The sequence below is a fragment of the Streptomyces sp. UG1 genome (assembly GCF_049974585.1).
In the GTDB taxonomy this organism is placed as follows: Bacteria; Actinomycetota; Actinomycetes; order Streptomycetales; family Streptomycetaceae; genus Streptomyces.
Genome location: NZ_JBNGGG010000022.1, coordinates 112,840 through 169,326, shown reverse-complemented (window position 1 = coordinate 169,326; position 56,487 = coordinate 112,840). Strand labels below are relative to the sequence as shown.

Genomic DNA, 56,487 nt, shown 5'->3' with positions numbered 1-56,487 from the left:
GACGAGGTCTTCGGCCATCTCGACCAACATCGCACGCTCTTTGTCGAGTTCAAGACAGACGCGGGACGGATCCGCCCAGCTCAGCGAGAGTGGCTGGCCCACCTGGCCGACAGCGGCTTCGAAGTCGCCATATGGCGACCGCGAGATCTGCACACCGTGCTGCGCGTCCTCGGCCCCGCCCGGCAACGCGCCACACTTCCGCCGAACTTCCGGAGGCCTACGCCGTGAACGACTTGCCGACCATCAAGCACGCCCGCCTCTGTGACGTCGAGGCGACGCCGGGCGACGTCCGCAAACGGATCGCGCAATGAACCTGGCCAAGGACTCCTCGTCGTGGGAACGCACGGTCTCGGTCACCCCGCTGCCTGAGGCCGTGCGCCGCAGAGCCGCACTGCAGGTCGCCGCTCGTGCGGTGGGCCGGAGCCGGGGGCAGCGCAGAGCGGACTGCGCCGACCTCCTGGAACACCTGGGGCTGCGCGATCCGACGCTGCGCAGAATGACGGGGTGACCGACATCGTGGAAGCCCAATGGCAGCGGATCCGACCGACGGCGAGCGGACCCACCTGGCTCGTGAACAGCTTCACGGCGCTCGTGCAGGCCGCGTACGAGGAGCCGCGGCTGCGGCGGCTCTACCCCTGGACGGGCATGTGGGAGCTGCACTTCAGCCGATGCACCGAGCCGCGTTTCACCTGGGACATCCCATACGCTGCTCCGCTGACCGGCGGTGGCTACCGGGTCGATGGACCATCGCGCAGTCAGCACATCGGCGAGGCAGCCACCGCGCACGAGGCTGTCGCCCTGGTGGTCGAGCGCCTGCCCTCCGGCTGTGGCCGGGCCTTCATCGGTACCGCGGCGGAGCTGAAGCAACAGGAGAGGGCACAAGCAGACGGGTAGGAGCACGACGATCGGATGGCGGACAGCGCCGAGGCATGGGAGCGGCAGCCGGGCGAATCGGCCGCCGCGTGGGAGGCGTTTGCCTGCTACCGCGACCTCGGCCTGTCCCGCAGCATCGGCAAGGTCGCCGAGCGGCTGGTGAAGTCCCGCACCCTCATCGAACGCTGGTCAACGGCCCACCGCTGGGTGCTGCGCGCCGAGGCGTGGGACCGCGAACAGGACCGGCTCTGGCGCGCCGAACGACACCAAGCCGCCCGCGAGGTCGCCCGTCGACACGCCCGCCTCGCCTCCGCCGCCCAGTCGAAGATCGTCGCCCAGCTCCAGCAACTCGACCCCTCACGCCTCAGCCCGTCGGACGTGATCCGCTGGCTTGAGGTGACGATCCGCATCGAGCGCCAGGCATACGGCATGGACGTGGGCGACGTCAGCCCGGCTTCGAGGGGCCCTGAGACGACGGAGGTGTCCGGGCTGACGGACGAGGAGCGCCGCGCCCGGATGGAACAGCTGCGTCGTGAACTTGAGGCCCGTATCGGATCGTTGGGCGGTGAACAGACCTGACCGCTCACTCCCCGACCGGGCTGCCGGACCCCGCAGGCATGTCCGACGCCGAGCTTCACGCCGAGATCTCCGCACTGATCGAGGCGGACGCCTCGTCGGCACGCCGCTGGGCATGCGACCGCACCGGCTGCGACGGCCTGCCCCATGAAGGCTGGCTGCACCACCATGCCCGCGCCGCGCAACGACTGCCCGAGGGCGACTGGGCGGCATGGATGATGCTGACGGGACGAGGTTGGGGGAAGACCAAGTCCGCCGCCGAGGCCGTATGGGAATGGACGACCACTCCGGGCACGATGATCGCGGTCGTCGCGAAGAACGCCAACCTGGTCAAGGAGATCTGCTTCGAATCCCCCAAGTCCGGCCTCCTGGCAGTCATTCCACCCGAGGACATCCGCCGCTACAGCCCCGGCAACGGTCTGACGACCCTCCGCCTGAAGAACGGCTCGACGATCTACGGCTTCGGCGCCGAAACCCCGGACAACCTGCGCGGCTTCGCCTTCGACAAGGGTTGGCTCGACGAGTACGCCGCCTGGAACCGCCACACCGCCCAGTCGGTGTACGACATGCTGTGGTTCTGCCTACGCGAGGCACCGAGCCCACAGGTCGTCGTCTCCACCACCCCCAAGCCACTCCCCCACGTCAAGCGCCTGGTAGAGCGCGGACGCCGCCCCGGCTCCACCGTGGTGCTGACGACCGGCCGCACCGAGGACAACCGCGCCAACCTCTCCCCTGCCGCCCTCGCCGAACTCGACTCCGAATACGGCGGGACCCGCCTCGGGCGCCAGGAACTCGACGGCGTCCTTCTGGAAGACGTCGAAGGCGCCCTGTGGAAGCAATGGATGTTCGAGGTCGAGGGCTTCCGCATCGCCCGCACCGCAATCCCGCCGCTCGACCGCCTGGTCGTCGCCGTCGACCCAGCGGTCACAACGACGGATACCGCGGACCTGACCGCCTTCACAGTGGCCGGCCGCTCCTTTCCCCTGGAGCAGATGTACGGCGACCGCCGCCCCCGCGGCTACGTCCTGCACGCCGAACAAGACCGCTACACCCCGACCGCCGCGATGCGCCGAGCCGCTGCCCTGTACCACGAGCACCAAGCGGACTGCGTGGTCATCGAGGCCAACAACGGCGGCGACTACCTTCCCGCTCTCCTCGCCGAGGTCGATCCGACGGTCCCATGTCGCGTCGTCCACGCTACCCGCGGCAAGCGGGCCCGCGCGGCCCCGGTGGCAATGCTGTACGAGCAGTCGCGCATCAGCCACGCCGGACCCCCGCGGACGTTCGCAGTGCTGGAGGAGCAGATGACGACGTATGTCGGCGCCTCCGAGGCCGAGGAGAAATCGCCGGACCTACTCGACTCGTGCGTATGGGCTCTCACAGACCTGTTCCTCGACGCATCGGCGCCGGGCGCGCCGACTGGAGCGCAGGACCGGCGTCTGCAAGGCCGCCGATGACGGGGAGGCCACTTCAGCAACGTGAGCCCCGGGTGGGTGCCGGCCTGTTGGTCGGCACCCACCACGGGGCCGTGGGGCGGTACTACTGGTAGCGGATGCGGCGCGGGACCGCGAGGTACTGGCCGTATTCGCTGAGGTAGTCGTCGAGGAGTTCACGCAGCTTCTGAGCCTCTGCCGGGAGCGCCGCCGAGAAGGCGGCCCATCCGGCGAGGGTCAGTTCGTGCGGGAGGTCGACGAGGCCGGTGATCGCGTCCCAGAAGGCGTTCCAGTTGCGGCCGTAGAAGTCGGGGAACATCAGCTCCCGCTGCAGGAGCCGTTGGAGTTCCTCGGCGTCCCGTACCTTGGTCAGGTCGATGACCAGTGAGTCGGGGACCGTGGGTTCCGCTTCGTTTGTTCCGTCTGTCTCGTCTGTCATCACGGCCAGGGTCTTTCAATAGGTGCCGACGAAATCGACGGTCTTGTAGTGGTCGGTGGTCACGTACAGCAGGCCGTCGTCGGAGTAGAGCAGTCGCGTGCCCGGCTGCTTGGACCGCTTCATGGTATTGGTCAGGCCGACATCGGCCTCGTACCACACACGTCCCGACTTGGTGGGCAGGCCGATGGAGGCGGGGTCGCGGAAGACATCGCCGCCGATCTGGCCTCCCGGCACGTGGTTGCCGAGTGCCTTGCCCGGTTCCCAGCCCTTCTGGGCGGCCTGGCTCTTCGTCACGTAGTTCGAGGGGAGCTTGCCGGTCTTGCGCAGGCTGTCGATGAGCGGGTTGGCCTTCTCCGTGGTGCTCAGTACGGCGGTGAGCCGGGAGGCGTTGTACAGGCTGTCGGCGCCCTTGTACCCGGCCTTCATCGTGCGCAGGATGACGACCGCTCCCACAGCGCGGTCCAGGCCGGACAGGGGTTCACCGGTGGCGGAGTCCGTGCCGGTGATGGCCTGCCAGATGCCCTTGATGTCCCCGATCCCCGGGGTGAGGTCGAGCAGCACGGACAGCTTGCGCTGCTGGGCCGCGTCCTGGGCGAAGGACTTCTTGCTGCCGAAGAGGGTGTCCAGGTTGGAGAAGTCGAAGTCGATCCGGCCGGGGGTGATGTGGTTCAGCCGCTCGAACCCCTTGGCCATCTTCTTGACGGCCTTGTTGGTCTCGGCCAGGGCCTTGTTCGCTTCGCTGATCCCCTTGTTCATCTGGGCCATGCCGCTGTTGGCGCGGTCGATGCCGGCGTTCGCCTGCTTGAGCCCGGCGTTGACCTCCGCCACACCCTGGTTCATCTGGTCGAGCCCGGAGTTCATCTGCGCCATTCCGGCGTTCATGGTGTCCAGGGCACCCATGATGTCCTTGTAGGTCTTGCCGACCTCCAGCTCCTTGATCAGGTACATCGTGTCCCTGAGCAGCTTGGCGGTCGACTTGGTGGCCTTCACCGCCTCGCGGCCGAATTCGGCGGCGGCCCTGCCCTTCTTCTCCGCCTGCGCGGCGGACTGGAGGAATTTCGTGCGGAGCGCCTTGTCCGTCAGCAGCAGTGACGGATCGTCCGCTGCCGCGTATGCCTTGACGGTGGCGTCGTATGCGTACTGGGCATCGAGCTGTCCGTCGCGGGCCTCATGGATGAGGTGCAGCACGAGGAACCATGTGACACCTCGCTCGGCTATCTGATGGACCAGGTTCTGAAGGCAGGCCGGGCGCTCGGTCAGTGGCTTGTTCAAGCACTCCTGCACCGAGGCATCGGCGGTCTTCTTCAGGGCGTCCCTGACACAGCCGATCTTCTTCAGAGGGGTCAGGTCCTTGCAGGAGGCGAGGGGGCTCGATGCGGCGGCGGCCGACTGTGCGGGCGCGGCGGCGACGGTTCCGGTCAAGGCCAGGACCAGTGCCAGGACGGCAGTGACGATCCGGGATACCGGCTTGTTCTGTCTCAATTGTTCCCCCGCGTCATCACGGAATGCCCCGCACCCCCGTAAGGAGGTCACCCCTGGTCAGGGAGTGGGCGACAGACCGGAGACGCCGTTTGGCGAAAATGTGCACACTTATGTTACTAGAGAGTAGGAAGGTTCTCGGCCAATGGGGCCGTCGGTGACGAGACCGCGCAACGAGGGTCCGGCCGCTGATGTGGCGTCGAAGGCCCAGGACTCTCGTTAGGCTGCGCCGCCCTTGGAACGGATCACGACCCGGGAGTGCGGACATGCGGCGCTGGCGGCAGCTCATCATCGACACTTGGGGAGCGCTCTCATACAAACCGGCGTTCCAAGCAGCGGCCGAAGGGCGCCCCACGCGGCTGCCGGGTCCCATGGCGGCATCGTGGCTGCCGGAGTCGGAACGCCGTCGGCTGGCCGCGTACACCGTGCTGGCCGCCTACGACAACAACCAGGCCGCCCCTCTTCTCGGTGAGGACGGCGACGACCGGCGCGAGTATGGCGACGCCTCCCTGATCGTCGACCAGACATTGAGCCATCTGCTCGGCGAGACGCAGCAGATCGTCGTCGAGGGCGCCGAGGACGGCACAGCAGCCCAGGAACGCGAGGCATTGCTGCGGGAGTGGGCACAGGCCGAGCATCTGCCGATGCGGATGCAGCATGCCGAGCGCACCGCGGTGCTGCTGGGCGACACCGTCTACCTGCTGGCCTGGTCACGCACCAAGGCCCGCCCTGTCCTGAAGGTCATCGACCCCGGCTTCTACTTTCCTGTACTGCCGGACGGCGCGCTCGACGCAACGGAGTACCCAGACCGCGTGCACCTGGCGTGGGAGGTACCAGAGGACGCGACGACCGGCCGCAAGGGCACGCTGCGGAGGGTCACGTACGAGCTGGGCCCCATCGGAGAGGGCGGCGGGACTATGCGCACCTACTCGTGGTCAAGCCAACCGAGCAACGTCACCTGCTACCTCACCGACGCCGAATGGGACCTGGACCAGGTCGACAAGATCGACGACATCGACGCGCTCTCCCTGTCACGCGCCCGCTTCCGTACCAACGCCGATGGCGAGGTCCTGAACCGGCTCGACCTCCAGTTGGACTTCATCCCGGTCATCCACGTCCCGAACACGATCAACGGTGCCGACCACTTCGGCCAGTCGAGCCTGCTCTCCGCCGCACAGCTCCTTGACGACCTCGCCGCAGCCGATACGGACAGCCAGCGCGCCTCGGCGACCACCGGTTCACCGATCATCGGCCTGTCCGGGGCACGACTGCCGGTCGACCGCAGGACCGGCAACCCGCTGCCGGTCCAGGTGGAACCGGGAATGGTCTGGCCGCTCGGCGACAGTGGACAGCTCAGTACCGTCGACACTTCGGCCCAGCTCGCCGAACTCCGCGAGTACGTCAAGACGTTGCGCGACCGCCTGTCGGTGGTGACCCGCCTCCCGAGCAGCGTGCTGGGCACGGTCCGCCCCTCCGAGGTGCCGTCCGGATACGCTCTGCAGCTCAGCTTCGGCCCACTGGACGCCATGGTCCGTTCCATGCGGCTGGCCCGCGAGGCGAAGTACCCGCTGCTGCTGAAGATGGTGCAGCGGCTATACCAGCTCGGCGGTGCACTGCCTCCCGGCGACAACCCCCGCGCCACGATCTCCTTCGGCGCCTACCTGCCTACCGACCTGTCCGCCGCCCTGGACCTGGCAACGCAAGGGGTCCAGGCGGGTGTGCTCTCACTCGAGACGGCCGTACGACTGCTGGTCGATGCCGGCTTCCCGATCGAGGACGCCGCCCTCGAAATGGAGCGCATCCGGGAGCGCGATGTCGGCGGCTGCACGGAAGAACACCGACGACGAGGGGGAAGCAGAGAGCGACGAGGCCGCCTGATCCTCTGAGAAGGCAACCACACGACGCCCACTGATGGTTAGACTGCGCGCCGACGCGGGGGGCGTCTGGGCGAGGAGTCCTGCCCATGACCGTACGAACGCCGCGCACAAGCCCGCCCCTGCCGCTCGCCCCGCTCGGATACCGCCGCGACGGCCGCCCGATCCTGCCGATCCTCGGAGCCTCCTCAGACGACCCCGGTGCACCGCCGTCGTCAGGCTCCGAGAGGACGACGGAGGACACCGACGGGTCGATGGTCACGATCCCCCAGGACGAACTGTCCCGCCGCTTTGCCCGCGAGAAGGACCAGGGTCGCCGCGCCGGCGTGCGGGACCTGCTCGGCCAACTCGGCTTCGAGTCGGCGAAGGCCCTGACGGAGTACGTGGAGGGTCAACGCCAGGCGGAACAGCAGCGGAAGGACGACGAACGAGGACGCCTTTCCGAAGTCGAGCGGCGCGAACAGGCCGCCAGGGACCGCGAACAGCAGGCGCAGGACCGTGAGGCAGCGGCGGTTGCCCGGGAGCGCGATGCTGCTCGCCGAGCTGCACTGGTCGGCTTGGGAGCCACGGGCACGGAACTGGAGGACGCGGTCGTGCTGCTCGCCCGCCAGGTCTACCCGGATTCCGATGACACCGCTCTGGCCCAGGCCGCTGAGGATCTCAAGCAGCGCCGCCCAGAACTCTTCGGCTCACGGACCCCACAGGCCCCGGCAGCTCCACCCTCGGGTAGCCCAGCCGCGGTCCCTTCCCGCTCCGGCGGAACCCCGCCCCGCCCGGGGCACTTCGGCCTGGACATCGCCCGGCGCCGAGGCCACCTGAAGACCTCCTGACTCCCCGGCCACCCACGGGGACCGCGCCCCCCGTACCCGCGGACTACGGCACCACCCGGTGACCGTACGGACTCACCGCCGACACGGCCTGCCCGAAAGAACCTGGCGTGGACCTCCAGCCGATCACCTACTCCGAGTCCGCCACAGCCGACCGCCCCTGGCTGGCATCGGTCCACGGACTCGACACCCCGCTCACCATCACGCTCGACACGACCCTCTTTACCCAGGGCACCCACTACACCCCACCCACCCTGGGCCAGCCCCGCAACGTCATGCAGGCCGGCATCCCCCTCGGCCGCGTCACCGCCACCGGCCTGTACGGCCCCTGGGACAAGGACGCCACCGACGGCCGCGCCACCTTCACCGGCGTCCTGCTCGCGGACGTGCCCTTCACCCCCGGCGGCACGCGCGCCGGCGCGGCCCTGTTCTGGCACGGCGTGATCGCCGCCACTCACCTCCCCGGCGGCCTGGACGTGTCCACCATCACCGACTCGGCCGCGCAGATCCACTTCATCTGACACACGCCCGCCAAGGAGCCCCGCCCACCATGCTCGAGACCCTGCTGCGCGATATCGACGCGGCCGACCTCAACGCCTTCGCCCGCACCATGCAGACGCCGGCCGACTTCGAGCTGACCCGCACAGTCATGCCCGAACGCCGCCTGAACTCCGTCAAGTTCAGAATCAAGAGCAGTAAGCGCCGCGTGAACGCCGCCAAGTTCCGCGCGTATGACGCCCAGACCGCCGTCGCCCGCCGCCAGGCCGAGAAGATCATCACCGAGGGCATGCTGCCCCCGCTCGGCCAGAAGCTGATCGTCGGCGAACTGGAGCAGATCCTCCTCGACACTGCCCGCGGCGCCGACGCCTCCGAGTTCGTCGAGCTGCTCTACGACGACATCGAGCGCCACGTCGAGTCCATCCACAACCGCATGGAGCTCGCCGCCGGCGACCTCCTCCTCGACGGCAAGTTCACCCTCAACGGCGAGAACGGCCTCACCCTGGAAGCCGACTTCGGCGTCCCGGCCGCCAACATGCCCACCGCCGCCAAGCCCTGGTCAGACCCGACCAGCGACCCCATCGCCGACGAACTGCGCTGGATCGAATACCTGCGTTCCATCGGCGCCCCGCTCCCAGCCCGGGCGCTCACGTCCTACAAGGCCCGCGCCACACTGGCCGCGAACGACGCCTACCGAGCGGCGTACTACGGCAGCGTCAACGGCTCCACCACCCCCACCGCGGTCCTCGCTCCGAACGAGGTCGAGGTGGTGCGCGCCCGCTACAACCTCCCACCGATCACGGTCTACGACGTCCAGATCTCCGTCGACGACGTCTACCAGCGTGTCATCCCGGAGGACCGCTGGATCTTGCTCCCGCCCAACCCCGAGTCCTGGGCGGAGACCCAGTACGGCATCACCGCCGAGTCCCTGGTCTTGTCCTCCGGTACCAAGCCGGCGATCACCCGTGAGGATGCCCCGGGCATCGTCATCACCGCCGACTACCAGGATGATCCGGTCCAAGTATGGACGAAGGGTGCCGCGGTCGCCATGCCGGTCATGTACGTCCCTGACATCCACATCACCGCGAAGGTCCTCTGATGCCCACCGCGCGCACTCTGGCCACCGCGGTCTTCGTCACCGATCCGAAGACCCACGAGACCCTGCTTCTCCAGGGCGGAGAGCAAGTCAACGACCCGGCCATCGCAGACCAGATCACCCACCCCGATGCCTGGGCGTCCGAGCCACCTCGCCGGTCCCGTAGCATCAAGGCCGAGGCGCCGTGAGCCTGACCGAGGCCGATTACGCCTACCTCCGCTCGGAACTCGGCGAAGCCGACCGTGCCGACCTTGGCACCCGCTACCAGCGTCTCGGTTCACTCCAAGCCGTCGCGGTCGAGGTCCTCCGTGAACGCAAGGCGGCTCTCGTCTCGGATCCCCTCGCTGTGACGGTCCAGGGCATCGCCACCGTGAACAATGCGGAGAACGTAAGAGCGCTGGAGCGACAGATCACAGCACTCGAGGAAGTCAGACCGGACGAAAGCGCACGCGTGACCCCCGTCCCATTGCTGCGTCGACACAGCCGCTGACCTACGCGGCCTGCGCACCAGGGCGCTTGAACACCTTCTGCTCGTGCGAGGAGACGTACTTGGGATCAACGGCGAGTCGGCCGGGCCGGGGCTTCGCGACGGCCGACCAGGAGTGTCCCACCCCACGTCGCCGCGCGATCGCAGTCGACGGCAGCAGGAGGAGCACTCCCCGCAGCCAGCGGCGCACCGTGGAGGCGGAGGCCTGGCTACCGCCGGCAATCTCGGCCAACCGATGGTCATGGCGTGGGACCGCGAGCACGATTGTGATGATCACACTCGGCGGCAACGTCCCCGGCATCGAGCCGATCTTCTTCAGATGGCCGCGCAGCAGGTCACTCACGAGCGCCAAGGTGGCCGTGGGCAACCACAGGCTCGACTGGTAGACAGCCGTCCCGGAGCCCTCAGCGGGGCTGTCCTTCTTTCGTGTACCACACCAACCACCCCCGGGGGCATCGCCGTTATGGCGTGATCCGGCCACCGTGGGTGGCGCGGCGCTGGTCACAGCGCGGTGGCGAACACCCCCCGGGGAGGCGTCTTGGCGGCGCGCCTGCCTGGATGGGGCGGGAGGGGTCCCGGTCGGGAGGTGGTTCCGTGGCGGCCATGATGCGTAGAACGTCATCCACCGCCGTCACCGTCGTTGTCGCTGTTGTGTTCGCCGCTCTCACGTCGTGTTCCTTGAATTCTTCGGATGAGCCCCCAGCCGAGGGCCGGCCCAGCGGGTCCGGCTCCGCGTCACCGGCGTCCGACCCCACTCCGACTCCCACGGAGACGGGCACGCCGTCGTCCTCGCCGACCGGGCCGTGCGCTGAAGGGACGTGCGAGGTCGAGGTGACCGTGGGGGACGTGGTGACCGTGCCGGAAACGTACGGTCTCGGGCCGATCGAGGTGACGGCGATCACCGGCGGCCGGGTCGAGATGGCCGCGCTGCTGACGGGGTCGGGCGTCAGCGTTTCAGGTTGTGCCGGGGGCAGCAGCGTGTCGTCGAAGGGTGGCGGCGGCGTCCGGCTGAGCTGCGGCGAGGGACCCGCCGCGACCATCAACGACGCCATGAGCCTTCAGGTCGTCGAGATCCTCGACACCGCCGCCGTCCTCCGTATCAAACCCGCCAGGTGACGTAGAGCTCAGCCCCTGGGGCAGGGCCCCCTCGCGGCTCCGTTCGAGGGTGCCGGTCACGCGGGGCCGTGCCGGGAGGGCTGGGGCCCATGGGCGCGCGGGCGTCGCTTGCTCGGCACCGGCGTGCAGTTGTCCGGACAGGCGGTGCATCACCCGGACTCGAGATCATTGAAGTTGCAGACGCGTCGCGAGGCGGTCGGCATGCTGAGCGCATGGCGGATCCGGATCATCAGCACCAAGAGGAACGACCTGTTCGGCAGCCCATCTTCTCCCGTGCGGCTCGTTTGATCACGATATTGCTCACCGTATGCGTGGTTGCCCTCGCCGCCATTGTGGTGTGGCGAAGCGACACCAGTGACCCTCTCTCGGTACGAGCAGGTGAGCCGCGGCAGCCGACGCTGAAGCCAGGAGGAGAGACGCTCGTCGATTTCAGGCTGCCGGAGGGCTACAACACGCTCGCCGCCACGCTTTTGTTGACTCGAACGGCAGGCAATGTTGCGGAGTGCCCTGCGGAAGGGCAGCCGGTGGACATCCGCTCGGAGGACGGCAGCGCGGACCCGGGCTGGCGCCTGCAAGGAGCAGTGGACGACGCCTTGGTGGAGGTGCCCATCGCCAAGTCCGCGGACGCCCTGACCCTGTCGTTGGCCATGTCCGGCACCGGAAACTGCCAGTACGAGTCCAGTTGCGGGACGCCCGCGTGACGATGGAGTCGTACGAGGCGCAAGACGAGCCGTGGTTGACCCTTGAGAATGTCATTGCCGTACTGACCACGGTGTTGGGTGTCGCGGCTGCTCTCGGAATGGTCCTGTACGAGCGGCGGACCCAGCAGGAGCGCGAGGAAGGCAGCAGGCGCGTCCGTTCAGCAGAGGAAGGGCTGGAGGCTGCGCTGCGACGCAACTCGCCCGAGGCCGGAGCGCCGACCCAGGTGTCAGAGGGCATGCCCCCACCTCCCTACCACGTGGAACCTGATGCTCCAGGTGTTGTCACCGGATCAGCCGTACCGGTGCCCGGGTACGAGATGCGGCCCGGGTCGGAGGGACGGGCACTCGCTCTGCACGCACTGTGGTCCGTAACGCACGCCCGGCTCGACCACTACCACAGGATCGCCCTTGGCCAGGCCGAGAAGTCCTTCCGAAATGCGCAGATCGTCATGGGCGTGGGCTTCGCGTTGCTCGTGGGCTTCAGCGTGCTCGCCCTGCGAGCCGAAACCACCGCCGCCAGCGTGGTAGCAGGCGCACTCGGCGTCACCGCCGCCGGGCTCGCCGGATACGTGAGCAGAACCTTCGTGCGCTCGCAGGAGATATCGGCCGGTCACTTGCGTGCCTACTTCGACCAGCCCCTCGAGTTCTCCCGCTATCTCGCAGCAGAGCGGCTCATCGCCGACGTGGACATGAGCCGTGAGCAGAGGGCCGCAGTCCTGGGCGAACTGATACGGACCATGGCGGCGCCGAACGGGCAGCCCTCCCAGGCCACGCAGGAGCTGTCGAACTCTGCGGAGGCCAGGCAACAGGAAGCCTGGACACGGTTCTCCGCGAGTGGGGCGTGCTGGGCCCGCCCGGCGACCCGAGTACTGGTCGGGGTCGCAGCGGTCTCGGCCCGATGACGGCCTGTTCTTCCAGGCGGCGCAGCACCCGCTCGGCCACCAGCAGTTCCTCGCGCTCGACTTGGACCTGCTGCAGATGTTTGGTCAGCTGCTCGGCGAGCGTGTCCAGTTCGGCCCGGCGGGCGGTGATTCGCTCCAGCGTCCCCGCACCCTCCCGACATCTCCCCGCGTGCTGGTCTGGTAAGGGATCGTAGGTGGGAGCCGGGCGGTCGCGCATCCAACCACGCATCCCCCGAGACCGGCCTGCCAGATGATCTACGTCTTGGGCATGGGCCGCCGACCAGCGCGAGTATCCGGCCCGCTCCTCACACCCGGATCTGTGACCCGCGACTTCACGATGCACATAGCCCATCGGGGAAACCATCACACCGCCGAAAAGGCTGGTGGGCTATGCCACCGGGCTGAGGAAATCAAGTGCGGCCGTCCGTACTCGCCGGTTCAGCCCTACCCATACTTGTAGTAGTCACTGCTGACCTCCGGGTACGTCCAGTCCCAGCCCTTCCAGGCCGGATAGTCCGTCCACTCGGAGCGGGTGCGGCGGGTGTGGACGGGGATTGGGGTCAGGGCGCGCTGTGGGGAGCGGACGGCGCCGCTTACGGACCCCCGGCTCGACCAGCCACGCGGCCGTGTCTACGCGGCGTCTAAAACTGACGATCATCGTTGACACCTGGGTCTCCGATCACTACGGAGATCCACATGCCGAAGTCCACCTCCACCACCCCGCCGCTTGACCGTGAGGCCAAGCGGCGCCTGGCGGTCATACGCCACGTCGAAGAAGTCACCGGCAACGTCGCCATGACCTGCCGGTACTTCGGCATCAGTCGGCAGGCGGTGATCCGTAGCCGCTCCTGAGGCCTGACCTCCCGAGACAGAGTCGACCCCACATGCCAGCTCACTCGTACGTTCTTCATCGTGCGGAGGACACAACAGCAGCATCGTTGCCTCGTGGTCCAAGCCGTCGTCAGGGAACACCTCTCACCGCTCGGCGAACCCTCAGTTCCCCAACTGACCGAGGCCCCTGACGACCGCTGGGATTGCGAACGACCGATCGGATGACGGGCCCGTAAGCCCTGCCATTAGGAAGACGCGCAACCCCTGCCCAGCGAGGACCAGCACACCACCGCCAACCAGAAGACACCCCTATGACCAGCATGTTCTACGACATCGACTGGGCCACCGACCACCACGACATCGCCCTGCTCGACGAGACCGGTACCCACCTCGCCAAGCTCCGCATCGACGACAGCCCCAAGGGCCTGACCCAGCTCCTCGACCTCCTGGCCCGCCACGGAGACAACCCCGACAACCCGATCCCCGTCGCCATCGAGACCTCCCACGGACTCCTGGTCGCCTGCCTGCGCGCCACCGGCCGACCGATCTACGTCATCAACCCGCTCACCGCCACCCGCTACCGCGACCGCTACGCACTCAGCCGCAAGAAGTCCGACCACCTCGACGCCAGAGTCCTGGCCCACATCCTGCGCACCGACCCCACCGAACACCGCCCCATGCCAGCCGACAGCCACCTCGCCCAGGCCATCACCGTCCTGGCCCGAGCCCAGCAGGACGCCGTCTGGGACCGCGTCCAGACCGGCAACCGCCTGTGCTCCCACCTGCGCGAGACTTCCCCGCCTTCCAACACTTCCGCGAGGGCCTCACCTCACCCGTCAGCCGCACCCTGCTTGCCGCAGCCCCCACACCCACACAAGCCGCCCAGCTCACCTGCCCCCCAACTGCGAGCCATCCTCAAGAAGGCCAGCCGCCGACGCGAGATCACCGGCGAGGTCGAACGCCTCCACGGCTTACTGCGCGCACCCCAGATGCAACAGCCACCCCTGGTGGAGCAGGCGATGGGTACCAAAACCCTTGCTCTGCTGCGGCAGTACGAAGCGGCCTGCCCCAGCGCCGACGAACTGGAGGCCGCGGTCGTCGACGCCTTCACCGCCCACGAGGACGCCGAGATCATCACCAGCTTCCCCGGCTTCGGCCACCTCACCGACGCCCGCGTCCTGGCCGAACTCGGCGACGGCCACACCCGCTTCGGCGGCCTCACACCGACTGCGCCTGGAACCACCGTCAAGGCACCAATTCGCGCAATTAGATCCATACGAGCCAAGTGCACGTTCGTTGCCGTGACCTACGTCGTGACAGACGGTACTCTCAGGCCAACCCCGAGTGTGACAGGGTGGGGAGTCGGCAGTTGGGCATGCATGTCAACGTGCACACTGGTGAGATGACTATGCCTCAACACGACCCAGATTTGGTCAAAACCGTCGTCTCTTGGTGCCGACGGTCCCGAGTCGAACCCATGGCTCAGGCGATGATCCCTGGTGCGACGCTGAAGCAACGTCAGTCGCTTGCGGCACTGGGAGGGCTAGCAGCGGCCCTGGCCGAGATCTATGGTCCGACACCTAGCTCACTAGACCGGTGGCCAGACGCCGTGGCCGCTTGGGCCAAGACAGCTCCGCGCCCTCCTCAGGATCTGGTTTCGCGCGTCGGCTCCGCTCTGAAGAGCGACGACGGCAGCGCTCTATTCGCGGCTGTCTACGAACGTATTGTCGCCGGTCCGAATCGACGACAGCTCGGTACCTTCTTTACTCCCTCAGCAGTGCTTGACTTCATGCTGACGCGCGTGACATCGGTCTCGCCAGAACCCGACGTAATCATTGATCCTGGCGCCGGCGTTGGGGCATTCACTGAAGCAGCGCTGTACAAATGGCCGCATGCATCCGTGCATGCGATCGACGTTAACGTCGTGACCCTAGGCCTTCTGGCAGCTAGGTGCTCAGCTATGGGTACCAGCCAGGAACCAGTTTTCCATCACTATGACTATTTGGACTGGATTCAAGGCGAAGACCTCGACAAAGACACTCGCAAACTCGTAATTGGCAACCCGCCATATACCCGACACCATCTCATGAACCCGGCGACAAAAAGGGTGGCCAAAGAAGCCTCGGGTAAACTCTGCCCAAGCGGCCAGGCGGGGCTATCTACACATTTCCTTGCGGCCACTTTGCGGAAGATGAAGGCACACGACACGGTTTGCTTCTTGCTCCCCGCTAACTGGCTCGAAACTCACTACGGAAAGCATATCCGCGAGCATCTTTGGGAGCTCAATAGCCGTCCGGTCGAAATCCACATGTTCCCTCACGGCTCCTCAGTTTTTCCCAACGCTCAGGTCTCGGCCATGGTGGTACTCATCGGTCCGCAGATGAAAAAAGAGCAAGACCTGCTCTACTTCCAAGTCACTCAGCACGGTAGCGGCAAGTACGTAGCTGAGAGCGTCGCAAAAAGCACACGCGCGAGCAGCGTACCGTCTGTCTTCACCCCGGAAAGCTTGTCACAGAAAAGGGCCAACGGTGGTAGCAAGGGACATCCATTCACTCGACCATTGAGCGAAATCGCGACCGTTCGACGTGGGGTCGCCACGGGTGACAATAAATTCTTCCTCCGCTCTGATACCGACGTATCAGCTCTTCCAGAAGCTGCATATGTCCGGGCCCTTCCTAGCCTACGGAACATTGCATTCGATGACTTGACTTCGAAACAACACGAAGGCATGGGTAAACAAGGTGTCAGGCGTTGGCTGCTTCGCCTAGATGAAGCCGACCTTACTAACCCGGTTGTTGCTGCTCTCGTGCGCGAAGGAGAAGAAAAGGGTACGCCAGAGCGGTATCTATGCAAGGTTCGTTCGCCATGGTATGCCGTGGAAGAAGTGCCCATCCCAGATATCCTGATCGCGCCAATGTCGAAGTCAAATTTCAAAGTGGTCAACAACTCCGTCGGAGCGATTCCAACGAACTCTCTCTACGGGATAAGACTGCTCGATCGAGTTACCGCCGAGCGGGTCGCGGAACCACTGGCCCTATGGCTTCGTAGCGAGGATGGCCAAAACTCCCTACGGGCGATTGCCCGCCGGCACAGCGATGGAATATTCAAGCTGGAGCCACGCGCACTTTCTGGGTTGCATGTCCCCGACACCGTGTTCGGGCTAGGCGCATGAGCCATCTCGGGCAAAGGTAAGTGCAGGAGAGAGAGATGGACGAATTCCGCTTCACCGTCGACACCCACCTTTTCCGTGAGCTGGGAGAACTACTTGTTGGTCGAGACAGTACGGCATTGATTGAGCTCATCAAGAATGCTTACGATGCGGATGCGACGCGCGTCTGCGTTCGAGGGGATAACCTCGCAAACTCTGGATCGATAAAGATCAGCGACGACGGAAACGGCATGACCGACGACGTCTTCCGGGAGGCGTTTCTTAGAATCGCCGGGCGGTACAAAGAAGGTGGGAGTCGGAGAAGTCCACTCTATGGACGCCGGTATACGGGCGCTAAAGGGGTGGGGCGCCTCAGTGCGCACAAGCTTGCTCGCAAGCTTGAGGTGATTTCTGTGCCCAACACTGATGTCTTCAGGAGAGAAGCTACCGATTCCCCAACCGGAGTTCGAGCGCAAATCGACTGGGACGCTCTAGAGAACCTGAACAAAACGCTGGACACTGCTACTAATGGTCTAAAGGTGGAAGTCCTTACGGATCCTCTTGAAAAGGTTCCCGGGACCACCCTGAAACTCAGCAGTCTCAAGTCCTCCTGGCAGCCTGCGCAACTGAACAGGTTCCTCGATGAACTGCACTCTGCCCGTCCTGCCACAGAGCTAGTTCTCCCTCCCGGTAGAAACCTCGTAGGCGAAGAAAGCCTGATCGGAGAAGTCAACCCGAGCTCGACAGGCGCTAATGACCCAGGGTTCCAGATCATCACTGAAGGCGACTTGCATGCTGGCGAATCGCTGTGGTCTGAACTGATCTCTCGATCCCATTGGTTGCTTGAAATCGATGCGACGGGGCCTCTCGTCCAATATTCCATCCAACCTACTCGCACCTATACCGAGCGTCTAAACAACGCGCGATCTTATCTCTTCACACGAGAACACCCTTCTTCGAACATAGGACCACATTTCAAAGCGCGCATCTACGCCCGCGAAGGGTCCCTCGGCACCAAAAATCGAGCGTCCGAGCTTATCCGATTCAACTCGCGCCGCGGCGGGGTGAGAGTTTACTTGGAAGGATTCCGGGTACTCCCGTATGGCGGTCGACGTGATGACTGGCTTGGGTTGGACAGAGACTATGCCCGCAAGCCACGGACTTTTGAAATTGACTTCGCTGAGACGTCAAGCACGGTCCTCCTTCCTCAAGAGAACGAAGGGTATCTGAGCCAGGGCAATGACCAATATTTCGGTGCGGTCTTTCTCACTGCAGATGGCGCTGAGGCCCTTCGACCTGTGGTGAATCGAGAGGGGTTCGTAGAGGACGAGGCTTTCGAGATTCTCCGAAACCTTACGAGGACGGGAATCGACCTCGTCACGCGAGCGCGTGCAGCTAACCTCCGGGAGCGACAAGCCGAGGAGGAAGCGCAAGAAACGCTCTATTTGGAGAGCCGTCTCTCCTCGGATACTGGATCAGAATCCGAGGATGAAAGCGCACCCACGCCCGCAGACGAGGCACCGGCTGAGGAAGTACCTCCACAAGCTCCGCCAAAGGAAGCTGTTAAGCGACCTTTGATTACCGTGCGCCAGGAACTAACCATCCTAGGTGATACACCAAATCTCCCTCAAGAAGCTCGGGCTCAGGTAGAACGTGCTCAGATCGCCGCCGAATTGGCCGAGTCACGGGAACGCGCTTGGGATGAAGAGCGCACGATGCTTCGGGTTCTGGCCGGCGTCGGGCTTCAGTTTGCAGCCTTCGTGCACGAGATCAATGGGATCTTGGGACAAGCAAATACTGTGCGCGAATTGGCAAGCTTCCTGGTCTCAGCGAGTCCAGCGGAGAGGCGGCAGATTCTGGGCCAGCTATCCGACGCCGTCGAGCAACTCGTTCAATCACTCGCCCGTCAGAGTAGCTACCTGACAGATGTTGTAGGTCCGGACGCTAGGCGCAGGCGTAGGCGGATGCGTCTGCCGGACATCGTGAGCTCTTCGACTCAGCTTCTTGCCAAGACAATGAGGGAGCGCGGCATTCGCCTCACTCTCGACTTGGAGTCAACAGCCAAAACACCACCTATGTTTCCCGCTGAAATGACCGTCATAATGACTAACTTGTTGACCAATGCCGTAAAGGCCATCGGGAGCAACGGCGAGGTAGTTGTAAGCGGACATGTAGACGCTTCGGGAAACACAGTGATCCGTGTCGACAATACCGGCAATCGAGTCGATCTCGTCGATTCTGAGCGTTGGTTCCAACCCTTCGAGTCCACCACTACGGAAATTGACGTTGTATTGGGGCAAGGGTTGGGTCTCGGCTTGCCGATCACCCGTCGCATCATCGAAGAATACGGCGGAAAGATCTACTTCACTAATCCGAAATCAGGTTTCGCCACAGCTGTCCAGATCTCTCTTCCCCCGCGAGGAGCTAAAGTATGACAGAGACCCCTGCAAACCCGCTGATCCTGATCGTGGATGATAAGCCCGAAGCAGAAAAGGGTCGCGCCAGCGTTATATCCAACCTAGGTCTCAGGGCTATCGTCAAGACGCCCCAGGAAGTGACCATTGAGGACATCAAGGATGCCTCAGTAGTGGCAGTGGACGAGTACCTGGAGTGGGGGGCGGACTCACATCCCGAGACTCTTGCCTTTTTTCCAGTCGACGGCTTGGCAGTGGTCCGGGTGCTTCAAAGGCACGCATGGGCAAACAAGGTAGCGCCTGCCTTCGTTTTGCGGAGTGGTGAGCTCGCCAAACTTGGAGCAGCTCTACCAGCAGGAATCCGAGAGTCAGCCCTGGCGACACAGCATGACCTTGACTGGGCCTTCAATAAAAATGACGAGAACGAGAGCCGACGTATCGTAGAACTTGCGGCTGCCACGCATAGCCTGCGGGAGGTATTTGCTGGAGGCGCCGACTGGGACAGCGGAGCCGGGTGGCTAAGCCTCGAGGAAAGCGAGTGGAGCAAGCTTGCGATGGCTCAGGTGGATGCATGCCGTCCACCAGACAGTTCGGTGGCAGACTACACGGCTGGCTCCTCCTGGCTGCGGTGGTTCACTCAGAGGATTCTGCCCTACCCTAGTTTCCTTCTGTCTGACCTGCACGCGTCCTTGCGTCTCCGCCTTGGCCTTCAGTCCTTCAATGCTGTGATGGAGTCAGACTCCGAGCTGGCTCGTATTCTGCGACCTTTCCAATACTGCGGCAACCTTAGGGATTTCTGCGGCCGCCGATGGTGGCGTGCTGGGATTGAGCTGTTCATCGACAGCATTGTCGCTGACGCAGACTGGGACACCAGTGAAGCTGATGCTCTGACCGAGAGGATCTCGGAGCTACACGGTGATGAGCTCGACTTCATCGAAGAAGAGCACCCCGTTCCTGTAATTGACTCAGATTATGTCGAGAGTCAGTGGGTGATTGATTCCTCAGACGCAGTCAGGCTCAGCCCAGACCTGTGGCCCGTCTTTGCCGACGAACCATGGGCCAGCATAGAGGATGTACAGGATGATGCCACCCTTAAGGCGCTGGTGGCGAAAGAGGATCGTGCGCGGATCTGATGGGGGGCGTTTCGGGCGTGGAAGAGTCGAAAAGTGTCGGTCAAACCGGGGGGCGATCGGTCGTCACGGATACCGGACCTCTTCTTTCTTTTGGCCACATACCTAAAGGCATAAGGCTATTCCGAGATAGGTACTTCGGTCGCATATTCTGGACTGAGGCAGTCTCGGGTGAATTGACTAATCACTCTCGCCGACGGAACCCGGTTGGAGATGCCGCCCGAAAATGGGACGCGCGGGCAAAAAGGTTCTTGGGCGAGCCGACACAATTGAGTGACCAACAGGCGGTCCAAGCCATGCGCGCGCGCGTACAGGCTGCTTCACGGCATCATGACCCGTCGAATTCGTCAGCTTCTGCAGACCAAGGTGAGTCGGAAGTTTTGGTTCTGGCACATCAGGACGGGCACGCGATGCTCTGCAACGAGGATGCAGCCACAGCTGTCGCACGTATTCTCGGCGTAGATTCATTTTGCGCCGCAGACATCCTCGCGTCAGACGTCCGAGACGGCCGCATATCTCGCCACGACGCGTACACCTACATGCGAGGCATGGTCAGCGTCGGGATCGACCCAGGGAAGAGAGTACGCGGTCCTCTCGACTTCACTCGCTGGAAGTCGTTTGCTCCGTGACGTTTTCGGAACATGCGCCGAGTAGCAAAGGGATTGTCAGCGCGATCTCACTGACTCTCGGCGCATTCTGACTCACCGTGGTCCCCGGCTGACGAGGGCCTGATGCGTATGCCGCTACCCAGGAAGCACCTTCGCAAGGTCAGGTGCGAAGTAGCCGCATGAGGACTCCACTGTGGGACAGTTGCGCTCTGGATCAGTTGTGGACTCAAGTGGCGCAGCAAGTGTCTGCATCAGGGGATGACCAGCAGCTTCTTGCTGGAAAGCGAAGGCCTCCGGAGCCGTGCGCAGACGCTCTCTGGGGCCCGGCGAACCCTGTACGGATCACGGTCACGTCCGCTGGAGTGGTGTATCGACGGCCACTCGGTGATCTCGTTTTGAGGCTATGCGGTGAGTTCGGTCGGGAGGATGGTCTCGTCGGTTTCTGACTCGATCGGGTGGAGTCGGGCCTTGGCGAGCAGGTCGAGTCCCATGTAGCGGCGGGCCTCGGTCCACTCGTCGTTCTGTTCGGCCAGGACCGCGCCGATCAGGCGGATCAGGGCGGTGCGGTCGGGGAAGATGCCGACCACGTCGGTGCGGCGGCGGATTTCCTTGTTGAGGCGTTCCTGCGGGTTGTTCGACCAGATCTGCCGCCAGATCTCGCGTGGGAACGCGGTGAACGCCAGCACGTCGCTCTGAGCGGCGTCCAAGTGAGCCGCTGCTTTGGGGAACTTGGCTTCCAGGGCATCGAGGACGTGCCGCATCTGGGCCTGGACGGCGTCGGTGTCGGGTTGTTCGAAGATGGTCCGCAGCAGGGTGGCCACCCAGGGCTGGGCCGACTTGGGGACCTGGCTCAGCAGGGCGCGGGCGTAGTGCGTGCGGCAGCGCTGCCAGGAAGCGCCGGGCAGAACCGCGCCGATGGCATCGACCAGGCCGGCGTGGGCGTCGGAGATGACCAGCTGGACGCCGGACAGGCCGCGGGCGATCAGTGAGCGCAGGAAGGCCAGCCAGCCGGCTCCGTCCTCGGCGGTGGCCACGTCCAGGCCGAGGATCTCGCGGTGTCCGTCGGCGTTGACGCCGACCGCGATCAGCGCGTGGACGTTGATGATCCGGCCGCCTTCGCGGACCTTCTGGGTCAGCGCATCCACCCAGACGAACGCGTAGGGGCCGGCGTCCAGGGGCCGGTTGCGGAAGGCGGTGACCTGCTCGTCGAGGTGCTTGGCCATCGCGCTGACCTGGGACTTCGACAACTGGGTGACACCGAGGGACTCGGCGAACTTCTCGACACGACGCGTGCTGACGCCGAGCAGGTAGGCGGTGGCGACCACCGAGATGAGGGCCTGCTCGGCCCGGCGGCGTCGCTCCAGCAGCCAGTGCGGGAAGTAACTGCCTTGGCGCAGCTTGGGGATGGCGAGTTCGACGGTGCCTGCGCGGGTGTCCCACTCGCGCGAGCGATAGCCATTGCGGTGGTTGACCCTCTCGTCGCTGACCTGCCCGTATTCAGCGTTGCAGAGGGCGTCGGCCTCGGCGGACATGAGCGCGTCTGCGAACGTCTTGACCATCGCGCGCAGCAGATCGGGACTCGCCGCGGCGAGGTTGTTCTCGGTGAGGGCGTGCAGGGGCAGACTGTCGGGTGCGGTCATCGTGCTGATCTCCTTCGAGGCTTCGACACTTCGAAGATCAGCCGGTGGCCGTTCGTCTATGCGGGCCTCATCCCGATGCCGGAGCAAACCCCCGGATCAGGTCGAACCCGTACACCATTCCCCTGTACGCAACCCGGATCACCGCGCTGATGAGGCACTAGAGGGCGCAGAAGCTATGGGCATGGACGAAGCCGGGATGACACACGGACGCACCACAACCGCACCAGATCGGGCGGGGAACAGCGGGGAATCGCGGTGAAGACAGCCAAGCGCGAAGGGACATCTCCCCGGCCGTTTGCCCAGTTCAGCGACCGACCCGGCCACAAAGAGCCGCAGCTTCCCAAGCTGAGGGCTCTGAAGCCGTGATCGCGCCCGCTCCGGTCGACCACACAACATCGGGCAGCATGGCTAGGGCCAGAGAGTGCAGCGAGGCACACGCTCGCCGATCTGAGTTCCGGAGGCTGCCGGCGCTGAGGGGTCGAAAATTCGAGGGCCTCGTTCCCTGGCAGGTGAACGAGGCCCTCTGGATTGTCACGCCGCAGATGGCCGTCCCGTTTTCCGCTCCCACCGCTCGGCGAACCGCGCAATAGAGGCAGGCGTGTAAAGAGGGCGGCCAGCCAAGGCTGCTACTGGACTAGGAAAGTCCTTGTGTTTCTTGGCTAGTTGGGCTGCTCGCTGTCGGCTGACGCCTAGGACGATGGCGATCTCGGCGTACCCCAGGAGGTCGTCGATCTCAGTCGAAGTGTCCTCGTCGCCTACCCGCACATCCACGATGCGTGCGAGCAGTCCTGCCTCAGTGAGCATCTTCTCGGCTTGACTGACGGCTTCGGTTACTGCATCCGCCAGTGACAACTCGTTGATCTCCCATGCCAGAGTAAGGGTCTCCATCACCTTGTCGCGGGTGACGCTCCTCAGCTTTGTCATGAGGTAGGCGAGCTGATCCTCTGTAGGGTCAGTGGCGACCCCCGCCACCGTGACGCGTGCGTACCATCGCAATGCGTGTCCCTTCTCCTTCTTTCCTTGTCGCCGGGAACCTCCCGGTAGGTATTGCCATTGGTCGACGAGGCCACAGGTGCATGGACCCCCGGAGGGCTCCCCCGCCGAGAGCCCTCCGGACGCCATCAGTCGTCGTCTTGGTCGTCTTCCGGTGGGAAGACGAGGCCGAACCGCTTGAGCGCGTTAAGGAAGTCGATCAGATCTCTTGGGGTCGCGGGGGCCGCGAGGCAGATCCAGCTTCCGTCTCGGTCTCGACTGATGGTCCAGTCCCCACTCTGGGTCTGGACAGCCTTGAAACCCTGCGACTTGAGGGCCTCAAGGAGCTGGTCCATCCGGTCTGCCGCCATCTGCCTCCCTTTTTCTGTTGGCAATGACAACACTTTAGCGAGAAGGCTTGTCGTTGACAACTCTTTACTGAGAGTCATCGGACCCTACGCTTCCGGACGTGCACCTCGAACTGCATGCCAAACCCGAAGGCATGCCGTCGATGAGATGCGCCGATTGCCCCCCGTCTCATTCAGCTCCGTTCGCGGCCGTTCGCACGGGGCCGCAACTGGTCGCCGCCCCCTCAGCTAGCCGCCCATGTACCCAGGTGAACGGCCCTGAACGCGACCCGGCGCCCCACCATCACAGTTGGAAGAACCGCGATGACGGCGTCGATGGCGGCAGGTGAGATGAAGGGCTCGTCTCCCTGGACGTTGACGATCACGTCGGCGTCCAGGGATTCGGCGCACTCGGCCACACGATCCGTGCCAGTGGGGTGCTCGCCGGCCATCTGGTGAGGGATGCCGAGCTGCGTGCAGGCGTCGGCTATCCGGTCGTCGTCGGTGGCGACGACGGCCTCGTCGACGTGCTGGGCCTTGAGGCACTGCTGGTGGACGTGCCACAGCAGCGGCATGCCGGCCAGCCGGGCGAGGGGCTTGCCGGGGAAGCGGGTGGAGGCGTAGCGGCAGGGGATGACGGCTACGACGCGGGGCATCAGCCGGATTCCTTCAGGTGGCGGAGTTGGCGGTCCATGCCGTCGATCAGGGCAACCTCCGGCTTCCAGCCGAGGAGGTCGCGGGCCTGGGTGATGTCGGCGAGAGTGGCCGGGACGTCGCCGGCGGCGGCTGCGGAGCGTAGGGCGGGGACGGGGCGGCCGGTGAGTTGGTGGGCGATATTGAGGACGTCGGTGATGGTGTTGCTGGATCCCGCGCCCACGTTGATCACCGTGCTGGCCACGGGGGCGACGGCGGCCGCGATGGTGGCGCGTACGGCGTCGTCGACGTACGTGAAGTCCCGCTGCTGCAGGCCGTTGCCGAAGATGGAGAGCGAGGTCTGGCCGAGGGTTGCGGTCAGGACCCGGTGGATGAGCATGTCGGGGCGTTGGCGTGGGCCGTACACGGTGAAGTAGCGGAGCGCGATGGCCTCCGTTGCTGTGCCGGGGCGGGCCGCGTGGGCCAGGCACAGGTGCTCGGCGGCGAGCTTGCTGACGGCGTAGGGCGAGAGCGGGGCAGGGCGGTCGGTCTCGCGGCTCGGGGAGCCGTCGGTCGCGCCGTACACGCTGGACGAGGACGCGAGGACCACGCGTCTTATGTGGAGGCGGGTTGCCGCGGTCATGATCCGCTGAACCGTCTGGATGTTCGCGGCGACGTACGAGTCGAATTTGGGGCCCCAGGAGGGACGTACACCGGGGATCGCGGCGAGGTGAAAGACGGCGTCGGCGTCGAGCAGGACCGGGTCCAGGGCGCAGGTCGTCAGGTCCGCGGTGAGCGGGACGAAGTTCGGGAACGAGGTGAGCTCGGCGAGGTTCGCGGCGGCCAGAGGATCTCGCTGCGGGTGCCGGCGATCGACGCCGACCACGGTGGTGCCCGCCTCCAGGAGTGCACGGCTGAGGTGCGAGCCGATGAAGCCGGCCGCGCCCGTGACGACGACGCGACGGAGTCGGTGTGCGGTGGAGAGGTCCGTGGGGTCGTGGGTCAACTGCATGTCTCTCTCCCAGGTGTCGGCCGTACGCGCGTCCAAGGCCGGCGGTAGCCGCCGCGGCCGAGGTAGGGCGCCGTGAAGATGCCGTGGAGGTCGGCGTGCTCCATGAACTGGGCGAGGGTGGCCTGGCCCAGTCGGGGGTGGTGCGTGGCGGCGGCTGTGTTGTACGCGGTGAGTGCTCGGCCGATCCTGTCGACGGTGAAGGGGCCGTACGTCATGGACAAGGTGACGACCAGCTTCGCCAGGTCATAGCCGAACGGGGCGAGGGAGAGGTCGTCGGTGTCGATGGTGACCGGCGGGCCGGACGGGGTGATCAGGATGTTGCGCGGGTTGGTGTCCTTGTAGAAAGCGGCGGGGCCGTCTGCCGCGCGGTGGAGGCAGGCCAGGACGTCGTCCAGAGTTTGGGCCGTGGTGATGTGGCCCGCGCGGAAGCGTCGGCCCAGGGCGGCGGCGCGAGGGCCCAGGAAGCCGGGGAGAACGTGGCCGTCCGACACGTGTGCCTTCGTCAGGCGGGCCTTGTGGAGGGTGCTGCGCCATGCCGCCCCGTGGCAGGCGCCCAGGTGCTCCGCGATGCGCTCAAGGTCGCGTGGCTGCGCGTGGCGGCCCTCTATGTGTGCGAACGACAGCGTGTTCCACCGGACTCCGGTGATCGGGGGCAGGATCATCGGGTCGGCGTGGCGGCTGAGCCACTCGTGGTTGCGCTGGGCCGTTACGCGCTGCGGCTCGGTGGCGTAGGTCTTGGTGAAGGTCCGCTTGTTCATGAGCGGACCGATCGGGCGGAGGGGAGGCCGGCCGTGGTGGCTACGTGGCCGTCGTCTCGTCGAGCCAACGCCGCGCGTGGCGGCGGCTGGTCAGGATGACGACCTGCGCGTGGTCGCGGGCGTGATCGTCGATCTTCGCCAGTACGCGCGGGCGCATCTTGCGGCGGTACGAGAGGACGTAGCGGATCACGCCCATGTGGATGCGGTTGTAGATTCCGTTGCCCTTGTTCTGGCCGTGGCCGTGGCGGAGCTGGCGGGAGAGCACGCCCCACAGGCAGGTCAGGGTGGGCATGTCCATGAAGACGACGGTGTCGCACGCCTCCAGCCGGATCTGGAGCGTCGAGTTGTAGTTGCCGTCGATCACCCAGCGCGGGGCGGCCACCAGGTCGCGCTGCAGCTCGGCGAACTTGTCCTTCGGAAGCTCGTTCCACTCGTCGTCGTAGTACACCGCGTCCAGGTGTGTCACCGGGGCATCGAGCCGATGGCCCAGCTCCCGGGCGACGTGCGACTTTCCGCTGCCTCCGCAGCCGACGATGGCGACCCTCTTCATGGTGCTCCAGGGTAGGGGTGAGGCGTGGGTTCATCGGGTCGCTCCGGTGAGGGCGCGTGCGAGGGGGTCCAGGAGGCCGTTGAGCACCTGGATCTGCCTGCTCAGACGGAATGGTTCGAGGCGGGACACGCAGTCCGCGAGCAGGCGGGCGCGGGTCTCGGTGTCGGTGCCGGTGCGGAGCCAGTGCAGCGTGCGCATGACGTCCGCGCCGTTGCGTACGAGGAGCGGGGCCGGGACGAAGCGCTCGGCGTGACGCATCTCCGTGGGGCAGAGCGGCAGGCAGCCGGACAGGACCGCCTCGAAGATCCGCTGGGTCATCTGCCCGGCTCGGGCGTAGCGCCGGGGCAGGAGCAGGACGGTGGCCAGTGATCTCTCGTAGAGCGCCATCGCGTCGTGGAAGGCGAGGCGGCCGAGGAGGGTGAGGTGGGGCCAGCGTGCGGTGTTCTGCCACTTGCCCGCCACGGCGTGCGACACGTGCTTGGCAGCCGGGGCGAAGTAGCGGTCGAACGGCTCGTCCCGGTCGTACTGGTTGCCGACGTACGCGAGGGAGATGGGGCGATCCTCGCGGGCCAGCTCGTTGGGGTCGGCGCTGTCGAGCCACTCGTCGGCGGCCGGGAAGAGCAGCGAGGTGGCTCCGGGTGAGGGGGTCAGGGCCGCCTCGCAGACGGTGGCCCCGGGATGGTGCCGCCATGCGGAGTCGGCCGGGAGCCGGCGGTCCTTGTCCCAGATGACCGTGGGGATCCGGTGGGTCGTCGTGTAGTGGCTAAGGAGTTCGTCCTGGCGGTGCAGGTCGCAGGTGTGGTCGGGGGTGCCGCACTCCGTGGTGTTCCGGCCGGGGATCGGCCAGCGCCACTCCAGGAACAGGGCGTCGATCTCGGGGAACCCGGCGTCGAAGTCGTAGCCGAGTGGGTCGTTCGCTTCGAGGCGGTCGCGGTCCGGCTGGAGGAAGACGATCCGGTGGCCGGAGGCGTCGAGCGCGTCGATGAGGGGGCGGCGGTGGCTGCGTCCGCCGTCGGGAGTGTCGGTGATGCCGGGGCCGAGGAAACCCCAGAAGCTGTAGCCGATCCTCACTTCGCCATCCACCAGTCCTCGAGGAGGAGTCCGTCGAGCCCGGACTCGATCAGGCAGTCCAGGGCCATGTCCGGCGTGCCGCAGATCGGCTTGCCCTTGACGTTGAGGGATGTGTTGATCAGCACGGGTACGCCGGTGCGCCGGGCGAAGGCGTCCAGTACGGAGTGCAGCAGCGGATTCTCGTCGGGCCTGACCGTCTGTACGCGGGCGGTGCCGTTGGCGTGCACGATCGCCGGGATCTGTTCGCGGGCCTTCGCCGTGACTCGCGACGCCATCGACATGAACGGTGCGGCCTGGCCGAGCGTGAAGTACTCGGCCGCGCGCTCCTCCGGAACGACCGGCGCGAAGGGGCGGAACGGTTCGCGGAACTTCACCGTCGCGTTCAGCCGCTCCACGACGCCCCGGCTCAGCGGCGACGCCAGGATGGAGCGGTTGCCGAGTGCCCGAGGGCCTGCTTCCACTCGCCCCTGGAAGAGCCCGACGATCTGTCCCTCCGCAAGCCGGTCGGCGAGGAACTCCGCCCGGTCGGAGCCGAGGTGCTCCACCTGGAGCCTCGGCCTATGGGTCCAGGCGACGACCGGGGGCGGCCAGGAAGGGCCGAGGTAGCACGCGCCCTCTACACCCGCCAATGGCTGTGGAGCGCTGGCCAGGTGTACGGCCGCTGCGGCACCGATGGCCGTTCCGGAGTCACCCGGCGCAGGTGGTACGAAGACCTCCTCGAAGACGCCCTCCTCGACTATCCGCCCGATACCGACGCAGTTGGCCGCCACTCCGCCGCCCACGCAGAGGCGAGAGGAGCTGGTCGACTGCCTTGCCAGACGGGCGAGATGAAGGAGTACTGCCTCCGTGCGCTCCTGGAGCGCGGCGGCCAGATCCCGGTGGACCTGCTCGACCGGCTCATCCGACCGGCGGGGAGGACACGTCGCCGCGACGAACCGCGGTGTCACACGGGCCGCTCCACTCCGCAGGGTCCTTGGCGGGAACAAGTCCGGGGCGACGACGAAGCCGCTGTGCGTCGTCCGTACGGCTCGCGCGAACAAGGGACGGAAACGGGCCGGGTCTCCGAGCGCGGCCAGCGCCATCACCGTGCCCTCCTCGTCACCGCGCCGCCAGCCGAGGTGCATGGTGACCGCGCCGTACATGTAGCCCAGCGATGCCGGGTCGTCGATCGCGTGGAGGGAGCGCAGCGCGGGGCGACCGCGCTGCGGTTGCCGGCCGTGCGCGATGGTCGTGGTCTGGGTCTCGCCGAGGCTGTCCACCACCAGGACGGCCGCCTCCTCGAAGCCGGAGGCTGCGAAGGCGTACATCTGGTGGGCCTTGTGGTGGACAAGCGTGCGGAGCCGGGCGCGCGGGAACTTCCCGGCCAGAGCCTTCCGGCGCGCCATCGTGCGCAGTGCGACCGTGGTGAAGCCCAGGGCGCGCGGGAGTGCCCGGCCGCGCGTGTCCCGGGAGAGCAGGAGTGCTGCGGTACGCGGCATCGCCCGCAAGTAGTGCCCGGCTGAGAAGTTGTACGCGACCGCGTCGATCTCCTCCGGTCGGAGTCCGGCCTCCCGCAGCAGCCAGTCGACGGCGAGTTCCGGGTACGCCTTGGTGTGCTTCACCTGGCAGAGCCGTTCCTCCTCGACGAAGCCGACGAGACGGCCGTCGACGATCAGTGCGGCCGACGAGTCATGGGTGTACGAGCAGAGACCGAGCACGGCGTTCATCGGCCCGCCCCGGCGGTTGCGAGGCGCTGGTTCCTGCGGGCGCGCAGATGGGCGTACCAGTCGACCAACGCGGTACCGAGCGGTCCCGGCACCTCCCGGGCGACGGACTCCGCACGCTCCAGCTCACCGCCCTTCCACAGTCGGTAGCTGTGCATCGCCGCCGCCATCTGGCCCCAGGCCGTCCGTCCGGCCAGGGTCCCGCCTCGCCGGACCTGGCCGAGGAGCTCGTCGAAGTCCTCCCAAGGGGTGGCGAGTTCGGGCATCTCGGTGTCCGAGCCGGTCTGGGTGAGCGGAAGTGCCACGGCGGCGGAGACGTCTCGTTCGTAGAGGTGCAGCGAGTCGACGTGGTGGTGGTACTCGCCGAGCTCGGCGCCCAACCACCCCGCGACCAGTTCCTGCAGCACGGTGGCGAAGAACAGGTCGTACGGGAACCCCACCCACACGTCCTGACTGCGCATCGTGGTCGACATGTGCAGCCGCCCCTGGCGCAGTTGGAAGCGGAAGCCGAGCGTGCAGGGCACGTCGCGGTGGCCCGAGGCGTCACGGGCCGGGTCGTACAGCTGGATCACCGCACGTCGTGAGTCGGGGTCCTGGCGGAGGGTCTCGACCACCTGCGCGAGTTGGTCGAGGTGGCCGCCCCAGCGGCGCATCCTCGGGCCGTACGCGCCGCGCAGCACCCCGTCGTCCGCGTACTGACGCAACTGGCCGTTGTAGTCGAAGATCCAGGGCGCGTCCGTGCCGAGCAGGTGCCAGACGGTTTCGGCGATGGCGAAGGCGGGGTTGAGGATCCGGGCCGGCGGCAGGTGCAGCAGCCGGGCACGCGGCCTGGTCAGGACGAGGTGTACGCCGAGGAGTTCCCGGGTCGGCATGGATCGGGGGCTGACCTGGCGTCCTCGGTCGGCGGTCTCGCGTACGGCCTCGGCGAAGAGCCAGGAGGCGCTGTCGCCCTCGAACGAGATGGTCACTGGTCCGCCCTTTCTGTTGCGGGTCCGGGGTGGGGGCTCATGGTCATCGGTGGTCTGTTCCGGTATGCATTGCCGCGTCATGAGGCGCTGCTCTCGGCCAGTGCTCTGACGACCAGGTCGGCTACGGCGGCGGCGCTGTGACCGTCCCAGTGGCAGATCGACTCCCTGGCCGCGTCGGGGATCCGGACGGTGGCCGGCGTCCGGTCGATGCGCGAGAGGGCGACGGTGATCTCGGCGCCGGAGGAACAGCGCTGCGCGGCTCCGTACTCGGCGAGTTCGAGGGTGGGGGTGGCGGGCAGGGTCAGTTCCAGCACGGGGATGTCGAGCAGCAATGCCTCGATGCCGCAGGTGGACGACGCGCTGATCAGTGCGTCCGCGCCGGCCAGGCAGCCGCGGGCGCCCACCTCCGGGGCGGCCACTGCGACCGTGATGTCCTTGGCCGAGTCGAGGAGCGGGGTGAAGGCGGACAGGCTCTGCGCGGGATGCGGAGCAATGACCAGCCCCCAACGGTGAGATGTGCTTCGAAGCCCTTCGGCGATCACGTCGAACTGCCCGGCGAGCCGCTGTTCGCTGAACGGCTGGCAGGACCAGACCGCGATCCTCGATGGCCCGGCGCCCTCCTGTTCCGTCAGCAGGCCCCACAGGTACGCGCTGTGCCGGGCTCGGTCGACGCCGACGAGAGCATCGAAGCGGGGCTGCCCGACAATGTGCGTACGGGCGTCGGCGCGGCGCGTCCAGGCGTGCGCGACACGCACGTCGCGTGCACCCATGACGGCGATGTGGCGGCAGTGCTGTGCCCGCCATCCGACCTGCGACCCGATCCAGGCGCCGTGCTGGACGTACACGGTCTCCGCACCCCGGCGTTCGGCCGTGTCGACGGCCAGGATGCCGAGCGGGCTGGTGTCGTTGCTGCACAGCAGTACGCCGGGCCGGAGCCGGGCGAGAACTCCGTCAAGCCACTGCTCGGCTCCGAGGACCGCCGCCCAGGACGGCTGGGTACATCCGGCGCTGCACACGAGCACGTACGAGGCGAGTCGGGCCAGACGGCCGAGGTGGATTTCGTGCCCGCCGACCGTCGCGCACGAGCCGTCCGAGAGCGAGGCACCCCACGGAAGCGGTGGCTCGCCTTCACGGGCGAAGATCGAGTCGGGAAGCCGCAGCACGGTGATGCCTGGTGCCAGCGGCTCGGGGAAGCGTTGCTCCGGCTCGGTCGACGCGTCCACGACCGTGCTGGAGACCCCCCGGCGCGCCAGTTCGACGAGCACCGGGACCAGGGTTGCGGCGTGCCGGGACGACCAGGAGGTCGCGCACACCGGCGTGTTCGAGATGTGTGACGGCGGTTCCGCGTCCTCGGGGTGAGGGTTCCGCGGCGCGGGCTGTGGCTCCTCATGCTGACGCCCCAGCACGTATGCGACACCCGCGTCGGTCACGTCGTACGAGACGTAGCCGATCGCGGCGCTGTCACGGCCCACGACGAAGGACTCGGGCCCGTCGGCGGGTGGCACGGACTCCCCGGTCACCCACAGGCGCCTCACGAGGCGAGTGATCAGCCGGCGGACCGGGACGTGGTGCACCCGGAGCCAACTCACTCCGCCAGGGGTGACCGCAGCGGCACCGTACGCCTCCGTCAGAGCGAGCATCAGCGCGTCTACGTCGCGGTCCAGTGTGTCCCCGCTCATGCCGAGCCCGCCTCCCGCTCCCTGCGGACCAGGCCGACCAGTTCGGCGGGCTTGTTGAGGAGGTACGGCAGCGGCTCCGTGGGCGAGCCGTACCCCCACCCGGCGTGTACGTACCGCACGCCGGCTCGGCAAGCGGCCTCCTGGTCAACGGCCATGTCACCGACGTACAGGGCGTTCCCGGGATCGGTCCTCGTGTCGACGAGTGCCAGCAGCAAGGTGTCGGGGGAAGGCTTGCCGCGGCCGTGATCCGGAGTGCGCAGGACGGAGAACGGGGAGTCGAGGCGGTTCAGCATCGTCACCGCGCGGGCGGAGGACTTCGACGTCACGACTCCGAGTCGGCAGCCGGCCGCCGTGATGTCTCGCAGAGCCTCGTCGACTCCGGTGAACGGCCGCGCGAGATGGGCGAAACGGGTGGCCGCGCTGTTGTACGTCTCGACGAGCCTTTCGGCGTCGTTGCCCAGGCCGAGCAGCGTCAGGATGTCCGCGAAGGGCCTGCCGAGGTGCCGGGCGTACGACTCGAAGGGGACCTGGATTCCGTGCTCTGCCTGGAGGGTTTCCCAGGCGGACCGCATCACGGGCAGAGAGTCGAACAGGACGCCGTCCAGATCGAAGAGCATCAGCTCAGGAGGAGATGCGCTCGCCGTGAGCAGGTGCTTGCTGGTCACACGTGACCTCCTGGAAGTGAACGGGCAGATTGGGTCCCGCGCCGGCCGGTGGGGAGTGACTGATCGACCGACGCGGGGTTCGACGGGCCGCTTTCGTCGCGGCACGGGCGAGCGACCTGGGCGGGGCCCATACGGGTGGAAACGGCCCACGAAGACGATCGCCGGGCGAGCGGCGCGGGGATACGCCGTTGTTCCGCCGTTCGGCCGCCATCGCGGCGCTGGCAGAAGGCGGGGAAACGGCGTGGCCGCGGCATACCGAGGCGCCCTGGACGTCCCGAGGCTGGTGAGGCCCACCGGCGACTACCGGGAACGAGACATGAAGGTGTTCCGATCAGGCAGTGTCACCAAGCACGAATTCGCGGACGGTCAGGTCGTGCACCGGCGGGTGCCCCTGAGCGACGTCGACGATCCGCTGGTACTCACCCGCGAACAGGTGCGCGAAGCTCTGCGCGGTCGTGCTCCCGACTCACGGGTCGATGACGCGGTGCTGGTCGCCGTCGAGCTGGTCACCAATGCGCTGCGGCATACGCGCAGTGGGCCCGCGCGTATGGAACTCGACATCTACGAGGACACGGCGGTGCTGTGGGTCCACGACGGCGGAAGGGACGCCGACGCCGTCCGAGGATGTCCACACAACGACACGACGTCCCCCGAACTCCACGAGGACGGCCGAGGTCTCCACCTTGTCGATGCGCTGACGACCAGGTGGCTCGTCTGGCCGACCCTGGGTGGTAAGGCCGTGGTCGCTGAGATCGGCCTGCTGGCCGAGTAGGGCTACTCCCCCACGTGTCCCACGAGATCAACTGCCGTGAGCGGGAGGCTCTCCAGGACGTTCCACCGGTACACGGCGTCATCGCGGCGTAGCTCCACGAGCTGTACGCACGCGATCTCGATGTCGACGGCCGGCAGAGACCGGAGTGACGCGACGGCGGCCGTGACCGGGGCGGCCGGGCGTCGCCGGTTGTTGTAGGCGATGCTGAGATGAGGGCGGAAGACCGCCGTCGGCTTCTTGAACGGGATTCCCTCACTCCGGCCGGCGTGCAACAGGGCCGCGTGCAGACGTACGAGCGGTCCCCACGGACCGACCGAGAAGCGCACGGCGCCTCGGGAACCGGCGAGTGGCATGGCACGCAGGGTGAAGGCATCGGGCAGTTCACGTGCTGTGGTCCGGGACAGCGTGCTCAACTGCCGCGAGGTGACGTCATCCCGCCCCCCGACTCGCGCGAGCGTGATGTGCAATCCGTCCGCCGCCGGCACGGGGTCGAGGCCGAGCGGAGCCAGCTCCTTCTGACACGTCACGGCGAGGTCGGCGAGCGCCGGTGCGTCGGGGAAGGTCAGCATCCAGTAGTACGCCCTGGCACCGTCGGGCCAGCCGGGCCTTGACCAGTGGTCGGTCATGTCCTCCAGCTCGTTGAACGCCGCCCAGTCGTGGGCCGCGATGCACGCGAGGTCGTCCAGATCAACGGGAGGCTCGGCGGGAAACGCGGCGGGATCGACGCTGAGCAGGGGCACGCTGTGCGCTCCTTCGGCATCACACTGCCCTGGATTGCGAGGACGACATGGCCAGGGCTGCTGGCTGGGAGCTCCAGGTCCGGAGCTCATCGCCATATTCGCGCACGCTCGGCTGGTTCCGCCATCGACCGGCCTGCTCGTACAGGTCCCGAGCGCGTTGCCACACCGATCTGATCGGCGCGTCGCCGCACAGGACGAGGGCTTCTCTGCCCAGCGACATCGCGTGATCGAGATCCGGGGACGGCTGCTGCAGCAGGGCCGCGGACACGTCGAGCCGCACCAGCGAGCGGCTCCACGCCGAGTCGGAGTGCTCGACGAGATCGTCGATCTGCTGGGCATCGCTCAGCACTTGATCGACATTGCCGAGCGACACGTGGGCGGTGACCGCGTTCGCCAGGGTTCTGGCGTGTCCGTACGGCTCGAAGGAGATGCAGGCAGTGATGCCGGCCGGGACGTCGTGCAGTTCCGACAGCTCAAGCGCCTGCCCGATGGTACGGGCTGCCGCCTGCCGCCGCCCCATCTTCGCGAGCGCACGGGCGCGCCCGTTGGCGAGGAGCCGGATGGATTGGGAGCTACGTGGTGCGCGCTCCACGGCTGCAGCGGCGCAGGCGTCGGCATCGGCGTACCGCCCCGTGTAGTAGAGACTGAACGAGCGCGTACCGCTGGCCCACAGCTCGGTTTCCGAGTCGTCGATCTCGCGGCTGAGCTCGCGAGTCTCTGTGCAGTACGCCTCGGCGAGCGCGAAGTCGCCCATGTTCACCGCCATGTAGCCGAGCAGACCGGAGGCACGGGCGGCGAGGCGGAACAGTTCGCGGCGCGCGCGGGGCGGCTGGCGGCCGTCGAGGAGGGTGTGTGCGAGCTGCCGTAGGTGGCGGGTCTGAGGTCGGAGGACGTACGGTCCGTCCAATTCGTAGCGAGCCGTGACGCCTTCCAGGGAGGAACCGAGGAAGGCCAGCGTCGTTTCGTCGGCGTTGCTGGTGGTGAGCTGCTGGGTGCGGGAGATGATGTCCAGCGGGTTCTCGTCGTCAGCGCGCGAGGGAGAGCCGCCCTGTGCCTTCTGGAACTCAGGACGGGGCGTCCGGGACTCCTCGCCGCGACTCCCGCTGTCGCCGCCGCGGTTGTGGTCGTCCGGATCGGAGAACAGCTCGGACGCGGATCTCCCCAGCATGTGCTCCAGCACGCGGCAGGCGTCCCCGCGAGGTAGCGTCTGTAACTCCCCGCCGTACCACCGATCGAACTGGCGGGACGAGATGCAGACTGACGCCAGACGAGGATCCTCGTCAAGGTCCGCCAGTCTGGCAGCGGCTCGCTCGAATTGCCGGGAGAAGGCTTCGTACGTCGTCAGATGCCGTCGTTGAAGCAGATGACGGAACAGCGTCGTCCGGGGCATGGCACACCCTCCTGGTGCGGCGAGCGGAGCCGACACGGAGGCGTACGCCGATGGCGAGAAGGGCGTGATGCCCATCGGTCGGCTGCAGCACACGCGGTGAGGGCGCGCGCTGTGACCCAGACAGCATGCCGACGTCACTATGAACTAGGCAATATGTCTTGCGAAGTTGACTCGCTTGGGTTGTAGAGACGGCGGCTGTGCGGAGAGACTTCCGGCATGGCCTTGAAGAGGAGCCTGGTCCCTCAGTCCGTGTACCGCCGACAACTCGCCGCCCGCCTGAAAGAGTTGCGTGAAGCGGCCGGACTCACCCTCACCGAGGTCGCCGAGCCTCTCGAGGTCAACCAGGGGTCGCTGAGCCGCATCGAAAACGGCGAGCGGGGCACAACGCCGATCCTCGTGCGGGCCCTGCTGGACCTGTACGGCGTCGAGGACGAGGCACAGCGCGCCGATGTACTCGACCTCGTCCGGGCGGACAAGGAGCAGCAGAAGCCCTGGTGGCGGAAGTACTCAACAGTGCTGACCGCGACCCGCTACGACGGCTACCTCGCGTTGGAAGCCGGCGCGACGTACCTCGCCAGCTACCAACCGATGCTGGTCCCCGGCCTGCTCCAGACCGAGGACTACGCGCGTGCCGTGATCTCCCAGATGCGGATGGACCTGTCCCCGCCGCAGGTCGAGTCCCTGGTCAAGGTCCGCATGGAGCGGCAGAACAGCCGCCTGGGCGGCGAGCAGCCCGCCAAGCTCTGGGCGATCCTCGACGAGGCCGTGCTCCGCAGGACGGTCGGTTCGACCGAGGTGATGCGAGACCAGATGCGCAAGCTGGTGGAGGCGAGCGAACAGCCGAACATCACCGTGCAGGTGCTGCCCTTCTCACTCGGAGCGCATCCCGGACTGTACGGTCCCTTCGTCATCCTGACCTTTCCCGACCCCACGCCGAATCTGGTGTGGCTGGAGAATCCCAAGAACTCCGTGTACCTGGAGTCCGCGGAGGACGTGGACAACTACACCGAGATCTTCGACCAGTTGAGGGCCTGCGCCCTCGGACCGTCGGAGACCCGCACCCGCATCGCACAGATCAGCAAGGAGCTCGACCGGTGAGCAAGCCCCGCACGACCGTTCCGCACAGCCTCCCGCACGGCGTCGACCTCTCGGACGCGCGGTGGCGGAAGAGCTCTTACAGCGGGGGTGCGAACGACTGCGTGGAGATCGCCGATCTCACGGATGTGGAGTGCACCGGAGTCGCGATCCGCGACAGCAAGGATCCCCAGGGGGCTGCGCTGATCATTGCCGCGGAGTCATTCACAGCGTTTGTCCAGGGTATCGATCACGGGAGGCGCGGCGTGAAGGGCTCTGCAGAGCCCTACTGCCCGTGGATGGAAGCAAGTGAAGTGTTGTACTGGGGCAGCTCGAACTGACGGCCCTTTACGCTTTCTAGCAGTGCTTCCAGATCCGTGACCAGTACCTCACGGTCGTCAAGTGTCAGTTCACCAGCTTGCACTTGTCGATCGACTTCCTGAAACGCCAAGCGCCACGGGCGCCCGTCGACCCCCAATCGCTGGAGGCCTTCCTGCTTGACGTGCATCCCGAGGATCGCACGCCTGATCAGCTCCTCCAGCTCCTCCTCGAACTGCTTGTAGTCTCCAGGCGTCATCCCCTTTGCCTGCCCACTCTCGTCATGTCGGTGAAGCGCCCTCTGGAGCACACCGCGGAGAGCAGGACGAAGGTAGGCTGGCAGCCTCGTCATGCCGCCGTCATCGAGCTGAGCTCGCCCGGAACGAATGACATGCGCTCGCTGACGGCAGGCTTTCGAGCAGTAGCGGGGACGGCGCCCTCTTCCAGAGTAAGAGATTGGAGCACCGCAAGACTCACAACCATCCCCCGGCTCAAGCGCCCGTTCTGAACCAGTAGTCACCATCCACCTCCTGCGACCTCTGTCATGAAGCCTTACTGAACATCTGATTTCATGCAGCTATCACCAATCAACACCCTTGGATTCTGTGGAGTGCGGACAACGGCGAAGCCTGCTCGATTGTGTAAATTGAACGAACGGCTGACAGGTGAGCTTCGTCGAAAGCCCACCTGTCAGATGACCTACGTCACTCAGGCGCGCCAAGCCAGTGCGGCGACCAAGGTCATCATGCCTATCGTGAGTAGGATCGCGATGAAGCGGACGGTCCAGTTGTCACGTTCGATCGCCTTCTGGACCGTCTGCCAAAAACCCTTACCCGTCAGAGGTATCACCTCCTTCTGACGCTCTGTATCGTGACTAACACCCTCTCAACTTTCAGTCAGATCACCGGATGTGGAGAGCGACAGGAAACGCAGTCAGGTTCTGTCTGAATCCGACAGAGCAAGTGGACATTTCGCCCACTTGATCACTCCGAGGGGAGTTTCGTCGTGACGAAACTCCCTAGTTTTGAGAGTGCGGAACGTGAGTAGTTGTCCTTTTCGTGGTTGAGCTTGAGTGAGGCTGCTGGCCATCGAGGCGCGGTGCCGTTCAGGTGCCGGGCGGGACGAACAGGCCGGGTTCCGGTTCGGTGAGGATGCCTCTGGCGACCAGGCGCTTCAGCTTGGAGCGGATGCCCTCGGTGTTCTTCGGGACGATCGGCAGGTCGAGCGCCTGGCACAGGGCGCGGGCCCGCATCGGCTGCCCGGGCGGTGAACGCAGCGAGAATCTGCTGGTAGGCGAGGTGGTCAGGCATCGCGGGACGGTCCGGATCTTCGGCGGGAGCAGGGGCGGGCAGCGCCAGGAGCGTCTTGTGGGTAACGCGCAGGTTCTCGCATTTCGCGTCCAACTCGCCGAGCTGAGCGGCGAGTTCCTCGATGCGGACCCGGAGGTGTGCCACCTGGTCCGCCAGTTCCCGCTCACGCGTCTCCACGTATTCCAGCACCACTGCGATCTGCGGGTTCTCGCTCATGCAGTCCTCCAGGAGGGGAGGGTGGCGCCGGTGAGGCGACGGGCCATGACGGAAGTCATCGCCCACAGGACGCGGAGCGGGAGGAGGCGGGCCGGTGTTCGTAGTCGCGTACGAGACGCCGGTAGAACATCAGAATCCCGTTCACCTGTTCCGCGATCCACCGCCTGGCCTGCACAACGAAGCTCTGGTCGGCGGGGTTGCGCTCGACGAGTCGATGCCCACGTTCTTGCTGTGCTCGACGACCTTCTCCTTGAAGCCCTGGTCGACCAGCGCCTTGGTCACCGTGTCGCACTGCCCGGCGACACCGTCCAGCAGGGCGATGCCGGCGGTGTTCTCGTGCGCGGAGGTGGGCAGGACGACGCAGTCGATGACGAGACCCAACACGTCTACGGCCAGGCATCCCTTCCGGCCTGGCACCCTTTTCGCGGTATCCCGGCCCGTCGTCGCGGCCGGGACTCCGACGGAAGCGTGGACGCTCTGCGTGTCCAGGACCACCAGGCCCGGGTCGGCTAATCGCTTCCGCTTCTCCCGCAACTGCCAGCGCAGCAGGTCGTGAACGTCCTGGTCGGTGCCCTCGTCACGCCAGAGGTAGAAGTAGTACTTCACCGCTCCGGGCGGGGGCATGTCATGGGGCAGGAACTCCCACTGACAACCCGTGCGGTTCCGGTAGAGGATCGCGTTCGATCTCCCGCATCGCATACTTCCCCTGATGCCCGCTGGCTGACGGATGCCGGGCCTTCTGCCGTGATCACGGGTTCGACGAGCTTCCATTGCTCATCTCGGGTAACGGCTTGCGCATGCTCATGCCATAACCAGAGCGAACCCTGACCTCCTGACCGGCAGTGATGCCCCAACGTCACACCATCGAGCGATGACAAGACCGACAGAACGCCACATCCCGCACTCTCAGGACCCATCCGCATCTGCGTCGACCACGGAGAAACCCAGTTCACGGAGCGCAGAGACCGCATGGCCTTCTCCGCCGGAGAACTGGCTGGACTCCAGCACCTCCTGCCCTGGGAGATATCCATGGGCGACGCCCACGATCGCCTTGGAGTCGTAGAACTTGCCGTTGTGCTCCAGGAGATAGCGGTGGGCGCGCCCGAAGCCGTGAGCCTCCAGAAAGGCGTCGCGGCCCCGTCTGTCGAACTCCTCGATTGCCTGCATGACTGCTGAAGCGGTGATGTCCGTGAGTGCCATGGCTCGAACGATAGGTCACACCACTGACATTGCGCGGAGGCTCCGTGCGGTACCTCGGAAACTTGAGGGGCGCGGCACGGTAGCCGCCTATTAGGCTCCGCCGGTGACGACACCGAACCGTTTCCAGCTGCACTTCGACGGGCGTTCCTATGCCGTTGCCGTCGACGGGCGCGACGTGAGCGAGCACGTCGCCTCCGTGGATCTGCACACCGCTCCGCACGATCTACCCCGCGTCGTACTGCACTTGAGGCCGACCGAGTCGTGGCCGGCTGAGCTTGATCTGCTCGCACGAGTCGAGGTCGGGGCGGCTCCCGATCCTGGCCCTGCCGCTGCGGCGTTCTTGGAGGCGCTCGACCCGTTGGAGGTGGAGCGCGCCGCACTGGCCCGCATGGATCTGGAGAACGTGCCAGGCGGCGGCACTGCGGCGGTGCTGCGGCAGTTGGTGGAGTGGGCTCGTGGCTCTTGATCTTACGGGTGTGCGCCGGGCGGTGGAGAAGCTCCTCGACGACGAACTCCGGCTGTGGCGCCATGTGGACGGTACTTCTGGTAAGAAACTCGATGAGGTCACCGGGGAGTTGAAGCCTGGCGACGGGACAGCGGCTCCGCTGTGGGAAGGCCCCGGCGCGGTCGTGCGCACAGGACAGCTCTCCTTCGTGCCACCCCTGGATGGGGCGGTCGCCGCGCTGCCCACTCCGACCGCTTATCAGGCGCTGTTGCCTCTCACCGCACCGCCGGCGGCGGTCGACGACGTGCTGAGCGTTTCCCGCTCTGTGCGCGATCCGCAGCTCGTCGGTCGGTGGTTCCGCGTGGCTGACGTCGGCGTCGGCACGTACTCCGTTGTCCGCGTGCTACGACTGGATCTTGCCGAGTAGCCGCGGGCGGACCCATGGCGGCGTCGCCGAGTCACGGGTGGTGTGTTCCCTGCGCGACCTGCTCCGCCACCCGTCCGATCTTCGCCAGGCGGACCAGTGTGGGCCTGGACAGCACCTCTTCGATGTCGTGCAGAGCCACGATCAGTTCCTCGACGCCGTCCAGAGGCGTGTCCTTGTCCGCATGCAGGAGGACCGCCCGGTACTCCTCGGGCGGGACCGTCCTGCCGGGCATCTCGATCGGTTCCTTACCCGTATCGGCGACGAAGAGGGCCGGGATCGATGTGTCGAGGGCCAGGGCGATGGCCGTCAGCTCGGTGGCCGTGAACGCGCGACGGCCGCGTTCGGCCTGATGCACGGCCTGACGGCTCCACGGCTTGCCCAGATACCGACCCAATGCCTCGCCCAGCTCGGCGAGTGACATCCGCCTGGCTTCCCGAAGGCGTGCGATCTGGCGTCCGACGGCTTCCTCGACTCTCACACTCACCCCTAAGTGTCATTCTCTAGAATGACACATTACATCCAGCATTGACAGCAGCAGGCGAGCCCTCTTACTGTCATTGCAAGAGTTTCATTGTCAACTTATGCAATGACAGACGACCTGTGATCGACAGGACGATCCATGACAAGTCGTCGATACGGCCGCCGGGTCAGCCTGCAGCATCGGAGGTTGAAGTGCAGAACTTTCACTTGGAGTCCATGGACGCGGGAGGCGGCGCTGCCGTTCTGCGCGTCGGTGGCGAGATCGACGTATACACCGCACCAAAGATGCGTGAGGAAGTGATCGAGCTCCTCAACAGGGGCGTCCTGCACCTCATCATCGACATGCGTGAGGTGGAGTTCCTGGACTCGACCGGCTTGGGGGCCCTCGTAGGGGCTAAGAAGCGGGTGCGGACGCAGGAGGGGTCGCTCCGCCTCGTCATCAGCTCCGATCGAATCATCCGGATCTTCCGCATCACCGGGTTGGACAAGGTCTTCGACATTCACCCGACGGTCCTGGAAGCCATCACCGCTGACGCCCACTGGCGGCAGATCCTCGAGGCCGGGGGCCACGACATCGAGACATGGTGCCGAAAGAACGGACTGGAGTGAGCGGGCCATAGGCTCGGCCATGCCAAGCCTCAACCCGCACCCCAACGCCCATCCCGAAGCGGCCTCCTTCCGGGATCCCGTCGAACTGGCCGCGGCCCTCACCCGGCTGGGTCCGGCTGTCCGAGCCCGTACGCGGACCATCACCCGTCATCACGCCATGCTGCTCCGCGTCCGCATCCAGAAGAACGCCTCCGGGCGCCCGGGGCCGAACGTCATCACCGGGCAGTACCGGGCGTCCTGGGAGGTCAAGGTCACCACGGCCGGAGGCCGGGTGAGCGCCGTGGTGTTCACAGACGCTCCGCAGTCGCGCCGACTGGAGTACGGCTTCGTCGGCGTCGACCGGTTGGGCCGTCAGTACCGCCAGCCGCCCTACCCGCACATCGAACCCGCCTACCGCCAGACCGAGCCCGGATACCTGGAGGCCCTGCGTAAGGGGGTGCTCCCCCGATGAGCCCGCCTCGGCTGCCGCTCACGCGGGCCCTCGTCGACGTGCTCACCGCCGGCACCGGGCGGCTCTGCGGACTTACCGTCCTGCCGCGAGCGTCCGACGGCAAGCCCGCAGCGTTCCCGTACCTGATCCTCGACAGCCTCCCCGGCGAGTTCTCCGGACCGCCCTTCGCCGACTGGCACGCGGACGCAACCTGGACGTACCAGACCACCAGCGTCGGCGAACGAGCCGACCAGGTGCAGTGGCTCGGCGACAGGGTCCGCGCCGCGCTCTTCGACCGCACGACGAGCGGCTGGCGTACGGACATCACGGTCCCCGGACTGCGCGTCATCGACCGGGAGTTGACGCACGACGCCGACGGAGAGCCGGTTGACGGCTCGCAGGGCAGTATCGTTACCTACGTGCAGCGGTTCACGATCACCGTGACACCCGCCGCCTGAACGACTTCCTCTCACCGCGGAGCCACGCGGACGCCCGGCCGTCGAGCCCGGCGCAACCCCTCTTGTGTGTGGGAGTGGCCCGTGACTCAACAGCGCTTCATGCGGCGCGGCATCACCAAGATCTTCTGGCTGAAGGACATCGCCGCCGACAACCTGATCCCGACCCGTACGGAGATCTCGGCCCCGAACGCCACCGACCTGACCGAGGCGATCAGCGACGTCGAGGGCTGGTCGCTGACGAACGAGGCGATCGAGACGCCGGACATGGCGACGACGTTCACCGCGTCCATCCCCGGCAACGACAAAGCCGACAACTCCTCGCTCACCTTCTACGAGGACCAGTTCAAGGACGACATGGAGACGCTGCTCCCGAAGGGCGCGACCGGGTACGTGGTGTTCCTGCGCAAGGGCGACATCCCCGGCTCGAAGTCGATGGACACGTTCCCCGTGCAGGTCGCGTCCCGCACGGCGCAGTACAGCGCGGGCAACGAGGCCGCGAAGTTCCAGGGCGTCTTCACCATCACATCCCCGCCGATGCTCGACGCCCCCGTGCCGGCGGCTGCGTCCGGAACGACCACCAGTAAGAGTGCCGCGTGATGGCCGCCCCGAAGTCCCAGGAGACGACCTGGGAGAAGAAGATGGAGCGGCTGCGCCGCCGCTCGCTGCCAGAGCGCGTTCTGCAGATCTGCGACGACGCAGCGCTGCGGGCAGAGTACGACGAGGCCAAGCGGGCCGCCGACCGCGCGCGAATCCTGGCCGAGAGCGACACGGACAACGGCGTCTTCGCCGAGCGGGCCGTGGAGGCGTCCAGGCGGTACGAGGCTGCGGCCGAGGCCCTGCAGGCGGCGTCGGTCTACCTCACCTTCCGTGCTCTGCCGCGGCCGGTCATCGAGGAGCTCCTCCACGCGCATCCCCCGACCGACGAGCAGGCCGCCGACGGCGCGGCATTCAACCCCGACACCTTCCCGGCCGCTCTCATCGCCGCCTCGTCCGCCGACGGCATGACCGAGGCCGAGGCCCGCGAACTCCGGGACGCGTGGTCAGCGCCGGACGCGAACGCCCTGTGGGAGGCAGCCTGGGAGGTGCAGCAGGAGGCCCGCGCTGACCGGGCCGACCTGGGAAAAGGCTGACGGCCGACCCGCGGCTGCGGGCCGAGCTGGAGCTGTGCGCGCAGTACGGCATCCCGCACTCGCAGTTCCTCGGCGGGGACGGCCGCTGGAGTGACCTGGACCGGACCAAGGCCCTGGCTTGGCAGCAACGGCAGCGCACCCTGTGCCCGGACTGCCGTACGCGCCTCGACGAGTGGGATCCGGCCAAGGGCGGGCACCGGCACGCGTACGTCACGGACACCGTGCGCTGCCCGGGCTGCGAGCTGATCGCCCAGGAGCGGGACCTGGTGCCCGAGGGGCGGGCCGGGTACGGGGTCAAGGTCGCGCTGCTGCCTCGGCAGGCGTACGAGGCACTCCACCGCAGCGCCGACGGCAACCGTGGCGCACGCCGTGCGGATGGGCGGTGAGCCGTCGGCATGGCCACGTACAACCTCTCCGTCCAGCTCACCGCTCAGGCCCACGACCTCATCTCCGGCCTGCGTTCGGCCGCTGACGCCGCCCGTGCCCTGGGGCTGCGCACACGCGACCTCGACCGGCGCCTCGCGACACTGGACGCCTCCGGCCGACGCACCGCGCGGCAGTTCGGCACCCTCGGCACGCAGGCCCGTACAACCGGCCGCTACCTCGTCACCCTCAGCGCGCACGGCAGGCAGACCGGCCGTGGACTGCGCCTCGCGGGCAACGACGCGGGCACGCTCGAACGCTCCCTCAGGGGCGTCGGCCGCCAGGCCGGCGCCGTCACCAAGCTGCTTTCCGGTGGCGCGCTCGTCCTCGGCACCGGTCAGCTCGTGGAGGAGGGCAACCGCTACCAACGCCAGATGAACGTCTTCCAGGCGGTGACCGGCGCCACGGCCGGGCAGATGCAGCGCGCCGCCTGGATGGCCAACCAACTCGGCAACGACCTCACCCTGCCCACGACCACCGCAGCGGATGCCGCCGAGGCGATGGTGGAGCTGGCGAAGGCGGGCTTCCGCACCGACCAGGCCATCACCGCCACCCGCGCCTCCCTCCAGCTCGCCGCCGCGGCCGGGGTGAACGCCGCCGACTCGGCCCGCTACCTCGGCGACATCATGGACCAGTTCGGCCTCGGAGCCGACCAGGCCGCCCGCGCCTCCGACATCCTGGCCGCCACCGCGAACAACGCCTCCGGCGGCATCATCGACATCTACTACGCGATGCGATACGCCGGTCCGGTCGCCGCCGGCCTCGGCGTGAGCATGGAGGACGCGGCCAGCGCGGTCGGCATGCTCGGCAAAGCCGGCATCCTCGGTCAGACCGCCGGCACCGCGCTGCGCGGCATGATGGCCAACCTCGCCGCGCCCACCAAACAGATGCGCGACGGGCTTCAGGAACTCGGCATTGAGGCGTGGGACGCGCAGGGCAACTTCCGCGGCCTGCGGTACGTCATCGAGGAACTGTCCCGTGCCCAGCACGAGATGTCCCAACAGGACTTCACCTCCGCGGTGAAGAGGTCGATGGGCAAGCCCGCCATGTCGGGCGCCATCGCGCTGGCCCACCAAGGCACCGAGTCCTTCGACGCGCTCAACCTCGCTGTACGGGAGACCGGGGCGGCCGCGCAGATCACCGCCGCGCGGGGGCAGGGACTCGCGGGTGCGATGACGCTGCTGAGGAAGCAGACGCGGCAGACCGGGCTGGCGTTGTACGACGCGATGGCGCCGGGGCTGGAGTACGTGGCCCGGCTGATGACGCGCGGGCTGTCCGGTGCGACGCCGTATCTCGTCACGGCGATCGAGTACGGGCGCGACCTGGCCACCTTGTACGGCCCGGAACTCAGGGACAGCGCGCGCAGCGGCCTCGGCGAGCTGATCGACGAGGCTGAGCGGCTCCTCGGCCCGCTGCAGGCCCTCGGCGAGCAGGGCCTGGCCGCCGGTCTGAACCTCCTCATCAATGCGGCTCGCACGCTGGGCGAGGTGCTCGGCAACGCCGCGGAGGGCGCCGCGCCGGTGGCTTCGGCGCTCGGCCTGCTGGGCGATGAGTCCGGCGGGGCCGCCACCAGCCTCGAACTCCTCGTCACGACCGCTGACCTGGCCATGGCCGCAGTCGCCGGGCTGTCCACCGTCCTCGTCCCGGTCGGTGAGGTGGTTGGGACGTTGGTGCGCGCGTTCGGTGCGCTGCCCGGACCGGTGCAAACGGCGATCGCCGCGATGTTCCTCGCCCGGCGCCTGGCCCCGGTGCTGGGCAGGCTCGCCTCGACCGTCAGCGGTCGGCTGACTGGCGCATGGCGGGGCTTCGGCGCGCAGATGCAGCTGCAGCAGCACCTGGCCGCGCGGGCCGGGATATCGCTGTCACGGTACGGGGCGGCGTTCGCCGTGGTGGAGTCGCGGATTCCGGTGGTGGGTCGGATGGCGGCGGCGTTCCGCAGCGCCCAGGGACCCACGGCCGGCTTCGCCGGCACGCTCAACGGCGTGGCCCGAGCAGCCGGGTCCGGTCTCCTGAGTGCAGGTCGGGGCCTGGTGGCGTTCATGGGCGGACCATGGGGTGCGGCCTTGGTCGGCGCCACGGCCGTCCTCGGGCTCCTCGCCGCCCAGCAACAGAAGGCCGCCCGCGCGGCAGCCGAGCACGAGCAACGGGTGAGCGCGCTGACGGACGCGCTGCGTGAGTCGGGCGGCGTCATCGACGACAACGTGCGCCGGGCGGCCGCACAGACGCTGCTGGACACCAAGGTGAGCGACGGCAAGGAGAAGCTCGTCGCCGTCATGGAGCGCGCCGGAGTCTCCATGGCCGAGCTCACCGACGTCTACCTCGGTCAGGGACGGTCGCTGGATGACCTCCAAGCGGAGCTGAACGCCACCGCCGAGGCGCACACCAGATGGGTCGCGACGCAGGGCGGCGCCTCGAAGGCGTATACCGAGACCGGTCTGCGGGCCAAGCAGGCGGCCGACGCGCTCGGCTCGGTCAAGGGCGAGATGACCGAATCGGTCAGGAATGCCGAGCGCCTTGCCGAGGCCAGCAGCGACACCAAGGGCGGGGCGAGCGCGTACGACCGGCTCAAGGACGCGGTCGGCCGGCTCGCGGACAGGACAGCGGACGCCGACACCCGCACCCGCGCTCTGAAGGACGCCCTCGATCTACTCTCCGGCGGCAGTATCTCCCTCCAGGCCGCCGAGGCCCGCGTCAACAGCGCCATCCTCGACGTCAACGAGGCCCTCGCGGACGGCATCGACAAGGCCGACGGCTTCGGCAAGGTGCTGCTGAACAACAACGGCACCCTGAACACCACCACCCGCAACGGCCAGCAGCTCTACCAGTCCCTCACCTCCCTCAGCGACGCGGCCGCCGACGCCTCCGTCTCCGCCTACGCCCTGGCCCAGCAGAACGGCCAGTCGTTGCCCGAGTCGCTGGCCGCCGCTCGCGCCCAGATGGAGAAGGCGCGCGAGGCCGCTGTCAAGGCAGCCCTGGGCTACGGGCTCACCAGCAAGCAGGCCGAGGCGGTGGCCGGCAGTCTCGGCCTGATGCCGTCGAAGGTCTCGCTGCTGCTGGAGACCGAGGGCATGGACTCCACGCTGGCCGATCTCCTCGCCGTACAGGCCGAGTTCGACCGGCTGCCGAAGGCGACGACGATCCGGGTGGACTCGCTCAGCGAGGACGCCCAGAAGAAGCTGAAGGACCTCGGCTTCACCGTGAAGACGGTGCCCGGCACCCGCGAGATCAAGATCACGGCGCCGACGAAGGACGCGCGTGGCGACCTGAAGACGCTGATCGACGAACTCGGCACAGTCCCTGGCCGCAAGGACGTCAAGGTCGGCGCCGCGACCAAGGGCGCTCTTACCTCCCTGCAGGCGATGCAGGACAAGTTGCGCGCCACCCCGAATGCGAAGACCGTCACGATCAGCGTTCCGACAGGGGCCGCACGCACGGCACTCGAAGACCTCGGCTTCACGATCCGCACCCTCCCGGATGGCAAGGCCGAGGTCACCGTGCCCGTGCAGCCGCCCCTCACCTCGGTCGGCATCATCCAGAGCGCGATCAACAACATCAGCGGCACCAGCGTCGGAGTCGGGGTCTACCTCAAAGCGACGGCCTGGGACCGGGACGGCAACGGCGTACCCGATGCCATCCAGGCCAGGGCCGAAGGCGCGGTCGTCGACTACTTCGCAGGCGGCGGCGTACGGCGCGAGAACCACGTCGCGCAGATCGCCTCGGCTGGCTCGTGGCGGATCTGGGCCGAGCCGGAGACGGGCGGCGAGGCGTACATCCCGCTCGCGCCTGCCAAGCGCGCCCGCTCCCGGCGCATCGCGGAGGAGACCGTGCGGCGTCTGGGCGGCGGCCCCATCGAGTGGTACGCCTCCGGCGGCCTGTCGGGCTGGTCCTACGAGGTGGAGTCCGGGCCCGAGCTGGCGTCCGGCTCCGCGATCCGTTCGCGCTCCATGCGCACCGTGAAGCGGAGGGGCAAGGAGGTCGAGGTCTTTGACCTGCGGCTGTTCGAGAAGAACCTACGCAAGTCCGCGTCCCGAGCCGCCCGTTGGCGCAAGGACCTGGCCACCGTGGCCCGCCGGGCCGGACAGGACGTGGCCGACGCGCTGGAGGCCATGGGCGAGGACGGCGTGGAGCTGACCCGGAAGATGGCCAGCGGGACGACGAAGTACGTCCGCGACATGGCCAAGCAACTGGAGAAGCTCGCCGGCACCGCGAAGGCGTCCCTGACCGACTTCACCAAGCAGCTCACCGCGGCGGTCAAGGACCAGTCGGCGTTCGAGAGGAACCTGGCGAAGCTGGCCGCCCTCGGCTACGGCGACCTGGCGGCGATGCTCGCCGAGCAGGGCGACGAGGACTCCGAACAGCTTGCCGCCGCCGCGGTGAAGGACAAGAGGAAGGCGAAGACGGCCAACAACGCGGCCAAGGCAGCCCTCAAGACCCTCGCGGCCGAGGACCTCTCCGACCTGCTCAGCATCATCACGGCGATCAGGTCGAAGACCACTGGCATCCACAAGGTCGCCGACACCACCGGCCTGGAGGAGGACCGGATCATTGAGGTCGGCGACCTCAGCAAGTCCCGCATCAGGTCAGCGCTCGGCTCGCGCGCAGACCGGTTCCTCGCCGACCTTGCCAAGGCCAACAAGGGTCTGGCGTACGCGAGCGGCGGTATTTGGGAGCCCGGCATCTACTCCTCTCCCACTGCGCTTATCAAGTTCGCGGAGGCGAGCACGGGCGGGGAGGCGTTCATCCCGCTCGCCCCGGCCAAGCGCACGGCGGCCACGGCTGTGCTCGCCGACGTCGCGCAGCGCTTCGGCCTCCAACTGGCTTCTGCTGAGCAGTCTTTCGCATCGGTGCGGACGGTCGACGCACGCCCCGCCGGATCGGTCCAGGTCGTCGTCGTACGAGAGCAGCAGCCCCTGATCGGCACCATGCCCGTGACCGTCACCTCAACTCCGGCCTCTCCGCAGCAGATCGGCGCCGAAGTGATGCGCCGCCTGCGCAACGCCCAGAGGGGAGGACGGCTGTGACGGACGAACTCGCCGACTGGCAGATCGAGATCGCCGGAGTCCTCCTCGGCCCGAGAACCGACGTGCCGGTGAGTGAAGTTGAAGGTCTCGGAATCCCCACACTTCGTACACAGGATGTGGATAACCCGGCCGGGGACGGCGCGTTCCCCGGCGTCGACCTCTACGGCGCGCGCACGATCCGTATCGAGGCGGGCATCCGCACCACAGGGAACCCGGCCGCGGCCCTCAACGCGCTCGCACGACTCCACCGGGCCGCCGACGATCCATCCGTACGGACGGACGCCGGCGCGCAGACCGTACTGCGCCTGCGCTGGCCAGGCCGCGCCACACGCCGCCTGTACGGGCGGCTGCGCCGCTTGGAGGCCACCAGCACCGCGAAGACCGTGCACGGCTGGATCCCTCTCGACCTGGAGTTCGCCGCCCTCGACCCGCGCTTCCACGCCGACGACGCCTCCGCGCTGACGCTGGCGCTGTCCGCCGACGGACTCGGTGGCTTCCGCGCCCCGCTGGTCGCGCCGCTGACGACCGGTGTGGCGATCCCCGACGAGCGCCGCGGCTGGGTGCGCAACGACGGCGATCTTCCGGCCTGGCCGTCGCTGCGGATCACCGGCCCGTGTACCAACCCGCGTATCCGGCACGTGGAGTCGGGCCGGGTGATCGAGATGGCCGTGGCTCTGAAGACCGGCGAGCACATCGACATCGAGACCCGCCCCGGCACCCGCTGGGTCCTCAAGGACGGCACCGGCAACCTCGCTCCCACTCTGTCCGCGGCCTCCCGCTTGCACGCCTTCACCATCCCGCCCGGCACCAGCGAGATCTGGTGGACCGCCCGCAGCTACACCAACACCACCCGCCTGACCGTGACCTGGCGCGCGGCCTACGCCGCCCTGTGACCCGGAGGAGTCGTCCGTGACGCTGATCAATCCGCCGCTGCTCACCCACGGCGGCACCCACGCCGCCCGCGCCTTCCGCATGATGGTCCGCGACCTGGCACGCGGCTCCCAGGGCATCACCGAAGGCGACGATCTGAAGGTGCGCCAGATGTCCACGCCCGGCGCCGGCGTACGGGTCGTGGACGGCTCGGCCGTCATCCGTGGCGCCGCCTGGGGGCAGGGCTCCTACACCCAGTACAACGTCGGCAACGCCACCGTACCCGTCGCCCCGACCGGCGCGACTGCGCGCTCGGACCTGGTGTGCCTGCGCGTCGAGGACCCCGAGTACGAGGGCACCCGCGACCCGGAGACCGACGAGATCGGCTACTTCCACGTGGTCAGTAACGTGTCGACCACGACGACGACCGTGCCGTCCGGCCTGACCGCCATCCCCCTCGCCCGCCTCGACATCCCGGCGAACACCGCGGTCATCACCGACTCGATGATCAAAGACGTGCGGCGGATCGCGAACCCCCGCCGCGACCGCAAGCTGTACACCGCCTACCCCACCTCGCTGAGCAGACTCGTCGCACAGGACAACCGGTGGTACAACTGGCCGGCCCAGGCCCGATGGAAGGTGCCGATCCCCCGCTGGGCCACCTCCGCCAAACTGGTCGTGACCCTCGCCGGACTGCGGTTCTCGGAGTCCGACGTGTTCGCCTGGATGCAGACGGTCCTGGGCACCGACTACGGGCAGACCACGTCCATCGACGACGACCAGGGCAACGGCATCCGCCGCAGCACCGTCGTCCTCGCGGACACGATCAACCTCTCTTCGGCCCTTCGGGGAACCACGCAGGACCTGCACATCCGCACCCAGCCCAAGAAGATCGAATGGGGCAACCTCGGCGTCGATGCGGCGACTTCCCTGATCGCGGACGTCGAGTTCACCGAGGGCGTGGTGTGAGCCGTGCCCGCGTACCGCTACCGCAGCTGGCACGCCCTGACCGGGGAGCTCCTCGCCACCGACTTGCCGCTGTCTCAGGTCGAGTTCGGGCTGGCACGGAACGCGGCCGGCGACTTCTCCGGCCGACTGGAGCCCCGCTTCGCGCACCTGCTGCCCGCCCAGCTCGACCCCGGCAACACGCTCCTCACGGCAGAGCGGGACGGCACGCTGCTGTGGGGCGGCATCATCTGGCGCGCCGAGCCGGAAGGCGCGGCCTACCCGATCGAGGCCGCGGGCTGGGGCAGCTACCTGCACCGCCGCCACGACGTCCACGGCAACCTGGGCGGCCGTGGACCGTACGTCAACGCCGACCCCTGCACAGTCGTCCGCCACGCGTGGGCTTACGCGCAGTCCCAGCCGGACGGCGACCTCGGCGTCACCGTGGAGGCCACCACCAGCACCGCCAAGGTCGGCACCCCGGCCGAGCCGTACAGCACCGACTGGTGGGAAGCCCCGGTCCTCGGTGAGGTCGTCGACGACATGACGCAGATCGACGGCGGACCCGAGTGGACCGAGACCACCGCTTGGACCGCCACCGGCAGACCCGGCGGCCGGATCCGGCTGGGCTGGCCCCGCCTGGGCACCCGCCGCACCGACATCTCCTTCACCTCCGGCATCAACGTCGCCACCACCGTCCCCGTGACCTACGACGCCGACGAGTACGCCCAGGTCGTCATCGCCCTCGGTGCCGGCGAGGGCCGCGGTCGCCGTCGGGCCGTCGACGCCGTCCGCAACGGCCGCCTCCGCCTGGAACACGTCCTCGAGGTTCCTGCGGAGAAGGGCAACGACCGGCTCGCCGCCCGGGCCCGCACCGAACGCACCGCCCGGCAGATCCTCGGCGAGGTCACCGAAATCCAGGTCCGCGACCACCCAGCCGCCCCGATCGGTAGCTGGCAGATCGGCGACGACGTACGCGTATCGCTCCACGACCAGTGGTCCGACTACGACGGCTGGTGCCGCATCACCGCCTGGACGCTGCGCCCGCCCCAGGGCCAGGACCCCGAGCGCGTCACCCTCACCCTCGCGCGCGCCGACCGCTTCGCGTACGGGAGCTGACCGCCATGGCCAACGACCTGGCGAAGCTCGCGGCCCGGATCGCAGCCCTGGAACGCCGCCTGGCCCAGCAGACCCGCACGTCCCAGCTCGCGTACTCCTCCATCGAGGACGGCGCGGTCGAGGTCTACGACGCCGGCGGCTCCCTGCGCGCCGTCATCGGGCAGCAGCCGGACGGCACCAGCGGCGTGACCGCGGTCAACGGGCCGCGACCGCCGATCCCGTCCGCACCTCAGGCGGAACCAGTCCTGGGCGGCCTGCGCATCACGTGGGACGGCGCGTTCGCTGACACGGACGCCGCTCCGCTGGACCTGTCCCGCGTCCAGGTACACCTGCTGACGTCGGCGGACGCCGAGCCGGACGTGCGGTGGCCCGCGGCCACCATCGAGGCGGCGTCCGGCGCCTCGATCACCATCGCCACCAACCATTACGGCGCCCTCTGGGTGCGCCTGGTCGCGGTCAACACCTCCGGCACGCCCAGCCTCCCCTCGACGGCCGTCCAGACCACTGCCCGCCGCGCCGCTGCCGCAGACGTCGGGAACGGCGTCATCCAGCAGGGCCACATCGCGGTGGGCGCCATCGCCACCCCGCACCTGGCGGTCGGCGCGGTCACCCCGGACCAGATCGCCGTAGGCCAGGGGACCAACCTCATCCCTGATCCCGGCTTCGAGGGCGCCGTCATCGCCGCCGCGATCGCCGCAGCGGGCGCCCCGTGGTCGCTGGCCCGCGGCAACCGCACCGGCATCGGCGTCCGCGTGGATTGCCTGGCCGACACCCCCACCTACTACACGCTGCCCCTGGCCACCGTCCCCGTACTGGCCGGCTCCCAGCTACACCTGGCGGTCGACCTGCTCACCTCCGAAGACCTGGACGCCAGCGGCGTGAAAATCCTCGCCCGGTGGGAGAACGCCGCCGGCACGGTGCTCGGCTACGGCGTGGTGGAGACGACCGCCCCGGTCCCGGGCATGTGGCAGCGCATCACCGGCCAGGTCGCCGCACCACAGGGCACAACCCAGGCCGTCCTCGCCCTGGAGGCGTCCGCCGCCACCACCGGCTGGGCGGTCTTCGACAACGCCGAGGCGCACACCCTCTTCGGGAGGGTCGTCGGCGGGGCCCGCGCCGAACTGGGCCCGGACGGACTGCGCCTGTTCGACGAGAACGGCGACACCGCCGTGGCCCTGGTCACCGGCGCGCCGCAGTACCTGACCCTGCGCAGCCGCGGACAGGCGGTCGCGACCATCGATACGGCGGGCAACGCGGGCTTTGCGGACCTCGCAGTCGCAGGTGAACTGACGGTGGGCGGCGACCCGGTCACCACACTCCTGGAAGACCGAGCCCGCGGTCTGGTCGCGGTCGACTACCAGGCCGCCAGGCACACCGCCGGCACCTCCGAACTCGGCTTCGTGGAGCTGGCCTTCGAAGCGGAGCCGGACCGGATGTACCGGATCGTGTTCGACGCCATCGCCAACCCGTCCGTCGCAGGCGGCGAGCTCCAGCTCCGCCTCCGCGACGGCGGAATCGAGAAGCCCACCGTCACCTCGGCCCAGCTCCAACTGGCCACCCACCACCTGGCCATCGGCAACTCCAAACGCGTACGCCTGGAGTACGTACGGTCCAGCCGCCGGCTCGGGACCGGCACCCACCGGCTGCTGATCACGTTCAAGTGCCAGTACGGGCCCGTTGGACAGACCGTCGACCTGTACGGCGGCGGCAGCAGCCTGGGCTTCTTCTACGTCGAGGACGTCGGCACGCACATCCCGGAGACCGGCGGCTACAACGACGGCGGCGGCACAGCCCCCGACCCGGTGCGCACCTACACCCGCACCTACACCGCATCGTGGTCCGGCTCGTACGCCAGACGCTCCGGCTACAACGCGTACTACGGCAACAAGTGCGTGCAGGGCTACTACTCGTCGAACAACGGCAGACAAGCGGCCCTGATCGGCTTCCCCGCCGCCCTGGCCACCGACCTGTCGGGCGCCGCCATCCAGAAGGCGGAGGTCTACCTCTACGCCGAGCACTGGTACTACGCCGCCGGCGGCAAGGCCGTCATCAAGGCCCACTCCCACACCAGCAGGCCCGCGAAGTTCTCCTCCGACAGCGAGGCCAAGACCATCTCCTGGTCACGCAACCAGGGCAAGTGGGTCGACATCACCAGCGTCTTCGACTCCACGAAGTGGCGCGGCATCGCCCTCGACCCCAACACCAGCAACCGCACGTATTACGGCATCTTCCGGGGCGCCGGCCAGACCTACCCGCCGAAGCTGCGGGTCACCTACACCAAGTAGCCAGTGAGCAAGGAGGAGGCACCACCGTGGCCGGAACCTACGGCGACCTCGTGGTCAACGGCAGCTTCACCGACGGCACCACCGCATGGTGGGCGGGCGATGCCGCGATGATCACCCTCACGGCACCCGGCATCGGTCTGGAAGCGGCCGCCAGCACGGATGCGCTCAACCTATGGGAGGCCCCCTTCGGCCAGGACAACCTCCTGCTGCGCTCCGGCTGCCGCTACACCCTGACCTTCATCGCCCGCGCCAGCCAACCCGGCACTGCCCTGCGCGCACAGGTCGGGCTCGGCACCGCCCCCTGGACCCCGGCCATCGACAAGACGGTGACCCTGGGCACCGCGGACACCTGCTTCACGTTCCCCTTCATCTCGACGCTGGACACCGCGGCTGGGCAGATCTCCTTCCAGTTCGGCCAGGCCACGGCAGTCACCGTCTACCTCACCGAGATCCGCCTGACCTGCTCGACGGCCGACGAGGGCTTCTACGTCGACCCTGACTCCAACGCCGCGAAGTGGCTCGCGGCCAACCCGGACGACCCGCGCGCGAAGAAGATCGAGCGCTCCCTGGTCCGCCGCCCGGGAGCCCGCTGGTTCGGCGACTGGAACACAGACATCACCGCTGATCTCGACACCTACGTGGCGACCGCAGCTGGTCAGGGCCAGCTCCCGATCGTCGCCCTCTACAACATCCAGAACCGCGACAACGGCGGCCAGAGCTCCGGCGGCGCGACGTCCCCGGAGGCGCCTGGATCGACGCGGCGGCAGCGGGGATCGCCAGCCACCCGGCCCTGGTGATCGTCGAACCGGACTCGCTCGCCCAGCTCGGCAACCTGCCCACAGACGCGGCCCGCGCCGAACGCACGGCTTTGGTGGCGTACGCCGCCCAGTCGCTCGGCGCCCTCCCTGCGACCACGGTCTACCTGGATGGCGGCAACGCCACCTGGATCCGTCCCGCCGAGATGGCCGCCCGCCTGAGGGACGCGGGCGTAGCCCACGTACGCGGCTTTGCACTGAACGTCGCGAACTTCGACGCGGTCGACGTCTGCTGCACCTACGCCACCCAGATCACCACCGAGCTGGCCCGACTCGACGTCCCCGGCGTCGGTTTCGTCGTCGACACCTCCCGCAACGGCAACGGCGCCATGAACGCGGACGGCCAGCACGTCGACTGGTGCAACCCCGTCGGCCGCCGTCTCGGAGTCCCCAGCTCCATCGGCGTCGGCGGCGCTGACTACCTCCTGTGGATCAAGGTCCCGGGCGACTCGGACGGCTCTTGCGGCATCGGCGAGGCGGTCCCAGCAGGGGCCTTCTCGCCCTACCTGGCAGAGCGGCTGATCGATGGCCGGTAGCCGGATCAGTTGAGAGCGAGCGGAATCGCACGTCAGGACAGCGGCACGAGGAAGGCCCCCTCACCGGTGGGACCGAGAGCATCTGCTACCGTCGCGATCAATTCGGTCCGGCACTGCTGACCACAGTGCTCGCCGGACGGCGACATGCCGATAGCAAGAGGGGACAGGGGGACATGCCCGAAACTACGCCCGGAAACGTATTTGCTGGCCACGTTCTCGAGTGGCACAGCGAAGAGGGCTGGGGAGTTCTTGCTTCCGAGGCCCTTCCGGACAGGGTGTGGGCACATTTCTCGGTCATCCAGGCCGAGGGCTTCCGTGAGCTGACCGTTGGTCAGCCTGTCACCTTCTCGGCCGAGGAGGCCGAGCAGGACGAATTCCACTGGCGTGCCGTGTGCGTCTGGCCCGAGGCCGAAGCACACCGCCAGTCAAACGGGGACGGTCCAGGCTTTTCATCCGGCCTGGACATCACCTTCGATTCCTGACCGCACATCGGTGACCGACCGGATTGGTCCTATCAGGCGCGTGTAGCGGCGGCATGGTCTCTTCCGCTGTGCGTAAACAGACAGGATTCTCGTGTCCTTCATATCCACCAAGAGAGCTGCTGCTGTTGGCTCCGCAGCTCTCGCCGCGGTTCTCGCCCTCGGTGTCACCCCCGCCAACGCAGGGGTCAGCCAGGCCAAGCACACGTTCAAGATGTCGGCCCCGTCCTACAAGAAGACGGACGCCAACGGCACCTTCAACGGGCAAGTGAACATGGCCGGCACCGTCGGCCGACCCGCCCACATGGCATGGTCGTTCCGCACATCCCCGAGGGTGCAGGCCATCGCTACGGGGAGGATGACGTGCAAGGCCGGGCACATGCAGCTTCCCTACCACGACCAGCACGCCAACGTTGCCGTCAGCTACTTCTGGCACTCGTCGGTCCCCAACAACCGGCGTAACAAGGACTACACGCTCTACGGAAACTGCACCTTCCGCGTGAAGGTGGCTGGTCGCACAGGAACCGCGAACCTCGGTTTCCGCTTCAACTACTCGTTGTTCGAC

57 protein-coding genes and 3 pseudogenes (2 of these 60 cut by a window edge) are annotated in these 56,487 nt (G+C 67.3%); 39 read left to right on the top strand and 21 right to left on the bottom strand.

Annotated elements, in window-relative coordinates; all coding sequences use genetic code 11:
• The 5 genes from ACP4J3_RS24790 to ACP4J3_RS24770 form a co-directional block, all read left to right on the top strand.
• Positions 1 to 228: the 3' portion of a VRR-NUC domain-containing protein gene (locus ACP4J3_RS24790; protein WP_426538000.1), read on the top strand. It extends 237 nt beyond the left edge of the window; only the last 228 of its 465 coding nucleotides appear in the window; its start codon lies off the left edge, out of view; its stop codon occupies positions 226 to 228.
• 79 nt (positions 229 to 307) lie between these two features.
• A complete protein-coding gene (locus ACP4J3_RS24785; protein ID WP_426537998.1) occupies positions 308 to 508 on the top strand; it encodes a hypothetical protein in 201 nt (66 codons plus the stop codon).
• Entirely contained in the window at positions 505 to 894 is a 390-nt protein-coding gene (locus tag ACP4J3_RS24780) for a DUF6193 family natural product biosynthesis protein (protein WP_426537996.1), read from the top strand. Before ACP4J3_RS24785 ends, ACP4J3_RS24780 begins: the two co-directional genes overlap by 4 nt.
• Positions 895 to 909: 15 nt before the next feature.
• A complete protein-coding gene (locus ACP4J3_RS24775) occupies positions 910 to 1,452 on the top strand; it encodes a hypothetical protein (RefSeq protein WP_426537994.1) in 543 nt (180 codons plus the stop codon).
• A 38-nt stretch (positions 1,453 to 1,490) separates the two neighbouring features.
• A complete protein-coding gene (locus ACP4J3_RS24770; RefSeq protein WP_426537992.1) occupies positions 1,491 to 2,906 on the top strand; it encodes a terminase large subunit domain-containing protein in 1,416 nt (471 codons plus the stop codon).
• A gap of 82 nt (positions 2,907 to 2,988) precedes the next feature.
• On the opposite strand, the gene ACP4J3_RS24765 is transcribed toward ACP4J3_RS24770, so the two are convergent.
• Both ACP4J3_RS24765 and ACP4J3_RS24760 read right to left on the bottom strand, forming a co-directional pair.
• Positions 2,989 to 3,321, bottom strand: coding sequence for a barstar family protein (locus ACP4J3_RS24765; RefSeq protein ID WP_426537990.1), 333 nt, complete (start codon positions 3,319 to 3,321; stop codon positions 2,989 to 2,991).
• A 15-nt stretch (positions 3,322 to 3,336) separates the two neighbouring features.
• Complete coding sequence (locus ACP4J3_RS24760) at positions 3,337 to 4,803, bottom strand: pre-toxin TG domain-containing protein (RefSeq protein WP_426537988.1); 1,467 nt, start codon at positions 4,801 to 4,803, stop codon at positions 3,337 to 3,339.
• Between the two features lie 368 nt (positions 4,804 to 5,171).
• On the opposite strand from ACP4J3_RS24760, the gene ACP4J3_RS24755 reads away from it, so the two are divergent.
• The 6 genes from ACP4J3_RS24755 (at position 5,172) to ACP4J3_RS24730 (ending at position 9,585) form a co-directional block, all read left to right on the top strand.
• Positions 5,172 to 6,686: a hypothetical protein gene (locus ACP4J3_RS24755; RefSeq protein WP_426537986.1), complete on the top strand. Its 1,515-nt coding sequence runs from the start codon at positions 5,172 to 5,174 to the stop codon at positions 6,684 to 6,686.
• A gap of 77 nt (positions 6,687 to 6,763) precedes the next feature.
• On the top strand, positions 6,764 to 7,504 hold the full coding sequence (locus ACP4J3_RS24750; RefSeq protein ID WP_426537984.1) for a hypothetical protein: 741 nt from the start codon (positions 6,764 to 6,766) through the stop codon (positions 7,502 to 7,504).
• 107 nt (positions 7,505 to 7,611) lie between these two features.
• Entirely contained in the window at positions 7,612 to 8,022 is a 411-nt protein-coding gene (locus ACP4J3_RS24745) for a head decoration protein (RefSeq protein WP_426537982.1), read from the top strand.
• A gap of 29 nt (positions 8,023 to 8,051) precedes the next feature.
• The gene (locus ACP4J3_RS24740) at positions 8,052 to 9,098 is read left to right on the top strand and encodes a major capsid protein (protein WP_426537980.1); all 1,047 of its coding nucleotides are present in this window, start codon (positions 8,052 to 8,054) and stop codon (positions 9,096 to 9,098) included.
• Complete coding sequence (locus ACP4J3_RS24735) at positions 9,098 to 9,283, top strand: hypothetical protein (RefSeq protein WP_426537978.1); 186 nt, start codon at positions 9,098 to 9,100, stop codon at positions 9,281 to 9,283. Before ACP4J3_RS24740 ends, ACP4J3_RS24735 begins: the two co-directional genes overlap by 1 nt.
• Positions 9,280 to 9,585 (top strand): hypothetical protein, encoded by a 306-nt coding sequence (locus ACP4J3_RS24730; protein ID WP_426537976.1) that lies wholly within the window; start codon positions 9,280 to 9,282, stop codon positions 9,583 to 9,585. The genes ACP4J3_RS24735 and ACP4J3_RS24730 overlap by 4 nt, the downstream gene beginning before the upstream one ends.
• A gap of 1 nt (position 9,586) precedes the next feature.
• Here the strand turns inward: ACP4J3_RS24730 and ACP4J3_RS24725 are convergent, their stop codons facing one another.
• On the bottom strand, positions 9,587 to 9,925 hold the full coding sequence (locus ACP4J3_RS24725) for a hypothetical protein (protein ID WP_426537974.1): 339 nt from the start codon (positions 9,923 to 9,925) through the stop codon (positions 9,587 to 9,589).
• Between the two features lie 506 nt (positions 9,926 to 10,431).
• Here ACP4J3_RS24725 and ACP4J3_RS24720 point away from each other — a divergent pair.
• The 8 genes and pseudogenes from ACP4J3_RS24720 to ACP4J3_RS24685 all read left to right on the top strand — a co-directional run bounded on the left by ACP4J3_RS24720 (position 10,432) and on the right by ACP4J3_RS24685 (position 19,827).
• Positions 10,432 to 10,698 (top strand): hypothetical protein, encoded by a 267-nt coding sequence (locus tag ACP4J3_RS24720; RefSeq protein ID WP_426537972.1) that lies wholly within the window; start codon positions 10,432 to 10,434, stop codon positions 10,696 to 10,698.
• Between the two features lie 212 nt (positions 10,699 to 10,910).
• Positions 10,911 to 11,399, top strand: a complete 489-nt coding sequence (locus tag ACP4J3_RS24715; RefSeq protein ID WP_426537970.1) for a hypothetical protein — start codon at positions 10,911 to 10,913, stop codon at positions 11,397 to 11,399.
• A 35-nt stretch (positions 11,400 to 11,434) separates the two neighbouring features.
• Positions 11,435 to 12,301: a hypothetical protein gene (locus tag ACP4J3_RS24710; protein WP_426537968.1), complete on the top strand. Its 867-nt coding sequence runs from the start codon at positions 11,435 to 11,437 to the stop codon at positions 12,299 to 12,301.
• A 696-nt stretch (positions 12,302 to 12,997) separates the two neighbouring features.
• Positions 12,998 to 13,132: pseudogene (locus ACP4J3_RS24705) on the top strand (IS481 family transposase); the annotation flags it as partial.
• A gap of 311 nt (positions 13,133 to 13,443) precedes the next feature.
• Positions 13,444 to 14,343, top strand: a pseudogene (locus tag ACP4J3_RS24700) (IS110 family transposase); the annotation flags it as partial.
• 266 nt (positions 14,344 to 14,609) lie between these two features.
• On the top strand, positions 14,610 to 16,304 hold the full coding sequence (locus ACP4J3_RS24695; protein ID WP_426537966.1) for an Eco57I restriction-modification methylase domain-containing protein: 1,695 nt from the start codon (positions 14,610 to 14,612) through the stop codon (positions 16,302 to 16,304).
• A 35-nt stretch (positions 16,305 to 16,339) separates the two neighbouring features.
• Entirely contained in the window at positions 16,340 to 18,715 is a 2,376-nt protein-coding gene (locus tag ACP4J3_RS24690) for an ATP-binding protein (RefSeq protein ID WP_426537964.1), read from the top strand.
• On the top strand, positions 18,712 to 19,827 hold the full coding sequence (locus tag ACP4J3_RS24685; RefSeq protein WP_426537962.1) for a hypothetical protein: 1,116 nt from the start codon (positions 18,712 to 18,714) through the stop codon (positions 19,825 to 19,827). The genes ACP4J3_RS24690 and ACP4J3_RS24685 overlap by 4 nt, the downstream gene beginning before the upstream one ends.
• Before the next feature lie 1,006 nt (positions 19,828 to 20,833).
• Here ACP4J3_RS24685 and ACP4J3_RS24680 read toward each other — a convergent pair.
• From ACP4J3_RS24680 to ACP4J3_RS24630, 11 genes are all read right to left on the bottom strand, one after another.
• Positions 20,834 to 22,072: an IS256 family transposase gene (locus ACP4J3_RS24680; RefSeq protein ID WP_426537960.1), complete on the bottom strand. Its 1,239-nt coding sequence runs from the start codon at positions 22,070 to 22,072 to the stop codon at positions 20,834 to 20,836.
• 531 nt (positions 22,073 to 22,603) lie between these two features.
• A complete protein-coding gene (locus ACP4J3_RS24675; protein WP_426537958.1) occupies positions 22,604 to 23,068 on the bottom strand; it encodes a hypothetical protein in 465 nt (154 codons plus the stop codon).
• Between the two features lie 568 nt (positions 23,069 to 23,636).
• Positions 23,637 to 24,047 (bottom strand): cytidylyltransferase domain-containing protein, encoded by a 411-nt coding sequence (locus ACP4J3_RS24670; protein WP_426537956.1) that lies wholly within the window; start codon positions 24,045 to 24,047, stop codon positions 23,637 to 23,639.
• Positions 24,047 to 25,036 carry an NAD-dependent epimerase/dehydratase family protein gene (locus ACP4J3_RS24665; protein WP_426537954.1) on the bottom strand — a complete coding sequence of 330 codons (990 nt, stop codon included), beginning with the start codon at positions 25,034 to 25,036 and terminating at the stop codon, positions 24,047 to 24,049. The genes ACP4J3_RS24670 and ACP4J3_RS24665 overlap by 1 nt, the downstream gene beginning before the upstream one ends.
• Positions 25,027 to 25,794, bottom strand: a complete 768-nt coding sequence (locus ACP4J3_RS24660) for a phosphotransferase (protein ID WP_426537952.1) — start codon at positions 25,792 to 25,794, stop codon at positions 25,027 to 25,029. Before ACP4J3_RS24660 ends, ACP4J3_RS24665 begins: the two co-directional genes overlap by 10 nt.
• A 40-nt stretch (positions 25,795 to 25,834) precedes the next feature.
• The gene (locus tag ACP4J3_RS24655) at positions 25,835 to 26,344 is read right to left on the bottom strand and encodes a topology modulation protein (protein ID WP_426537950.1); all 510 of its coding nucleotides are present in this window, start codon (positions 26,342 to 26,344) and stop codon (positions 25,835 to 25,837) included.
• A 30-nt stretch (positions 26,345 to 26,374) separates the two neighbouring features.
• Complete coding sequence (locus ACP4J3_RS24650) at positions 26,375 to 27,427, bottom strand: glycosyltransferase family protein (protein ID WP_426537948.1); 1,053 nt, start codon at positions 27,425 to 27,427, stop codon at positions 26,375 to 26,377.
• Positions 27,412 to 29,121, bottom strand: a complete 1,710-nt coding sequence (locus ACP4J3_RS24645) for a carbamoyltransferase family protein (protein WP_426537946.1) — start codon at positions 29,119 to 29,121, stop codon at positions 27,412 to 27,414. Before ACP4J3_RS24645 ends, ACP4J3_RS24650 begins: the two co-directional genes overlap by 16 nt.
• Positions 29,118 to 30,086, bottom strand: coding sequence for a thymidylate synthase (locus tag ACP4J3_RS24640; RefSeq protein ID WP_426537944.1), 969 nt, complete (start codon positions 30,084 to 30,086; stop codon positions 29,118 to 29,120). Before ACP4J3_RS24640 ends, ACP4J3_RS24645 begins: the two co-directional genes overlap by 4 nt.
• Before the next feature lie 77 nt (positions 30,087 to 30,163).
• The gene (locus ACP4J3_RS24635) at positions 30,164 to 31,765 is read right to left on the bottom strand and encodes a hypothetical protein (RefSeq protein ID WP_426537942.1); all 1,602 of its coding nucleotides are present in this window, start codon (positions 31,763 to 31,765) and stop codon (positions 30,164 to 30,166) included.
• Positions 31,762 to 32,430, bottom strand: a complete 669-nt coding sequence (locus ACP4J3_RS24630; protein ID WP_426537940.1) for an HAD family hydrolase — start codon at positions 32,428 to 32,430, stop codon at positions 31,762 to 31,764. Before ACP4J3_RS24630 ends, ACP4J3_RS24635 begins: the two co-directional genes overlap by 4 nt.
• Positions 32,431 to 32,671: 241 nt before the next feature.
• Here ACP4J3_RS24630 and ACP4J3_RS24625 point away from each other — a divergent pair, with 241 nt between their 5' ends.
• The gene (locus ACP4J3_RS24625; protein WP_426537938.1) at positions 32,672 to 33,202 is read left to right on the top strand and encodes an ATP-binding protein; all 531 of its coding nucleotides are present in this window, start codon (positions 32,672 to 32,674) and stop codon (positions 33,200 to 33,202) included.
• Between the two features lie 2 nt (positions 33,203 to 33,204).
• Here the strand turns inward: ACP4J3_RS24625 and ACP4J3_RS24620 are convergent, their stop codons facing one another.
• Both ACP4J3_RS24620 and ACP4J3_RS24615 read right to left on the bottom strand, forming a co-directional pair.
• The gene (locus ACP4J3_RS24620) at positions 33,205 to 33,942 is read right to left on the bottom strand and encodes a 2'-5' RNA ligase family protein (RefSeq protein WP_426537936.1); all 738 of its coding nucleotides are present in this window, start codon (positions 33,940 to 33,942) and stop codon (positions 33,205 to 33,207) included.
• A gap of 19 nt (positions 33,943 to 33,961) precedes the next feature.
• On the bottom strand, positions 33,962 to 35,332 hold the full coding sequence (locus ACP4J3_RS24615) for a hypothetical protein (RefSeq protein ID WP_426537934.1): 1,371 nt from the start codon (positions 35,330 to 35,332) through the stop codon (positions 33,962 to 33,964).
• Between the two features lie 216 nt (positions 35,333 to 35,548).
• Here ACP4J3_RS24615 and ACP4J3_RS24610 point away from each other — a divergent pair, with 216 nt between their 5' ends.
• Both ACP4J3_RS24610 and ACP4J3_RS24605 read left to right on the top strand, forming a co-directional pair.
• The gene (locus tag ACP4J3_RS24610) at positions 35,549 to 36,430 is read left to right on the top strand and encodes a helix-turn-helix domain-containing protein (protein WP_426537932.1); all 882 of its coding nucleotides are present in this window, start codon (positions 35,549 to 35,551) and stop codon (positions 36,428 to 36,430) included.
• Positions 36,427 to 36,747, top strand: coding sequence for a DUF397 domain-containing protein (locus ACP4J3_RS24605; protein ID WP_426537930.1), 321 nt, complete (start codon positions 36,427 to 36,429; stop codon positions 36,745 to 36,747). Before ACP4J3_RS24610 ends, ACP4J3_RS24605 begins: the two co-directional genes overlap by 4 nt.
• Here ACP4J3_RS24605 and ACP4J3_RS24600 read toward each other — a convergent pair.
• The 4 genes from ACP4J3_RS24600 to ACP4J3_RS24585 form a co-directional block, all read right to left on the bottom strand.
• The gene (locus ACP4J3_RS24600; protein WP_426537928.1) at positions 36,693 to 36,983 is read right to left on the bottom strand and encodes a hypothetical protein; all 291 of its coding nucleotides are present in this window, start codon (positions 36,981 to 36,983) and stop codon (positions 36,693 to 36,695) included. The two genes, ACP4J3_RS24605 and ACP4J3_RS24600, sit on opposite strands and share 55 nt — an antisense overlap.
• Positions 36,984 to 37,829: 846 nt before the next feature.
• Positions 37,830 to 37,976, bottom strand: a complete 147-nt coding sequence (locus ACP4J3_RS24595) for a hypothetical protein (RefSeq protein ID WP_426537926.1) — start codon at positions 37,974 to 37,976, stop codon at positions 37,830 to 37,832.
• Between the two features lie 415 nt (positions 37,977 to 38,391).
• A complete protein-coding gene (locus tag ACP4J3_RS24590) occupies positions 38,392 to 38,874 on the bottom strand; it encodes a transposase (protein ID WP_426537924.1) in 483 nt (160 codons plus the stop codon).
• A 282-nt stretch (positions 38,875 to 39,156) separates the two neighbouring features.
• Positions 39,157 to 39,450, bottom strand: a complete 294-nt coding sequence (locus tag ACP4J3_RS24585) for a hypothetical protein (protein ID WP_426537922.1) — start codon at positions 39,448 to 39,450, stop codon at positions 39,157 to 39,159.
• Positions 39,451 to 39,553: 103 nt separating this feature from the next.
• Here ACP4J3_RS24585 and ACP4J3_RS24580 point away from each other — a divergent pair, with 103 nt between their 5' ends.
• Positions 39,554 to 39,916 (top strand): hypothetical protein, encoded by a 363-nt coding sequence (locus ACP4J3_RS24580; protein ID WP_426537920.1) that lies wholly within the window; start codon positions 39,554 to 39,556, stop codon positions 39,914 to 39,916.
• 22 nt (positions 39,917 to 39,938) lie between these two features.
• Entirely contained in the window at positions 39,939 to 40,322 is a 384-nt protein-coding gene (locus ACP4J3_RS24575; protein ID WP_426537918.1) for a DUF6093 family protein, read from the top strand.
• Between the two features lie 31 nt (positions 40,323 to 40,353).
• Here the strand turns inward: ACP4J3_RS24575 and ACP4J3_RS24570 are convergent, their stop codons facing one another.
• A complete protein-coding gene (locus ACP4J3_RS24570) occupies positions 40,354 to 40,800 on the bottom strand; it encodes a helix-turn-helix domain-containing protein (RefSeq protein ID WP_426537914.1) in 447 nt (148 codons plus the stop codon).
• Between the two features lie 218 nt (positions 40,801 to 41,018).
• Here ACP4J3_RS24570 and ACP4J3_RS24565 point away from each other — a divergent pair.
• The 15 genes and pseudogenes from ACP4J3_RS24565 to ACP4J3_RS24495 all read left to right on the top strand — a co-directional run.
• Positions 41,019 to 41,333, top strand: a pseudogene (locus tag ACP4J3_RS24565) (STAS domain-containing protein); the annotation flags it as partial.
• A 97-nt stretch (positions 41,334 to 41,430) separates the two neighbouring features.
• Entirely contained in the window at positions 41,431 to 41,862 is a 432-nt protein-coding gene (locus tag ACP4J3_RS24560) for an HK97 gp10 family phage protein (RefSeq protein ID WP_426537912.1), read from the top strand.
• Positions 41,859 to 42,299, top strand: a complete 441-nt coding sequence (locus tag ACP4J3_RS24555; protein ID WP_426537910.1) for a hypothetical protein — start codon at positions 41,859 to 41,861, stop codon at positions 42,297 to 42,299. The genes ACP4J3_RS24560 and ACP4J3_RS24555 overlap by 4 nt, the downstream gene beginning before the upstream one ends.
• 81 nt (positions 42,300 to 42,380) lie before the next feature.
• The gene (locus ACP4J3_RS24550) at positions 42,381 to 42,896 is read left to right on the top strand and encodes a hypothetical protein (protein WP_426537908.1); all 516 of its coding nucleotides are present in this window, start codon (positions 42,381 to 42,383) and stop codon (positions 42,894 to 42,896) included.
• On the top strand, positions 42,896 to 43,429 hold the full coding sequence (locus ACP4J3_RS24545) for a hypothetical protein (protein ID WP_426537906.1): 534 nt from the start codon (positions 42,896 to 42,898) through the stop codon (positions 43,427 to 43,429). The genes ACP4J3_RS24550 and ACP4J3_RS24545 overlap by 1 nt, the downstream gene beginning before the upstream one ends.
• 221 nt (positions 43,430 to 43,650) lie before the next feature.
• On the top strand, positions 43,651 to 43,815 hold the full coding sequence (locus ACP4J3_RS24540) for a hypothetical protein (RefSeq protein ID WP_426537904.1): 165 nt from the start codon (positions 43,651 to 43,653) through the stop codon (positions 43,813 to 43,815).
• A 9-nt stretch (positions 43,816 to 43,824) separates the two neighbouring features.
• Entirely contained in the window at positions 43,825 to 48,873 is a 5,049-nt protein-coding gene (locus ACP4J3_RS24535) for a phage tail tape measure protein (RefSeq protein WP_426537902.1), read from the top strand.
• Positions 48,870 to 49,766 carry a phage distal tail protein gene (locus tag ACP4J3_RS24530; RefSeq protein ID WP_426537900.1) on the top strand — a complete coding sequence of 299 codons (897 nt, stop codon included), beginning with the start codon at positions 48,870 to 48,872 and terminating at the stop codon, positions 49,764 to 49,766. The genes ACP4J3_RS24535 and ACP4J3_RS24530 overlap by 4 nt, the downstream gene beginning before the upstream one ends.
• 16 nt (positions 49,767 to 49,782) lie before the next feature.
• Positions 49,783 to 50,712, top strand: a complete 930-nt coding sequence (locus ACP4J3_RS24525; RefSeq protein WP_426537898.1) for a hypothetical protein — start codon at positions 49,783 to 49,785, stop codon at positions 50,710 to 50,712.
• A gap of 3 nt (positions 50,713 to 50,715) precedes the next feature.
• On the top strand, positions 50,716 to 51,807 hold the full coding sequence (locus ACP4J3_RS24520) for a hypothetical protein (protein WP_426537896.1): 1,092 nt from the start codon (positions 50,716 to 50,718) through the stop codon (positions 51,805 to 51,807).
• 5 nt (positions 51,808 to 51,812) lie between these two features.
• On the top strand, positions 51,813 to 54,092 hold the full coding sequence (locus ACP4J3_RS24515; RefSeq protein WP_426537894.1) for a hypothetical protein: 2,280 nt from the start codon (positions 51,813 to 51,815) through the stop codon (positions 54,090 to 54,092).
• 26 nt (positions 54,093 to 54,118) lie between these two features.
• Entirely contained in the window at positions 54,119 to 54,889 is a 771-nt protein-coding gene (locus tag ACP4J3_RS24510) for a carbohydrate binding domain-containing protein (protein ID WP_426537892.1), read from the top strand.
• Positions 54,886 to 55,443 carry a glycoside hydrolase family 6 protein gene (locus tag ACP4J3_RS24505; RefSeq protein WP_426537890.1) on the top strand — a complete coding sequence of 186 codons (558 nt, stop codon included), beginning with the start codon at positions 54,886 to 54,888 and terminating at the stop codon, positions 55,441 to 55,443. Before ACP4J3_RS24510 ends, ACP4J3_RS24505 begins: the two co-directional genes overlap by 4 nt.
• Before the next feature lie 173 nt (positions 55,444 to 55,616).
• Positions 55,617 to 55,925 (top strand): cold-shock protein, encoded by a 309-nt coding sequence (locus tag ACP4J3_RS24500; RefSeq protein WP_426537888.1) that lies wholly within the window; start codon positions 55,617 to 55,619, stop codon positions 55,923 to 55,925.
• A gap of 91 nt (positions 55,926 to 56,016) precedes the next feature.
• On the top strand, positions 56,017 to 56,487 hold the 5' portion of the coding sequence (locus ACP4J3_RS24495) for a hypothetical protein (RefSeq protein ID WP_426537886.1). It continues 93 nt past the right edge of the window; the window shows 471 of its 564 coding nt (coding positions 1-471); the start codon lies at positions 56,017 to 56,019; its stop codon lies off the right edge, out of view.

Excerpts from the sequence above, each read along its gene's own strand:
- ACP4J3_RS24785 (WP_426537998.1), top strand. The coding sequence starts at position 308 with ATGAACCTGGCCAAGGACTCCTCGTCGTGGGAACGCACGGTCTCGGTC.
- ACP4J3_RS24775 (WP_426537994.1), top strand. The coding sequence starts at position 910 with ATGGCGGACAGCGCCGAGGCATGGGAGCGGCAGCCGGGCGAATCGGCC.
- ACP4J3_RS24770 (WP_426537992.1), top strand. The coding sequence starts at position 1,491 with ATGTCCGACGCCGAGCTTCACGCCGAGATCTCCGCACTGATCGAGGCG.
- ACP4J3_RS24765 (WP_426537990.1), bottom strand. The coding sequence starts at position 3,321 with ATGACAGACGAGACAGACGGAACAAACGAAGCGGAACCCACGGTCCCC.
- ACP4J3_RS24755 (WP_426537986.1), top strand. The coding sequence starts at position 5,172 with ATGGCGGCATCGTGGCTGCCGGAGTCGGAACGCCGTCGGCTGGCCGCG.
- ACP4J3_RS24750 (WP_426537984.1), top strand. The coding sequence starts at position 6,764 with ATGACCGTACGAACGCCGCGCACAAGCCCGCCCCTGCCGCTCGCCCCG.
- ACP4J3_RS24740 (WP_426537980.1), top strand. The coding sequence starts at position 8,052 with ATGCTCGAGACCCTGCTGCGCGATATCGACGCGGCCGACCTCAACGCC.
- ACP4J3_RS24735 (WP_426537978.1), top strand. The coding sequence starts at position 9,098 with ATGCCCACCGCGCGCACTCTGGCCACCGCGGTCTTCGTCACCGATCCG.
- ACP4J3_RS24715 (WP_426537970.1), top strand. The coding sequence starts at position 10,911 with ATGGCGGATCCGGATCATCAGCACCAAGAGGAACGACCTGTTCGGCAG.
- ACP4J3_RS24695 (WP_426537966.1), top strand. The coding sequence starts at position 14,610 with ATGGCTCAGGCGATGATCCCTGGTGCGACGCTGAAGCAACGTCAGTCG.
- ACP4J3_RS24690 (WP_426537964.1), top strand. The coding sequence starts at position 16,340 with ATGGACGAATTCCGCTTCACCGTCGACACCCACCTTTTCCGTGAGCTG.
- ACP4J3_RS24685 (WP_426537962.1), top strand. The coding sequence starts at position 18,712 with ATGACAGAGACCCCTGCAAACCCGCTGATCCTGATCGTGGATGATAAG.
- ACP4J3_RS24680 (WP_426537960.1), bottom strand. The coding sequence starts at position 22,072 with ATGACCGCACCCGACAGTCTGCCCCTGCACGCCCTCACCGAGAACAAC.
- ACP4J3_RS24670 (WP_426537956.1), bottom strand. The coding sequence starts at position 24,047 with ATGCCCCGCGTCGTAGCCGTCATCCCCTGCCGCTACGCCTCCACCCGC.
- ACP4J3_RS24665 (WP_426537954.1), bottom strand. The coding sequence starts at position 25,036 with ATGCAGTTGACCCACGACCCCACGGACCTCTCCACCGCACACCGACTC.
- ACP4J3_RS24660 (WP_426537952.1), bottom strand. The coding sequence starts at position 25,794 with ATGAACAAGCGGACCTTCACCAAGACCTACGCCACCGAGCCGCAGCGC.
- ACP4J3_RS24655 (WP_426537950.1), bottom strand. The coding sequence starts at position 26,344 with ATGAAGAGGGTCGCCATCGTCGGCTGCGGAGGCAGCGGAAAGTCGCAC.
- ACP4J3_RS24645 (WP_426537946.1), bottom strand. The coding sequence starts at position 29,121 with ATGAACGCCGTGCTCGGTCTCTGCTCGTACACCCATGACTCGTCGGCC.
- ACP4J3_RS24635 (WP_426537942.1), bottom strand. The coding sequence starts at position 31,765 with ATGAGCGGGGACACACTGGACCGCGACGTAGACGCGCTGATGCTCGCT.
- ACP4J3_RS24615 (WP_426537934.1), bottom strand. The coding sequence starts at position 35,332 with ATGCCCCGGACGACGCTGTTCCGTCATCTGCTTCAACGACGGCATCTG.
- ACP4J3_RS24610 (WP_426537932.1), top strand. The coding sequence starts at position 35,549 with ATGGCCTTGAAGAGGAGCCTGGTCCCTCAGTCCGTGTACCGCCGACAA.
- ACP4J3_RS24600 (WP_426537928.1), bottom strand. The coding sequence starts at position 36,983 with ATGACGCCTGGAGACTACAAGCAGTTCGAGGAGGAGCTGGAGGAGCTG.
- ACP4J3_RS24595 (WP_426537926.1), bottom strand. The coding sequence starts at position 37,976 with ATGCGGGCCCGCGCCCTGTGCCAGGCGCTCGACCTGCCGATCGTCCCG.
- ACP4J3_RS24590 (WP_426537924.1), bottom strand. The coding sequence starts at position 38,874 with ATGCCCCCGCCCGGAGCGGTGAAGTACTACTTCTACCTCTGGCGTGAC.
- ACP4J3_RS24585 (WP_426537922.1), bottom strand. The coding sequence starts at position 39,450 with ATGGCACTCACGGACATCACCGCTTCAGCAGTCATGCAGGCAATCGAG.
- ACP4J3_RS24560 (WP_426537912.1), top strand. The coding sequence starts at position 41,431 with ATGCCAAGCCTCAACCCGCACCCCAACGCCCATCCCGAAGCGGCCTCC.
- ACP4J3_RS24555 (WP_426537910.1), top strand. The coding sequence starts at position 41,859 with ATGAGCCCGCCTCGGCTGCCGCTCACGCGGGCCCTCGTCGACGTGCTC.
- ACP4J3_RS24545 (WP_426537906.1), top strand. The coding sequence starts at position 42,896 with ATGGCCGCCCCGAAGTCCCAGGAGACGACCTGGGAGAAGAAGATGGAG.
- ACP4J3_RS24535 (WP_426537902.1), top strand. The coding sequence starts at position 43,825 with ATGGCCACGTACAACCTCTCCGTCCAGCTCACCGCTCAGGCCCACGAC.
- ACP4J3_RS24515 (WP_426537894.1), top strand. The coding sequence starts at position 51,813 with ATGGCCAACGACCTGGCGAAGCTCGCGGCCCGGATCGCAGCCCTGGAA.
- ACP4J3_RS24500 (WP_426537888.1), top strand. The coding sequence starts at position 55,617 with ATGCCCGAAACTACGCCCGGAAACGTATTTGCTGGCCACGTTCTCGAG.